General features: G+C 48.3%; 51 protein-coding genes, 3 tRNA genes, 2 pseudogenes and 1 riboswitch (1 of these 57 running past the window's edge). Of the genes and pseudogenes, 27 read left to right on the forward strand and 29 right to left on the reverse strand.

Going from position 1 to position 57,671, the window contains the following annotated elements:
* Window positions 1-110 precede the first annotated feature (110 nt).
* Together IPP74_08735 and IPP74_08740 are read right to left on the reverse strand one after the other, a co-directional pair.
* Window positions 111-473, reverse strand: a complete 363-nt coding sequence (locus tag IPP74_08735) for a hypothetical protein (GenBank protein MBL0319356.1) — start codon at window positions 471-473, stop codon at window positions 111-113.
* On the reverse strand, window positions 445-792 hold the full coding sequence (locus tag IPP74_08740; protein MBL0319357.1) for a nitric oxide dioxygenase: 348 nt from the start codon (window positions 790-792) through the stop codon (window positions 445-447). Before IPP74_08740 ends, IPP74_08735 begins: the two co-directional genes overlap by 29 nt.
* A 75-nt stretch (window positions 793-867) precedes the next feature.
* On the opposite strand from IPP74_08740, the gene IPP74_08745 reads away from it, so the two are divergent.
* Window positions 868-1,293, forward strand: a complete 426-nt coding sequence (locus IPP74_08745) for an Rrf2 family transcriptional regulator (protein ID MBL0319358.1) — start codon at window positions 868-870, stop codon at window positions 1,291-1,293.
* Window positions 1,294-1,377: 84 nt separating this feature from the next.
* On the opposite strand, the gene IPP74_08750 is transcribed toward IPP74_08745, so the two are convergent.
* The gene (locus IPP74_08750) at window positions 1,378-2,121 is read right to left on the reverse strand and encodes a sulfite exporter TauE/SafE family protein (GenBank protein ID MBL0319359.1); all 744 of its coding nucleotides are present in this window, start codon (window positions 2,119-2,121) and stop codon (window positions 1,378-1,380) included.
* A gap of 103 nt (window positions 2,122-2,224) precedes the next feature.
* On the opposite strand from IPP74_08750, the gene IPP74_08755 reads away from it, so the two are divergent.
* Window positions 2,225-2,872, forward strand: a complete 648-nt coding sequence (locus IPP74_08755) for a hypothetical protein (GenBank protein ID MBL0319360.1) — start codon at window positions 2,225-2,227, stop codon at window positions 2,870-2,872.
* 3 nt (window positions 2,873-2,875) lie between these two features.
* On the opposite strand, the gene IPP74_08760 is transcribed toward IPP74_08755, so the two are convergent.
* Genes IPP74_08760 through IPP74_08770 form a run of 3 tightly spaced genes read right to left on the reverse strand, consistent with a single transcriptional unit; the run spans window position 2,876 to window position 5,219 of the window.
* The gene (locus IPP74_08760) at window positions 2,876-4,168 is read right to left on the reverse strand and encodes a hypothetical protein (protein ID MBL0319361.1); all 1,293 of its coding nucleotides are present in this window, start codon (window positions 4,166-4,168) and stop codon (window positions 2,876-2,878) included.
* Complete coding sequence (locus IPP74_08765; GenBank protein MBL0319362.1) at window positions 4,143-4,664, reverse strand: PAS domain-containing protein; 522 nt, start codon at window positions 4,662-4,664, stop codon at window positions 4,143-4,145. The genes IPP74_08760 and IPP74_08765 overlap by 26 nt, the downstream gene beginning before the upstream one ends.
* Window positions 4,665-4,667: 3 nt before the next feature.
* Window positions 4,668-5,219: a hemerythrin domain-containing protein gene (locus IPP74_08770; GenBank protein ID MBL0319363.1), complete on the reverse strand. Its 552-nt coding sequence runs from the start codon at window positions 5,217-5,219 to the stop codon at window positions 4,668-4,670.
* Between the two features lie 200 nt (window positions 5,220-5,419).
* On the opposite strand from IPP74_08770, the gene IPP74_08775 reads away from it, so the two are divergent.
* On the forward strand, window positions 5,420-6,520 hold the full coding sequence (locus IPP74_08775) for a HesA/MoeB/ThiF family protein (protein MBL0319364.1): 1,101 nt from the start codon (window positions 5,420-5,422) through the stop codon (window positions 6,518-6,520).
* A complete protein-coding gene (locus IPP74_08780) occupies window positions 6,517-7,074 on the forward strand; it encodes a hypothetical protein (protein ID MBL0319365.1) in 558 nt (185 codons plus the stop codon). The genes IPP74_08775 and IPP74_08780 overlap by 4 nt, the downstream gene beginning before the upstream one ends.
* Here the strand turns inward: IPP74_08780 and IPP74_08785 are convergent.
* The 14 genes from IPP74_08785 to hemN form a co-directional block, all read right to left on the reverse strand.
* Entirely contained in the window at window positions 7,029-7,349 is a 321-nt protein-coding gene (locus tag IPP74_08785) for a hypothetical protein (GenBank protein MBL0319366.1), read from the reverse strand. The two genes, IPP74_08780 and IPP74_08785, sit on opposite strands and share 46 nt — an antisense overlap.
* Window positions 7,346-7,924, reverse strand: a complete 579-nt coding sequence (locus IPP74_08790) for a molybdenum cofactor guanylyltransferase (GenBank protein MBL0319367.1) — start codon at window positions 7,922-7,924, stop codon at window positions 7,346-7,348. Before IPP74_08790 ends, IPP74_08785 begins: the two co-directional genes overlap by 4 nt.
* Window positions 7,896-8,348, reverse strand: coding sequence for a molybdenum cofactor biosynthesis protein MoaE (locus IPP74_08795; GenBank protein ID MBL0319368.1), 453 nt, complete (start codon window positions 8,346-8,348; stop codon window positions 7,896-7,898). Before IPP74_08795 ends, IPP74_08790 begins: the two co-directional genes overlap by 29 nt.
* Before the next feature lie 2 nt (window positions 8,349-8,350).
* A complete protein-coding gene (locus IPP74_08800) occupies window positions 8,351-8,605 on the reverse strand; it encodes a hypothetical protein (GenBank protein ID MBL0319369.1) in 255 nt (84 codons plus the stop codon).
* Window positions 8,590-9,846 carry a molybdopterin molybdotransferase MoeA gene (locus IPP74_08805; GenBank protein ID MBL0319370.1) on the reverse strand — a complete coding sequence of 419 codons (1,257 nt, stop codon included), beginning with the start codon at window positions 9,844-9,846 and terminating at the stop codon, window positions 8,590-8,592. The genes IPP74_08800 and IPP74_08805 overlap by 16 nt, the downstream gene beginning before the upstream one ends.
* On the reverse strand, window positions 9,846-10,832 hold the full coding sequence (locus IPP74_08810) for a bifunctional molybdenum cofactor biosynthesis protein MoaC/MoaB (protein ID MBL0319371.1): 987 nt from the start codon (window positions 10,830-10,832) through the stop codon (window positions 9,846-9,848). The genes IPP74_08805 and IPP74_08810 overlap by 1 nt, the downstream gene beginning before the upstream one ends.
* Window positions 10,833-11,810 carry a GTP 3',8-cyclase MoaA gene (moaA, locus tag IPP74_08815; protein MBL0319372.1) on the reverse strand — a complete coding sequence of 326 codons (978 nt, stop codon included), beginning with the start codon at window positions 11,808-11,810 and terminating at the stop codon, window positions 10,833-10,835.
* Window positions 11,795-11,940: riboswitch (molybdenum cofactor riboswitch) on the reverse strand. Its footprint overlaps the gene before it by 16 nt.
* Before the next feature lie 47 nt (window positions 11,941-11,987).
* Window positions 11,988-13,682, reverse strand: coding sequence for a nitrate- and nitrite sensing domain-containing protein (locus IPP74_08820; GenBank protein ID MBL0319373.1), 1,695 nt, complete (start codon window positions 13,680-13,682; stop codon window positions 11,988-11,990).
* Window positions 13,664-14,569: a U32 family peptidase gene (locus tag IPP74_08825; protein ID MBL0319374.1), complete on the reverse strand. Its 906-nt coding sequence runs from the start codon at window positions 14,567-14,569 to the stop codon at window positions 13,664-13,666. The genes IPP74_08820 and IPP74_08825 overlap by 19 nt, the downstream gene beginning before the upstream one ends.
* Window positions 14,570-14,571: 2 nt before the next feature.
* The gene (locus tag IPP74_08830) at window positions 14,572-15,582 is read right to left on the reverse strand and encodes a U32 family peptidase (protein MBL0319375.1); all 1,011 of its coding nucleotides are present in this window, start codon (window positions 15,580-15,582) and stop codon (window positions 14,572-14,574) included.
* Window positions 15,566-16,069, reverse strand: a complete 504-nt coding sequence (locus tag IPP74_08835; protein MBL0319376.1) for an SCP2 sterol-binding domain-containing protein — start codon at window positions 16,067-16,069, stop codon at window positions 15,566-15,568. Before IPP74_08835 ends, IPP74_08830 begins: the two co-directional genes overlap by 17 nt.
* A gap of 15 nt (window positions 16,070-16,084) precedes the next feature.
* Window positions 16,085-16,693, reverse strand: coding sequence for a pyridoxamine 5'-phosphate oxidase (gene pdxH, locus IPP74_08840; GenBank protein MBL0319377.1), 609 nt, complete (start codon window positions 16,691-16,693; stop codon window positions 16,085-16,087).
* A 17-nt stretch (window positions 16,694-16,710) separates the two neighbouring features.
* The gene (locus tag IPP74_08845; protein MBL0319378.1) at window positions 16,711-17,130 is read right to left on the reverse strand and encodes a hemerythrin domain-containing protein; all 420 of its coding nucleotides are present in this window, start codon (window positions 17,128-17,130) and stop codon (window positions 16,711-16,713) included.
* A gap of 16 nt (window positions 17,131-17,146) precedes the next feature.
* Window positions 17,147-18,541, reverse strand: a complete 1,395-nt coding sequence (gene hemN / locus IPP74_08850; GenBank protein MBL0319379.1) for an oxygen-independent coproporphyrinogen III oxidase — start codon at window positions 18,539-18,541, stop codon at window positions 17,147-17,149.
* A 131-nt stretch (window positions 18,542-18,672) separates the two neighbouring features.
* Between hemN and IPP74_08855 the strand changes: the two genes are divergently transcribed.
* The 7 genes and pseudogenes from IPP74_08855 to IPP74_08885 all read left to right on the forward strand — a co-directional run bounded on the left by IPP74_08855 (window position 18,673) and on the right by IPP74_08885 (window position 28,611).
* The gene (locus IPP74_08855) at window positions 18,673-19,989 is read left to right on the forward strand and encodes a NarK/NasA family nitrate transporter (GenBank protein ID MBL0319380.1); all 1,317 of its coding nucleotides are present in this window, start codon (window positions 18,673-18,675) and stop codon (window positions 19,987-19,989) included.
* Between the two features lie 24 nt (window positions 19,990-20,013).
* Complete coding sequence (locus tag IPP74_08860; GenBank protein ID MBL0319381.1) at window positions 20,014-21,327, forward strand: NarK family nitrate/nitrite MFS transporter; 1,314 nt, start codon at window positions 20,014-20,016, stop codon at window positions 21,325-21,327.
* Window positions 21,328-21,420: 93 nt separating this feature from the next.
* Window positions 21,421-25,210 (forward strand): annotated as a pseudogene (locus tag IPP74_08865) (nitrate reductase subunit alpha).
* 4 nt (window positions 25,211-25,214) lie between these two features.
* Window positions 25,215-26,743: pseudogene (narH, locus tag IPP74_08870) on the forward strand (nitrate reductase subunit beta).
* On the forward strand, window positions 26,730-27,452 hold the full coding sequence (narJ, locus tag IPP74_08875; protein ID MBL0319382.1) for a nitrate reductase molybdenum cofactor assembly chaperone: 723 nt from the start codon (window positions 26,730-26,732) through the stop codon (window positions 27,450-27,452). The pseudogene narH and the gene narJ overlap by 14 nt, the downstream one beginning before the upstream one ends.
* Complete coding sequence (narI, locus tag IPP74_08880) at window positions 27,449-28,138, forward strand: respiratory nitrate reductase subunit gamma (protein MBL0319383.1); 690 nt, start codon at window positions 27,449-27,451, stop codon at window positions 28,136-28,138. Before narJ ends, narI begins: the two co-directional genes overlap by 4 nt.
* 2 nt (window positions 28,139-28,140) lie before the next feature.
* Window positions 28,141-28,611, forward strand: coding sequence for a peptidyl-prolyl cis-trans isomerase (locus IPP74_08885; protein MBL0319384.1), 471 nt, complete (start codon window positions 28,141-28,143; stop codon window positions 28,609-28,611).
* A gap of 102 nt (window positions 28,612-28,713) precedes the next feature.
* Here IPP74_08885 and IPP74_08890 read toward each other — a convergent pair whose 3' ends face one another.
* On the reverse strand, window positions 28,714-29,961 hold the full coding sequence (locus tag IPP74_08890) for a hypothetical protein (protein ID MBL0319385.1): 1,248 nt from the start codon (window positions 29,959-29,961) through the stop codon (window positions 28,714-28,716).
* A gap of 136 nt (window positions 29,962-30,097) precedes the next feature.
* On the opposite strand from IPP74_08890, the gene IPP74_08895 reads away from it, so the two are divergent.
* The 5 genes from IPP74_08895 (at window position 30,098) to IPP74_08915 (ending at window position 36,151) form a co-directional block, all read left to right on the forward strand.
* The gene (locus IPP74_08895) at window positions 30,098-31,276 is read left to right on the forward strand and encodes an NnrS family protein (protein MBL0319386.1); all 1,179 of its coding nucleotides are present in this window, start codon (window positions 30,098-30,100) and stop codon (window positions 31,274-31,276) included.
* Window positions 31,269-32,705 carry an aminotransferase class V-fold PLP-dependent enzyme gene (locus IPP74_08900; protein MBL0319387.1) on the forward strand — a complete coding sequence of 479 codons (1,437 nt, stop codon included), beginning with the start codon at window positions 31,269-31,271 and terminating at the stop codon, window positions 32,703-32,705. Before IPP74_08895 ends, IPP74_08900 begins: the two co-directional genes overlap by 8 nt.
* A 153-nt stretch (window positions 32,706-32,858) precedes the next feature.
* A complete protein-coding gene (locus IPP74_08905; protein ID MBL0319388.1) occupies window positions 32,859-35,063 on the forward strand; it encodes a ribonucleoside triphosphate reductase in 2,205 nt (734 codons plus the stop codon).
* Window positions 35,045-35,743 carry an anaerobic ribonucleoside-triphosphate reductase activating protein gene (locus IPP74_08910; GenBank protein MBL0319389.1) on the forward strand — a complete coding sequence of 233 codons (699 nt, stop codon included), beginning with the start codon at window positions 35,045-35,047 and terminating at the stop codon, window positions 35,741-35,743. Before IPP74_08905 ends, IPP74_08910 begins: the two co-directional genes overlap by 19 nt.
* Before the next feature lie 27 nt (window positions 35,744-35,770).
* Window positions 35,771-36,151, forward strand: a complete 381-nt coding sequence (locus IPP74_08915; protein MBL0319390.1) for a hypothetical protein — start codon at window positions 35,771-35,773, stop codon at window positions 36,149-36,151.
* A 294-nt stretch (window positions 36,152-36,445) separates the two neighbouring features.
* Here IPP74_08915 and IPP74_08920 read toward each other — a convergent pair.
* Window positions 36,446-36,521: transfer RNA gene (locus tag IPP74_08920), tRNA-Thr, on the reverse strand.
* Between the two features lie 302 nt (window positions 36,522-36,823).
* On the opposite strand from IPP74_08920, the gene IPP74_08925 reads away from it, so the two are divergent.
* From IPP74_08925 to IPP74_08955, 7 genes are all read left to right on the forward strand, one after another.
* A tRNA-Met gene (locus IPP74_08925) sits at window positions 36,824-36,899 on the forward strand.
* Window positions 36,900-37,064: 165 nt separating this feature from the next.
* A complete protein-coding gene (locus IPP74_08930; protein MBL0319391.1) occupies window positions 37,065-40,598 on the forward strand; it encodes a hypothetical protein in 3,534 nt (1,177 codons plus the stop codon).
* Window positions 40,599-40,653: 55 nt separating this feature from the next.
* Window positions 40,654-41,424, forward strand: a complete 771-nt coding sequence (locus IPP74_08935; GenBank protein ID MBL0319392.1) for a type III pantothenate kinase — start codon at window positions 40,654-40,656, stop codon at window positions 41,422-41,424.
* Window positions 41,421-41,756: an iron-sulfur cluster assembly accessory protein gene (locus IPP74_08940; protein ID MBL0319393.1), complete on the forward strand. Its 336-nt coding sequence runs from the start codon at window positions 41,421-41,423 to the stop codon at window positions 41,754-41,756. The genes IPP74_08935 and IPP74_08940 overlap by 4 nt, the downstream gene beginning before the upstream one ends.
* Window positions 41,757-41,983: 227 nt before the next feature.
* Window positions 41,984-43,774, forward strand: a complete 1,791-nt coding sequence (locus IPP74_08945; protein MBL0319394.1) for an ABC transporter substrate-binding protein — start codon at window positions 41,984-41,986, stop codon at window positions 43,772-43,774.
* 16 nt (window positions 43,775-43,790) lie between these two features.
* Window positions 43,791-44,570: an exodeoxyribonuclease III gene (gene xth, locus IPP74_08950; protein MBL0319395.1), complete on the forward strand. Its 780-nt coding sequence runs from the start codon at window positions 43,791-43,793 to the stop codon at window positions 44,568-44,570.
* Window positions 44,571-44,738: 168 nt separating this feature from the next.
* A complete protein-coding gene (locus IPP74_08955) occupies window positions 44,739-45,314 on the forward strand; it encodes a hypothetical protein (protein MBL0319396.1) in 576 nt (191 codons plus the stop codon).
* On the opposite strand, the gene trpD is transcribed toward IPP74_08955, so the two are convergent.
* The 5 genes from trpD to IPP74_08980 form a co-directional block, all read right to left on the reverse strand.
* Window positions 45,311-46,345 carry an anthranilate phosphoribosyltransferase gene (gene trpD, locus IPP74_08960; GenBank protein MBL0319397.1) on the reverse strand — a complete coding sequence of 345 codons (1,035 nt, stop codon included), beginning with the start codon at window positions 46,343-46,345 and terminating at the stop codon, window positions 45,311-45,313. The genes IPP74_08955 and trpD overlap by 4 nt on opposite strands.
* Complete coding sequence (locus IPP74_08965) at window positions 46,342-46,917, reverse strand: aminodeoxychorismate/anthranilate synthase component II (GenBank protein ID MBL0319398.1); 576 nt, start codon at window positions 46,915-46,917, stop codon at window positions 46,342-46,344. Before IPP74_08965 ends, trpD begins: the two co-directional genes overlap by 4 nt.
* Window positions 46,918-46,922: 5 nt before the next feature.
* Window positions 46,923-48,434, reverse strand: coding sequence for an anthranilate synthase component I (trpE, locus tag IPP74_08970; protein ID MBL0319399.1), 1,512 nt, complete (start codon window positions 48,432-48,434; stop codon window positions 46,923-46,925).
* 23 nt (window positions 48,435-48,457) lie between these two features.
* Window positions 48,458-50,329: a SurA N-terminal domain-containing protein gene (locus tag IPP74_08975; protein ID MBL0319400.1), complete on the reverse strand. Its 1,872-nt coding sequence runs from the start codon at window positions 50,327-50,329 to the stop codon at window positions 48,458-48,460.
* Between the two features lie 412 nt (window positions 50,330-50,741).
* Window positions 50,742-50,818, reverse strand: a tRNA-Arg gene (locus tag IPP74_08980).
* A gap of 188 nt (window positions 50,819-51,006) precedes the next feature.
* Between IPP74_08980 and IPP74_08985 the strand changes: the two genes are divergently transcribed.
* The 3 genes from IPP74_08985 to IPP74_08995 all read left to right on the forward strand — a co-directional run bounded on the left by IPP74_08985 (window position 51,007) and on the right by IPP74_08995 (window position 53,613).
* Window positions 51,007-51,489 (forward strand): hypothetical protein, encoded by a 483-nt coding sequence (locus IPP74_08985; GenBank protein MBL0319401.1) that lies wholly within the window; start codon window positions 51,007-51,009, stop codon window positions 51,487-51,489.
* Window positions 51,490-51,575: 86 nt separating this feature from the next.
* Window positions 51,576-52,259: a response regulator transcription factor gene (locus tag IPP74_08990; protein MBL0319402.1), complete on the forward strand. Its 684-nt coding sequence runs from the start codon at window positions 51,576-51,578 to the stop codon at window positions 52,257-52,259.
* A gap of 46 nt (window positions 52,260-52,305) precedes the next feature.
* A complete protein-coding gene (locus IPP74_08995; protein MBL0319403.1) occupies window positions 52,306-53,613 on the forward strand; it encodes a HAMP domain-containing histidine kinase in 1,308 nt (435 codons plus the stop codon).
* 189 nt (window positions 53,614-53,802) lie between these two features.
* Here IPP74_08995 and recN read toward each other — a convergent pair whose 3' ends face one another.
* Both recN and IPP74_09005 read right to left on the reverse strand, forming a co-directional pair.
* Entirely contained in the window at window positions 53,803-55,461 is a 1,659-nt protein-coding gene (gene recN, locus IPP74_09000) for a DNA repair protein RecN (protein ID MBL0319404.1), read from the reverse strand.
* 70 nt (window positions 55,462-55,531) lie between these two features.
* Window positions 55,532-56,998, reverse strand: coding sequence for an MFS transporter (locus IPP74_09005; GenBank protein MBL0319405.1), 1,467 nt, complete (start codon window positions 56,996-56,998; stop codon window positions 55,532-55,534).
* Between the two features lie 94 nt (window positions 56,999-57,092).
* Here IPP74_09005 and ggt point away from each other — a divergent pair, with 94 nt between their 5' ends.
* Window positions 57,093-57,671 carry the start of a gamma-glutamyltransferase gene (ggt, locus tag IPP74_09010; GenBank protein ID MBL0319406.1) on the forward strand. 1,194 nt of this gene lie beyond the right edge of the window, so 579 of the gene's 1,773 nt are visible here — the first part of the coding sequence; it begins with the start codon at window positions 57,093-57,095; its stop codon lies off the right edge, out of view.

Genomic DNA, 57,671 nt, shown 5'->3' on the forward strand with positions numbered 1-57,671 from the left:
CGGTTACATCGAGGAAGAATTCCCCGCACGGCGGCGCGATTTCAATCGTATCGCCCGACTCCACTTTGTCGTGCAGCATATTGGAAACATAACCCGCTGGCGTATTCGCTTCAGGCGGTAATTCGCGTTTCACACTGATGCGGAATGCGGCTGGCCGGTTTGTCGGACAGGCTGTAATTGCGCATGGTGGTTTGCCCGTCCGGGTTTTTGACCCGCACGGTGATATATTGCCCCGGCTTGAATGCAGGGAGCGGTGCGCCATCGGCGGCAACCAGATAGACCGAGGTGATGTTGCTGCTTTCTTTTTCCTTACGACTGACGCGGAATGATTTGAATCCTTCCCAGCCACCGGGTTTTTTAGCGTTCTCATCATAAATTTGCTTTTCGCGGCCAATTAAAATATCGGCAAGAAAGCCATAGGCAGCAGCCCATGCGTTGATAATGTCATCCGTTGCGGCCTCCCAATACTTCACGAATGGATGTAAGCAGGTTTTCACCCACAATCGGATAATGCTCTGGCTTAATCATGAGCGATGCGTGCTTTTGGGCAATCAGTTCCACCGCGCCACCCAAAACTTCCAAATTATCGATGTTGGCAGCATATGCCGTAATTGCGCCAGCCAAAGCGCGTTGCTGTTTGCCTGCGGTCTGATGCGCCGGGTTAAAGAACGGAGCTACTTCCGGATTATGTGAGAACATCCGTTTATAAAAATGCTTGGTTAGCGTTTCGCCATGCTCTGCCAGCACGGGGGCGGTGGATTTAACAATCGCAATGGTTTTTTCGTCTAACATGGCATCTCCTTTATAATATGTAGATAAAATACATATTATGGTTATGATCACTTCTCGGATATTTACAAGGCGATTATGCAACTCACCCAATTTACTGATTACGGCTTGCGAAGCCTGATGTATCTGGCCGCACAGCCGGATAGATTGTACAGCGTGCGTGAAATAGCCGAGCATTACGGCATCTCCAGAAACCATCTGGTGAAGGTGGTGCATCGCCTTGCCCAACTTGGTTATGTCACCAGCAGCAAAGGTAAAGGCGGCGGCATTCGACTGGCGTGTAAACCTCAAGAACTGCACTTGGGTGATCTTGTTCTGGCACTGGAGCCGAATTTGTATCTGGTGGAATGCTTCAACCTTAAAACTAACACCTGTAGGGTCGTCAGCGCCTGCAAGCTGAAGCATTTTCTGGGAGATGCAAGCAAGGCTTTTATTAACACACTTGACCAGCATACGCTGGATGACGTGGTGATAAGCAAACAAGCGGTTGTGGGCTGTCGGTAAAAAACTTGGAGGACTCATCCGACGAAGATCAGCGGAAAGTGTTTTTTGTATTAATTTTTAAACCCCGCTTTCTTGCTGGGCTTTTTATGTCAGAAGCATCTTCCCACCCGCAATTACCAATACCAGCGCCAGCATAATGCGAATGCCTGGGATGGTAAGGGTACGTGTGCCCAGTTGCGTGCCGATAAGCCCTCCCAGCAGCACTGCGCCTGCCCACACGGGAAGTGCCGAGGGTAAAGCCTGAAGCGAAGACATATTCCCAAGCAATCCTGAAATGGAATTGACGAGAATAAAACTGGCAGCAATGCCCGACACATTGCGCGTGGGTGCCCAGCCCATGAATAACAGTAGTGGGCTGAGGAAAATGCCGCCGCCTGTGCCGCTTAAACCTGCAAGCAACCCAAGACCTGCGCCTGTAGCCAGTGACGCTGCAAGCGGAGGGCGCTGCACCTTCCGATCTTTTTGTTTTGATGTATTAGCAGTACGTAAAAGTTGAAATGCCGAGAGTAGTAATATGATTCCAATCAGAGGTTTATAAAAAGCAGCGGGTACATGAATCATGCCTCCGATAAATGCGGCGGGGATGGAGGCGACAACAAACGGTATCAGCAGCTTAATGTCATTCTGACCTGCGCGTGTGTAGCGATAGGTTGCAAGTGAGGCGACTAGCACATTCAGCGCAAGTGCTGTGGGGCGCATGGTTTCCGGGGCAAGCCCGAACAAGGCCATCGCCGCCAGATAGCCCGATGCTCCTGCATGACCCACGCTGGAATAAAGCGTAGCAGCAATAAAAATCAGGGCGGTAAGAATAAGTTCTTCTGGTGTCATGGTGTTTCTTTCTCGTTTTCGATGAGACTATATTGCGTGACTGCACAGAATAAAAACTGATGCAGGTCAAACGCAAGCCCGCAGAATCGACTAATTTACCGCCATGACACACTATATCATAAGCCTTACGCTGCTTTTTTTATCACATGCGCTACTCTCATGGCCTTGGGTCAGGAAGAAGCTGGTCGGTTTCTTACCCAAACCGCTTTTTTACACGCTGTACTCTGCCATTTCCTTGGCCGCATTGTTTGCGGTGATTCACAGCTATCAAAAATTTGATGATTATATCCCGCTCTATGAGCCTTTTTTTGTCTTAAGGTCTTGGGTCGTTACCTTTATGCCGATTGCCTTTTTCTTTATGGTCTGCCGTGTAAGTTCGCCATATCCCAAAACATCAGTGCCGTATGGTATTTATCGCGTGAGCCGCTTTCCAGGGAGCATCGGGATAGTGCTTTGGGCTTTAATGCATCTGCTGAGCGTTGGGGATAGTAAGCGCGTTCTATTGTTTGTATGTATGATTGTCATCGCCATTTTTGCGATGGTTAAGAATACGCTGCAGATGCAACAATCCTCCCCTGCATTGTTAAAAAATACTTCCATTATTCCATTTATGAAAATGCCAGAAGACACCATATACAGGGCTTTCAGAGAGATTGGCTTCGTGCGAATCGTCGCCAGTGTGACTCTATATGGATGCGCGCTACTGCTTCACAAGCACCTTCTGGGCATTAATCCACTTGATGGCCTCTAGACGCTAAGCAGCATTCTGGATTTCAGCAATGAAGCTATCGATCTCACGGTGCAAGACGCCAGATTGTGCTGTCAAATCCGAAGAAGATTGTTTCATATCTTTTGCAGCGGTTCCCGTTTGCTGTGCAGCTAGAGACATATCGCTTACTGCACTTGATACTAACGCGGTATTTTGTGCGGTTTTCTGAATCGAATGTGATATTTCGCGCGTAGCTGCCGTTTGTTCTTCCATGGCAGCGGCAATGGCGGTGGCAATCTCATCTACCTTTTGCACAACAGCGGCAATTTCTCTGACTGATGCAGTGGTCTGGTGAATGGCTTCCCGCGTTGCATTAATATATTCGGTGATTTCTACCGTTGCTTTCGTCGTCTGATTTGCAAGAGTTTTGACTTCAGAAGCTACTACCGCAAAGCCTTTGCCCGCATCTCCTGCACGGGCAGACTCAATTGTTGCGTTGAGCGCCAGCAGATTAATCTGCCCAGCGATCCCATTAATCATGTCAATAATACCACCAATCTTCTCTGCGCCAGATGTCAGCTTGGCAAGCACAGTATTCGTCTGCGATGCTTTATCCGTTGCCTGACGCGCAATCGTGCTGGATTGATTTATTTGCTGATTAATTTCTCCAATTGAGGCGGAAAGCTCTTCTACCGCTGCTGCGACAGTACTCACGTTTCTGGAAGCATCATCGCTGGCATTAGTAAGGCCTGTTGCCTGTGTTGAGCTTTTCTCAGCAACGGTCGATAACATATCCGACATCGCCTGAAGTTGTCTGGTGGAGGCAGCGAGATCATTTGCTGTTTTCTTCACCGTTTCTTCAAGTCTACTGGCAGCTTTCTGAACAGAACGAATCATATTGCGGCGAATGGCATCCATGCCGCCATTCATAATTTCAGCGCCATTTTTATAGCAGCCATCCATGCCTACCAGCACAATCTTGCGGTAGTATTTTTCTTCTGCTGCATGTTCCAGTGTCGCTAGCGACTCACGCACATAGGCATCGGCCATATCAATGCTGTCATTAATCCGGTTAATCATCGCAGCCAGATCGCCGCGCTCTTTGGGCAGCAGAATTCGTGACTCCATATCGCCCGCCGCGCACCGGCCTGTAATCTCAGCGATTAGACGCGCCATCACCTTCATTCTATGAATGTAGTAGGCTTGTGCCCCCAGAAAAATGACGGCTACGCTTAACAGAAAAGAGGCATAGCTTGGCTTAAACAGCGCGACAATGATGGCGACGGTTGATAAAATGCCTAACCACCCCGTTTTAGAGAGAGAGGATAAATTCATCATAGCTGACTCCTTTCTCAGCAAGGACGGAATTGAGCAGCGCAAGTGAAGCCGCCATACCATCTTTTGCCATGGGGTGTTTTTCTTCTTCCTGTTTCAAGAGCTGATAAATCGGGGTGATTGTTTTAATCGCCTGCGGTTCTGGACAGCGACGGTTTGAGTGGGCACCTACGATATTTTTAGCTGTATCAAACGATGGAGTGATGTGCGCGAACACCCAATAGTGATCGCCATTCCTTGAACGATTCACGACATAGGCGAAAATTTCCTTACCGCTTTTGATGCGCTCCCAGAGTAATTTATACACCAGTTTCGGCATATCAGGATGCCGAATAACATTGTGCGGCTTTCCAAGAATTTCCTGAAGACTATAGTCTGCCAGTTTCAGAAAGACCTCGTTGGCGTAGGTGATAATACCTTTGGTATCCGTCTTGCTGACAATCACTTCATTCTTAGCGAATGTACGCTCAACTCCTGTTAAGCTCTGGCTTCTGGTCATAGATCACCTGCCGCCGCATCCGCCGCAGCACATATGCTCGGCACTATTGGTACTATCTTTGAATAGAAACTCATTTTCTAATCGGATATGTTCCATCAGGTCATCGCGTAATTCACCAACCCCCTCATAAAGCGTGCGCCAGCTGTTACATGCAGCCTCTGGCATTTGAAGCTGATGGGCAAGCATTAGCATTTTCTGAAGTGCCTCCATGTGCTGAATATGCTCGGATTCCATCACGGAAATGGGACCAACAGCCATGGCTTTCTGACCGCGTAGAATCATGGGGAATAGGATGCGCTCTTCCTTCTGCATATGGCTTTCGAGTTCCTGCAGCATATTGGTGAGGTGTGCCGCTAAGCCAGTGGGCACATCCGGATGCTCAGCATGCACGCGCTCGACCTTTTTGGCCAATGCAATCAACTCCGGCAGCTGCTCACGGTGTCGCACATGATAGCGCTCCAGCACATGGGCGATGAGTTCTTTGTCGGTAGCTTGTGTCCAGTCTCTCTGATCTTTCTGAGACTTTGATTGTTGTGATGTTTGTGCGTGCAGCATAACCCTATCTCCATAATGTTACCTCAAGCCTATGGAGTTTGTGGTATTAGGGGATTGATACAGATCAACTACTCTCAGCGAGTATGCGGCCTATGGTTAACAAGGGCTTAACGGGGTGGTTATTAATTTAATTGCAAGATCATTACTTCTTGTTGACCCAGATCAATCTCTGGAATCCGATGACATTCTAGCGTGGTTGTATGAATCGCTATGCTCGCCAAACCATTCTTCCCGAAATGGGACAAGAAGGACAGGAATGCCTTAAATCTGCCTCGGTGCTATGCATTGGTGCGGGTGGGCTTGGCTCGCCTGCTTTGCTTTATCTGGCGGCGGCGGGCATTGGCAGGATCGGGCTGGTGGATGATGACGCGGTGGATATCAGTAACCTGCAACGGCAGGTGTTGTTTAAGGAAACCGATCAGGGCGCGCCTAAGGTAGAGGCTGCGAAGGCTGCACTGGCTGAATTGAATTCTGAGTGCCAGATTGAGGCGTATCACGAGCGATTCAATACAGAAAACGCCGAACATCTGGTGAATAACTATGATGTCATCATCGACGGCACGGATAATTTCAGCAGCAAGTTTCTGATTAACGATGCTTGCGTCAAGTTCGGCAAGCCACTGGTTTATGGTTCAATACTTGGGTTTGTGGCGCAAGTGTCAGTGTTCTGGGCGGGGCATGGACCATGTTACCGTTGTCTGTACCCAAAGCCACCTAGCGGCCATATCCCAAACTGCGCTGAGGCGGGTGTCATCGGCGCTATGGCAGGTATTGCTGGAACCGTGCAGGCGCTTGAAGCCATTAAAATGGCGCTGGGGCTTAAGTGGTGCAAGGAAAAGAATCTGGAGCCGCTGCTGGGCACACTCTGGATACTCGATGCGCGCAGTATGCAAACCAAAACGCTCAAACTGCATAAACACCACCAATGCGCTATTTGTTCGCGTGATCCCAATGATATTGTGCTGGAGCAGGCAGAGGCATCATGCACGGCAAGGTCGGACGTAAAAAATATCAGTGCGGAAGACGCAGCAAAACGGATAGGTGAAGCCGTGTTTATTGATGTGCGTGAGGCGCATGAGCTGACTTCAGGGCGAATTCCAAAGGCACTACATATTCCGCTTGGCACATTGCTTTCCAACGAAGACTCGGTGGGCGATATTGCCTCGGATACACAAGTAATTGTCTATTGCCAGCATGGCATACGCAGCTTCTCAGCAGCTTCTCACCTTGTCACGCTGGGCTTCAGAAACGTTGCCCACATCACCGGCGGAATTGTGCGCTGGAAGGATGAACTCGCATGAGCGAAGTCATTGGCTTTCTGGTTACGCTCTCTGCATTCTGGCATGTACTGGGCTTTGCGTTTGGGCTGATTTACATCCATTTCTCGCTTAAAAGCCTGCTGGGCATTATTCCCTACGATAAGACATGGACGCGGATTATTCGCTACGCCGATGTGCATTTATGGCTTTCCGGCTTTACGCTTATTGGCCTTGGCGTCTGGCAAAAGGGTTTTGATGCATATCTCGCTAACCCCAAGCTCTGGTGTAAGGTCACTGTTGTAGTTATTTGGTTTCTTTCCACACAAGCTATGCGCCGCTACGCGGTGCCGAAGCTCAAATTAGGGAATCCTCGGCCCATGCTGCGGCTTGCAAGCGTCAACATTGCCTGTTGGATTTACGGTGCCATTCTGGGATGCGCCAAACCACTCGCTTATGGCGTATGGTCTTATCCAGAATTCCTGGCATGCTTTGCTGTAGTAGTGATGTTGTGCTTTGTTGCTTTGGAAAAGATGGAGCAGCGCGCGCAGCGTCAGCGTTTACGCCGGACATCCACCTCCAGCACCAGTTCAATCTGAGCACCATTCATCGTGACCGTTTGCTCAATCCCTTCACGTGAGGGCAGTGATGCCAGAAACTGACTAAAATCTTTGCGATCCACCAGCAGCTTCCACGCAGTTTTCTGTACGTCCAATGCCAAGGTTTGTTCTATCTCTGCAAGTGCCACAGAATATTCCACCGTCTGCGCGCCGAGATTGAGCGAAAAAGCAAGCACGCCATCCCGCGTTAATAGTTCTGTTTCGCCTTGCGTGATGCGAAAGCGAAGCTGATTTTCACTAATCCGCAGATTCATGAGATAACCTCCTGCCATTCTTCGGGTGTGTTGGTGTTGGTGAGCGCTTTTTCTATCTGTTCTGGTAGCGGCACGAATGCCGCATTCAGGCTCGCAAGAAATTCTTTTACAGATAACTTCCTTTTCTTTACCAACTCTTGAATGCATTTATCGGCATGCCCTATGACCGTTTCATCGGTCGGAACAATACAGGGAAGCGGATGTCCTTCAATGTGGTGTGGCTTATGCGCAGGACAATCAACGAGCAGCCGAATCAGGTCTGCTGTCAGGTAAGGCATATCTACCGGAACGAAAAGCAGCCGCTTATAATTCATAGACAACCTTAAAATGCAGGAACAGATACCGCTTACTGGCCCACATCCTGAAAGCAGATCAGGAAAACTTGGATAATCTGCAATTTTACCGCTCACATAAATGCGCGAAACGCCAGCGGCTCGAATCGTATCCGCCACCACATCTACCAGCCGTTTTCCTTTGTAGGGTAGTAATGCTTTATCCTGCCCCATGCGCGAGGATTTTCCGCCGACCAGAATGACTGCGGCGATGTCATCCATGATGATGCCCACAAAGCGCATGGCCTTTTACCCACTCACTATCGCCATCCACATAATGCTCCTGCTTCCATACGGGTGCACGGATTTTGAGCTGCTCGATGAGGTAACGACAGGCCTTAAAGGATTCATCGCGGTGGGGTGAGCCGACAGCGATGATGACGCTAATGCCACCAATTTCCAGCTTGCCTTTATAATGCTCGATATAAAACCGCAAGCGTTCGCTGAACTCAGCTTTAGCTTCCGCGCAGATTTCCTGAAACACATTGCAGGCCAGCGGTGCGAATACATCGTAACTCACGGCGTTCACGGCCTTACCCATATTGTGATTACGCACCTTGCCGACAAACATATTTAATGCGCCGTTTTCTGCTGTATCCACAAAATCGGCGGCTTTCTGAATCGAAAGTGTTTCTTCGCTGATGCCAGTATAGATAGATTGCGTCATCTTTAGCCTCCGCACACAGGAGGAAGAATGGCGAGCTGAGTGTCGCGCTCGAATACGGCATCTTCAGGAAGAATCTGCGTTTCATCGGCCAGTGCAGAATCATCAATCAGCGGATGATCATTCAGTGCCGCTTTGAGTGCGCTGCGAGCCTGCACAAGCGTAGCGCCATGTGGCAGGCTCAGCGTGAGCGGTTTGCCATTTTCATGCCCACGAAACGCACCGAAGAGATTGACGGTAAGGGTTATGCTGCCTGACATAATGTTTTATCCTCGCTTCGGCTTGTTATTTTTAATGCGGCGTAAAGCATAACAGGTACGTGCTCTCCCGCTTTGACTTGCGTGGCTCCTTCCTCCAGAACCACCCATGCATTATTCGCGGCCATCGGGCTTATTTTGAATGACTCCTGACCATCGCTGATCTGTACGCGCAAGCTACCCGTTTCATCCAGCCAGACTGAGGCTTTTAAGAATTGGCGGAAGTCACCTTTCTTGGTGAAACTATTTTCCAGTGTGGCCATAAGCGGTGCCGTATTAGGCTGGCCTTGCAATGTACGCACCAACGGCATCACGAAGAAAGTGAAACCAATTGCCGCTGAAATCGGATTTCCTGGCAAGCCAAAATAGAAGCTACCATTTGGTAGTGCTGCAAACAGCACAGGCTTTCCAGGGCGTATATTGACACGGTGGAAATGAATCGTTGCGCCCATATTCTTCAAACTCTCAGGGATAAAATCCCAGACTCCTTTAGAAACCGCGCCGGTGCTGATGATAATTGCAGGCTCTTTGATGGCGACAATTTTGCTTTCGAACAGAGCCGGATCATCGCGCACGATGCCTTCATAGCATACTTCCAACCCTTGCTGCTGCACGGTAGCCATCAGATACGGCGCGTTGGAATTATATATCTGCGCGCCTTGTACCGGCTTGTTATAATCATCCGTGATTTCATTGCCCGTACTTAGGATATGCAGGCGTTGCACATTCGCAATCACCACTTCCGTGATGCCCAAACTAGAAAGAAGCATGATGATTTCGGGCGTAATGGTTTCGCCACGGTGCAATACGAACTGACCCTTCGTCACATCCTCACCCGGATGCCGGACATGATCACCTACGCGGGCAGGCTTGATGAACGTCACCCTATCGCCGCTTATATTCACTAGCTCCACTGGCACAATAGCGTCATAAGGCTCTGGCACAAAAGCGCCTGTCATGATCTGCGCGGCGGTTTCCGCTTGCCCGACAGAGGCAATATCTCCTGCGGCAATCGCCGCCTGAATCTTCAGGCTTACAGGGCTTTGTTCACTGGCGCTTGCAAGCTGGGCCGCGCACACGGCGAATCCATCCATCGCGCTATTGCGAAAGCTCGGCACCTGAATTGGGCTTATCATATCCTCAGCCGCAATTCTCCCAAGCGCCTGCATAAGTGGCACTTGCTGTGCTTTGGCGGCACCCGCTTGGCTAGTGATAATCTTTAATGCCTCTTCGTAGGAAATCATTATTTCTCTCCATTTGTAATGTGGATAAGATGCGGGATTAGTTTCGGCAACAAGGCACTTAATCCCTCAGCGACGGCAGCAGGGTTTCCAGGAAGCGTGATGACCAGCGTAGAGCCTATGATACCGCCAACGGCACGGCTGCTCCATGAAAGTGGCGTGTACTGTGCGCCGTCATGTCTGAGCAGTTCACCAACGCCTGGGATTTCTTTATCGAACAAGGGCAGCAATGCTTCGGGTGTGTAATCACGCGGTGAAACGCCAGTGCCGCCAGTGGTTATGATAAGATGTGGCCTATGGTGACTCACCATTTTCTGCACGGTGGTGGCGATGCCGTCTTTATCATCAGGGATGACCTGATAATCGCAAATACTGCACCCGACATCTTCCAATGCGGCTTTGAGTGTTTCTCCCGAAACATCTTCATATTCACCTTTGGCGGCGCGGTCGCTCAAAGTTAGTACCGCTGCCGTGCGGCCTGCTAGAAGTTTTGTGGCGGGTGGATTCACCAGATCCATCACCCATTCTGGCACACCGGCGGGGTTTAACCAGAGGCCGGATTTCCCACCTTTTTTCGCAAGCAGCTTAATCTCGCGCATGGCTAGATTTGCCTCGATCATCTTGCTTAAATCCCAAATCGTCAGCAGTGCAGCATTCACGCCCGCAAGCACTTCCATCTCGATACCGGTCTTGGCATGCACTGAGGCCACGCAAAACACGCGCACGGCATTTTCTTCGGGCAGGAGTTCGGTTAAAATGCGCACCATATCCAGCCCCATAGGGTGACAGAGCGGAATCATCTCATAGGCTTTTTTCGCCCCCTGAATACCAGCTATTTCCGCCAGCATCAGCACATCACCCTTGGGTAATTTACGGTCACGAATCAGCGCGAAGGTTTCCGCCCCGACGACAATCTCACCACTGGCAACAGCGATGCGGTGCTTAATGGGTTTATTCCCCACGTCTATCATTTGAAAACTTGGCTTCATCTATCCTCCGAGTGTGGCAAGGTGTGGCGTGGAGCCGGTGATCCCTTGTTGTAAATAATGGCTTTCATGTTTGAAATGCAGCGCCGAGGCGATGGCGGCGATGAGTTCTTCGCGCTGGTCGTCGTGCTGTAAGTATGGTCGCAAATCGTATCCGCCTTCACCGAACAAGCAAAGCATCAGCTTACCACGCGAGGTAACGCGCAGGCGGTTACAGCTTTTGCAGAAATCCTTGGAATAAGGCGCGATGATACCGATTTTTCCTGCATAATCAGGGTGGGTAAATTCCTGCGCGGGGCCGCTATCGGGTTTACGGATTTCTGGCACGAACCCATGTTCCAGCAACTGCTGAATAATCACATTCGCGCTGATATGGTGTTGCTTGAAGAAGGCAAGATTCTCACCTGTTTGCATCAGCTCAATAAAGCGCACAGACAATGCCTCACGCTTAATCCACGTTAGGAACTCCGGCAGTGTGTGATCGGTGACTTCCTTGAGCAGTACCGAGTTAATCTTGATGTTGTTGAATCCTGTCGCTTTTGCCGCTTCGATACCTTCCAGCACATGTGTCAGTTTATCCTGCCCGGTGATGGCGTAAAAGCGCTCACTATTCAGACTATCGACGCTCACATTCAGCGCATTGATCCCTGCATCGCGGAAGGCTTTGACATTTTCCTTCAGGTTATAGCCGTTCGTGGTGAGCGCCACCGTGCGAATACCCGAAATATTGCTGACGGCGCGCGCAATCTGGGTCAAATCCCGCCGTACCGTTGGTTCACCACCCGTTAAGCGAATTTTGTGCGTGCCAAGTTCGGCAAAAGCCGTTGCAAGTCGCGTAATCTCAGGGAGCGTGAGGAAATCACGGTCAGTTTTCTGATAGCCATTAGGCAGACAATAGGTGCAGCGGAAGTTACACACTTCCGTCACGGACAGCCTTAAATACGGGAATTTTCTCCCAAATGAATCCTTCAGCACCTTCATATCCTTTCCAAACGCGGGAGGCAGAGGCGTTTCCGTCGCTACCCGGTGAGCTTATGCCCACGGCCTAAAATCCTTAGACTGGCGACATGCCAGCCGTTAGGCGTTTCAGGCTTCGGATAAAGGGATGCTAAAAGGAAAAGGTTTTTCTGCAATTGATGTGGATCAACTACTGAAAGTCTAGTTAACGCACTGGGGGTTTGGGCACGCCGGTGTGTTGTGGCGGCTGCATTGAGCGGCAAGATCACTATCACAGAAATCGCACAGTGCGAAAACATCTGGCAGACTGATTGCACTTCGTTCTATGTCAATACCTTGCTCTTTGAGCGTTTGCAGCGTGCGTGAGAACGTCTCAGGTTTCATGCCGAGGTAGCCCGCAATCAAGGATTTATCATAGGGTAGCTTGAGGTTTTTTGTGCGATCACCACTTTCCAAAAACAGCTTCAGTAAGAACCAACCCACACGCTGCGTCACGGTTTTAAGCGTCAGTTGCTCAAACTGGCTGATCAGCGCCTGAGACCTGCCGGAAACGGTAGAGAGCATATTCACTGCCAACGCATGGTTATTCTTAAGTTTCTCCCGAATCATCGAGGCTGGAATAGAGAGCAGCTTCACATTGTCGACTGCTTGCGCATTCACCGGCAGCGGCGTATCATTAAAAATGACGGTTTCCAGCATATTGTCGCCCGTGCTAAGCACCTGAAGAATAGACTCCTGACCATCGACATTACCCTTAAACAGCTTCACCCAGCCCTCTAAAATAATATAAAAGCGCGAAGCCTGTTCACCCTGCATAAAAATCAGCGCGCCTTTATTGTGATTAGCGATGCGGGCATATTTCAGAATATCATTCAGGCTGACCGCATCAAGTCCCGCAAAGAGCGGAAGCGCTGTGATCGTCTCCATATAAGCGCGCACGCCTGACTCAATCCCGCTTGTATCCGTAGTGCTCTGGCTGGGTACTGGTGGGGCTGCTGCGGGTGCCTTGCCATTTGCTTTTGCTGGCTTTTGTAAAGGTTCATCCGCTTTAGCAAGCTGCTTGATCATCATACGGCTGACTTCGTGCAGCACATCCATTTTTGCAGTAAACAAATTGAACCACTCGGTCGCATTCAGAGTTTCAAGTTGCGGTGAAGTACCGTTTTTGAGTGCTGAGTGAATCTCTTCTACGCGCTTGAAACTTTCATTTTCCTTCTTCAGTTTCTCGATAGCTTCGCGGCCTTTGCTATCAGCGAGCATCATGAACATGCGTTCATAGGCTTGCTGTTCGGAAATGATATACTGCAACCGCTCCCTGAGTTCGGGAGACTCTTTCCAATCCATTGTCAGCAGTTGTGTTCCCAGTGCTCGTTCAAGCCCAACGCGCTCCTTCCACTGCAAAAAATGCATGAGTGCTGCGACTTTGGCAGGTTGATTATCAGCATCAAATACGGCCAGTTCCTGCGTAATATCAATGGCTGGGGCAATAATCTCGCGGCTATAAAAAGAGATCGCCTCAGGTGCTTCAATCATCCGCGCAATGATGTATTTTCTTTTGGCCGCCAGATAATGGGCGGCATGTAGAAATTGCTCTAACTTTGCATTTTGCTGCTTCGGCAAAGAGTTTAGGGGCTTCAGGCGCGTATCAACGATCACAAATTGCGATTCAAGCTCCTCGGAAAACTGCTGTCCATGGCTTCGCAGATACAGAGATACAGAGCCGCGTTCCTTCTGGGCTTCATGGATAAAATCACAAAAATCATATAACACACTGGTCATCAGGCATAGTTCCGCTATTCTTTCAGCGACTATAGCTGTAACGGCAAAAATCTCAATAGAATAAACAGGATAAACGTCTACAATAACGAGAGAGTTTTTTAGGCGGCTGAGTACCACAAATAACCAGGCTTGTGGTGGAAGAATCCATTAGAAAACTTTAAGGAAGTATCCACTTCCCGAACCATTCGAATAGCTTCTAGCGGCTCAAACCGTCCTTGCACTACTCCTTGGAAGGCCTCAATCACCTTTCCCATGTCCAGTGTGTGCGGTGAGAGCCTGATATAATCAAGCCCCCAGCGCATCATTTCGGGAATTTCCTGAGCCAGATTCAAATAGGTGTGTGACATGGTTTGCACACCATTAATGGCAAGGAAGGGCTTCCCATCAGCGGTTTTTAGCTCCATTCCATCAGGATCATTTTCGCATACGAACTGGCAGGTATCCTTGATTTTATTATGTGCTCTGGCGTGATAACAGCGTGCCGATAGTGCCAGTGGCGCACGCCCGAAAACCATAATTTCGCTGCCAACCTCCAGCTTTTTGGCTTCCGTGACCAGCGCTTTCAGTGCTGCGGCATACAATTCGCTGGGAAAAGTGAAGTGCTGTGCGCCGTTTTTTACCAGATGCGCCATAGTGTCTTCGTTATAGGTGTTGACATACTGGCCGATGTAATGGGGCTTTCCTCGCAAATGAAATAAAGCAGCGGCATCGTTTGCTTCCACCGGATAGTCATCCAATGTGCAAACGGATTCCGTCATTTTGCGTTCACGCGGAATCATGATTTCTGAGAGGGTTGAAAACACTACTTTCTTACCGGCTGCACTCAACCGTGAAGCCACTTCGTCGTAATACGGCTCAAAGAACGGGCTACGTTTAGAGCAGATTACTTCTCCCACATACACCGTATCCACATCCCATTCATCGGCTGCCCGAAAATAAAAATCCCGCCAATATTCTGCTTTCCAATTAAACAGTACGGGGCCAAGGGCTAATTTTGTTGACATCGCTACCTCCATTGCTTGCTGCGAAACGCGCCGGTGGTTTCTTTCTGTCCTTCGGTCAGCGCGACCAGATCGGCTTTGGGAACGGGTTTACCCTGCATCACGCTATCCAGGGCGAGGCGCCAGGCACTGACCACTTGCCGGATATAAGCACGCGAACGCTGTCGTCCTTCAATTTTGAAAGCCTCAATGCCTGCGCCCACCATTTGTGGCAGCAGATCAAACAAATTCAGGCTGATAGGTTCTTCAAAGGCATAATAGGGTTCATTGCGATGTGGGGCGACGTATTTGCCTTTGCAGATGGTAGGATAACCAGCTCCTTGCGAACAGGAGAAGCAGTCAATCGTAAATTCGCCGAGCTGGGAATAGAGCATGTTGTTTTTATCTTCATGAAACGTCACATCGCTCGGCGGTGAACACACGCCGTCGAAATTGGTGGATACGCCGCTGACGAAATTCGTCAGGCTGCATCTTCCCTCTGCCATGAGTCCCTGATTACCGAAGATAAAGGTTTCGATCTCGCAGGGTATTTCGTTTTTAAGCTGCTTGATCTCTGGAATGCTTAATATTCTTGGCAACACCACACGCTTGACACCAAACTCCTCGCAATAATAGCGAATCGCTTCCACTGAAGGTGCTCCAGCCTGCACCGATAAATGAAGACGCTGGTCGGGATATGTGGTGGCAATATGATGCGCCACCCCGATATCAGCGACAATCATTGCATCCACACCAAGCCGTACGCCATCGGCAACCGCTTGTTTCCATAGCAATGTCTGACCAGCAGGCGGGAAGGTATTTAGTGCAAGCAGCACTTTTTTTCCACGCGTATGCGCATAGTCCACGCTCTCTTCCATTTCCTCAGGGGTAAAATTCAACCCCGGAAAATTGCGGGCGTTAGTGGCATTCTGGAAGCCGCAATACACCGCATCCGCGCCAGCATCAACGGCGGTTCTGAGAGCGGCAGGCGTGCCAGCCGGACAGACCAGCTCTGGCGGGTTATTTGGCAAATTCATGGTGCAGTTCCTCTAGTTTTCGGGCGAATTTTAATCCTATGGCACCCGGCCTGCCGAAGGCTTTGGCCGCTTCGTCAATCACAGTGCTATCCATGTCATCCAGTGCGTTTCTTAAGGCTACCACCGCTTCGGTATCTCCTTCGATGACCAATTCTCTTGAGAAAAAGAGCGCATCTCCATCCATGCGGGCCTCGACCAGCTTCAGTAAATTCATGAAGCTGCCAGATATCTTTGCATCCCAAGGTTCAGAGGCGGTTCTTCTAACCAGAAGCTCAGGCTTCTGCGGATTGGCTCGCAAGAATAGCACAAAAGGCATATCCATTGGCGCAATAAGGAAGCATTTTTGAGAGTGTGTGCCTAGTCGGAAAAAAATACGGGGATTATTCTTGGCAACTGTATGAATACACTTACTTAAAATAAGCTGAAGAGCAAAAACAGGAATTGGCCTGACAAGCAATTTTCGTAGTTTGATTATTTTTCTAATCATAAATCAGATCCATTATTAGGGTTGAAGCATGGCCTCGTACCAATCATCATCACGAAGGTAATAGATGTGGCGCTCGTGAATGCGGTATGCGCCGTTGCCCCAGAACTCAAAATAATCTGGAACAATCCGAAAGCCTTTCCAGTAAGGCGGCCTTTCCACATTTCCCGTTGCCCATTTTGCTGTGTAATAGGCAATGCGCTTCATAAGCTCGGAGCGGTCTTTGAGTGGCGTGGACTGCTGTGATGCCCATGCACCGATACGTGATTTGAGTGGGCGTGTATCAAAATACGCATCCGCCTCCGCATCACTCAGATGGGTTACAAAGCCCTCCACACGAATCTGCCGCCCGCACTCTGGCCAATAAAAACACATGGCAGCCTGCGGATTGTCATCGATATCGCAGCCCTTGCGACTATGTGAATTGGTATAGAAAGTTAAGCCCGCCTCACTGAAATCTTTCAGTAGCACCATACGGCAGGAAGGAGCGCCGCATCGTGTCGATGTTGCCAGGCATACCGCTGAAACATCCTGTTTCTCTTTGGCAGTTGCTTCCTTATACCATGCGTAGAATTGCTCGAATGGGCTCGCCTGTGCGTGAGTTCCATAAGGCGGATCGAAGGGCATCCGTATATCGCTGCGGTTCATGCCATGACCTCAGAAAAAGGATACACCCCACGCTCTTCATGATCAATGCGGCGCTCAAGATCGGCAATCAGCGCCTCAGTCTGTTCACAGAACTGTTTTGGTTTGCGCTTTAGAATCTGCGTGTCGGGCCAGTGATGCAGATAGTTTTTTAAGCCATCGGCAAAACAACCCATGCTTTGCACATGATTTCTGGCGAGCATTCTTGTGGGCTCATGTTCACTGAGCAAAAGCTCCTGATAGACACTTCGGTCTTCATGCAGCAAATGCGCCAGCGTTTTTCGCGTCAATTGAGCAAGGAGCGCATGTAGCATGCCAGCATTTTTTGATACATGATTGGGTTGCAGCAGATGGCGAATCTCATAGGCTACTCCTAATATCTCGGCATGCTCATGACGAAATCTTTCCAAGTTTTTCATGTGGGTTTCTCCATAGCTAGGATACTCTCGAATAACGTGCCGAGTCTGGCAGTTGATACTGATCAAATACCGCCGCTACTGCGCGCGATGCCATGCGATACGGTGTGGCGATCTGCACAAGGTTTCCCTTTGTATGTGCAATATCGCTGTAGGCACATTCCTGCAGCAATGTTAGCTCGCGCGCGCAGATGTTGGCATCGAGACCATGACGCGCAGCAATCTGGCCTATATCGGCCTCCATGTAGCACATCAGTGTATCAATAATTTCTTTGCGGAAACTATCCTCTGCGCCCGCCTTCCAGCCCCGACATGTCGCAAGCTCTTCTGCTTCAATACGCTTGCTGTATTCGTGGGTGGCGCTGTAGTTCTGGGTGTAGCCTGCTGGAAACTGACTGATGGCAGAAGTGCCAAAGCCCAACAGAATATCAGTCGTATCCGTGACGTAGCCCTGAAAATTACGCCGCATGCGATGAGTGTTCGCGGCAACTGCCAGAGCGTCATCTTCTCGCGCAAAATGGTCGATACCAATCGCTGTGTAGCCGTTTGCTAGTAAAAACTCTGTCGCCATCCGATAAAGCGTGAGCTTCGTGCGATCATCAGGTAACGCATGTTCATCAATTAAGCGCTGATGCTTTTTCATATGCGGTACATGGGCGTAGGAGAAGAGCGCAATGCGTGATGGTGCAAGCGACAGCGTTTGCTTCAATGTACGCTCGAAACTGGTCACGGTTTGGTAAGGCAGTCCATAAATCAAGTCTGTATTGATCTGATGAATACCTGCGTTATGCAGGTGCTGCATTAATCCTGCCACCATCTCAAATGATTGGATACGATTCACCGCTTTCTGCACCTTTGGGTCAAAGTCCTGAATCCCCATGCTGACGCGCGTGAATCCAAGACTGCCGTAGAACGCTATTTTTTCTTCGCTGGTGGTGCGCGGATCAAGCTCAATAGCTAGTTCGCCAGGCGGCGAAAACTCAAATGCTGATGCCAGCGCATATAAAATCGACATTAACTGTGATTGGTTCAGCAGGCTTGGGCTTCCGCCGCCAAAATGAATCTGCTTCAATTTGCCTTTTCCGGCGGTGTGACCACCAATCAGTGCAATCTCATCCAGCAATATGCGCACGTATTTTTCTATCGGTTCATCGCGGTAGGTCATCTTCGTGTGGCATCCACAGAACCAGCATAGTTCTCGGCAAAATGGAATATGCACATAGGCAGAGATTGTCTGATTCTTATCTATGGATGAGAGCCATGCGGCATGCTGATCTGTATTCACGCCTCTATGAAAATGCTGCGCCGATGGATAACTGGTATAGCGCGGCGCTTGCAACCCCAGCCATGTTGGCGCTTTCTCAGGCGCTTCAAAGGACTCAGTCGCCGCTTCTATTCCATTTTGGCTTGACACAGATCAACCTCATTTTCGTGACACAACCCGATTAAAAAGCATCCCTCGTTAAAAATACTTGATACGGATCAATTAGGTTTTTTTAGGGTTAGAGCAGTCTCAGGCCATCACAAATAGGTCGTGAGGTCTCTATGGTTAATCTTAAAACAATCCCTTCCAACCAGCAGAAGCGGGCTCTTTACAGCACGACACTAGAGTTCACGCTGAACTTTGCAGTATGGACTATATTTGCCATTATTGGCGTTCAGATTAAGCAGGAGCTAAATCTGAACGACACTCAGTTCAGCTTATTGATTGGCACACCGATTCTTACCGGATCATTGGTGCGATTGTTTTTAGGTATCTGGGCAGATCAGTTTGGCGGTCGGAGAGTGATGCTGCTTGTTTCTCTTTGTGCAGCGGCCTCCACATGGATGCTCACCTATGCAGAAACCTACGAAATGATGCTGGTGACGGCGCTCGGCATGGGGCTTTCAGGCGGCACATTCGTGGTAGGCATTGCCTATCTCTCCAAATGGTACAGCAAAGATAGACAAGGCATTGCGCTTGGCATTTTCGGTATGGGAAATATCGGTGCTGCCGTCACCAAATTTGCTGCACCCTTTATCATGGTCGCCTATGGCTGGCATAGTGTGGCGCAGATCTGGGCCATAGCGCTCGCAGTGACAACTATCCTGTGGTTTCTGATGACCAAAGATGAGCCTGAGCTGGTAGAGCGCCGCAAAACGGGTGCACCAGCAAAAACCACTAAAATGGCACTTGCGCCACTTAAAAAACTGCAAGTATGGCGGTTCTCCCTTTATTATTTCTTCGTATTCGGGGCTTTCGTCGCACTCGCTTTGTGGATGCCGCGCTATTATGTCGGCGCATACGGGCTGGACATCAAGGTCGCAGGTATGTTGGCTGCCAGCTTTTCTATTGCTGCCTCTGCCTTCCGTGCCATTGGTGGCTGGATGTCGGATAAATACGGGGCACGCAAAGTGATGTACTGGACATTCTCCGTCTGCATCATCTGTTGTTTCATCCTCAGCTATCCATCCACCGATTATGTCATTCACGGCATCAACGGCGAAAACATCGAGTTCAGCACAGGGCTTAGCGTTGTTCCCTTCACAGTGATCATATTCGTGTTGGGTCTATTCATGTCGTTTGGCAAGGCTGCCGTCTATAAACATATTCCTGTCTACTATCCGGATAATGTTGGCTCTGTTGCTGGTATTGTCGGACTGATCGGCGGGCTTGGTGGCTTTTTTCTACCCCTGGCATTCGGTATTCTCAACGATCTCACCAATATCTGGACAAGCTGCTTCATGCTGCTGTTTGTGCTGGTATCGATAGCACTTATCTGGATGCATTTCGCAATCATGCTGATGGAAAAACAACAACACCCTGAGCTGCGTGGGCCGAAATTCCTGCCTGAGCTGGATGTAGCACCCAAGCACTCGTAACCCTCCAACCCAAAAAGGCTTTTTATGTCAAAACCACTGGAACAATGGAACCCTGAAGACAGCACTTTCTGGGAAAAGCATGGCAAGAAAATTGCGCGCCGCAATTTATGGATTTCGATCCCCTGTCTTTTTCTAGGGTTCGCCACATGGATGATCTGGTCGGCGGTGGCTGTCAATCTCAACAGTGTCGGGTTCAATTTCACGAAAGAGCAGCTTTTTACGTTGGCGGCGGTTCCGGGTTTAACTGGTGCCACACTGCGCATCATCTATTCGTTTGTGGTGCCGATTTTCGGAGGGCGTAACTGGACAGTCCTGAGCACCATCACATTGCTGATTCCTGCCATTGGTATTGGGATTGCCGTTCAAGACCAGAATACGCCATATGAAACCATGCTGCTACTCGCGCTTGCTTGTGGCTTTGGCGGCGGAAACTTTTCTTCTTCCATGTCAAACATCAGCTTTTTCTTTCCGAAAAAGGCGCAAGGTACCGCCCTTGGCCTTAATGCTGGCCTTGGCAATCTCGGCGTGAGTGCACTGCAATTTCTGGTGCCCGTGGTAATCGGCGCCAGTGTATTTGGCGATCTTAGTGGTGCTTCGCAAACCATGACCGCTGCAGATGGCGCAACCAAAACCGTATGGCTACAGAATGCAGGATTCATCTGGGTGATTCCAATCATCTTGTGCACACTTGCCGCCGCGTTTGGCATGGATAATTTGAAATCAGCAAAAACGCCGCTGGCTGAGCAGCTTATCATTTTCAAACGCAAGCATATGTATCTCACCACATGGCTTTATGTCATGTCGTTTGGCTCTTTTATTGGCTATGCCGCCGCGTTTCCATTGCTCATTAAAACGCAGTTTACGGAAGTAAATCCGCTTGATTATGCGTTCATCGGGCCATTGCTTGGTGCGCTTATCCGCCCCATTGGTGGCTGGATGTCGGATAAAACCAGCGGCGCATCGGTCACGTTCTGGAACCTGATTGTCATGATTGCGGCGGTCGTTGGAGTGATTCATTTCATCCAGCCGGAATCCAAACAATTCGCAGGATTCTTTGCCTGTTTTATGGTGCTGTTTACCACCACAGGTATCGCCAACGGATCAGTCTTCCGCATGATTGGGGTAATTTTCCCGCCGAAGGAAAAAGCACCAGTGCTTGGCTTCAGCGCCGCCATTGCTGCTTACGGCGCATTTGTGCTGCCCAAATGCTTCGGCTGGTCGATTGAAGCAACAGGGGCTGCAGATACCGCGCTGTGGAGCTTTATCGGTTATTACATCACCTGCCTGTTTGTGACGTACATCTGGTATTTCCGCAAAGGAGCCGAGGTAAAATGCTAAATTTCATGAAAAAGCGAAGTTGATCCACATCAATCGCACCAAGGTAGTTCGCCACCTAACATCCAGCAGCATAACATCCGAGGAAGGCACAATATGAGCTATTTAATCGACAAGCTGACCTTTTTCAAACAGAAAGAGAGCCATTCGCGGGCCACCGGTATCACCACCGATGGAGTCGCAGGTGGGCCACCTACGTGATCGTTGGCAGCATGATAAAATTGTTCGCTCCACCCATGGCGTGAATTGCACGGGCTCGTGCAGCTGGAAGATTTATGTAAAAAATGGTCTGGTTACCTGGGAAACGCAGCAAACGGACTATCCGCGCACCCGTCCTGATATGCCTAATCATGAGCCGCGTGGCTGTTCGCGTGGTGCCAGCTATTCCTGGTATCTCTACAGCGCCAACCGCTTGAAATACCCGCTCATTCGTAGTCGCTTGCTGAAAGCCTACCGCGATGCCAAGAAAATAGCGAAAGACCCAGTGAATGCATGGGCAGCCGTTGTCGGGAATGAGCAAACCCGCAAATCCTATCAGAAAGTGCGCGGACTTGGTGGATTTGTACGCACCGATTGGGATGAGGTGAATGAGATCATCGCTGCTGCTAACGTGTACACCGCAAAAAAACATGGGCCCGACCGTATCATTGGCTTCTCGCCTATTCCTGCCATGTCCATGGTTTCATATGCCGCTGGCTCACGCTACTTGTCGCTGATTGGCGGCGTGTGCATGAGCTTTTATGACTGGTATTGCGATCTGCCTCCTGCAAGCCCGCAAACATGGGGCGAGCAAACCGATGTGCCGGAATCCGCCGATTGGTATAATTCCAACTTTATTATTGCCTGGGGTTCCAACGTGCCGCAAACGCGCACGCCCGATGCCCACTTTTTCACGGAGGTACGCTACAAAGGCGCAAAAACCGTGGCCGTAACGCCCGATTATTCCGAAGTTGCCAAACTTTGTGATCTCTGGCTGCACCCCAAGCAGGGAACCGATGCGGCGATGGCGATGGCGATGGGGCATGTGATTGCCAGTGAGTGGCATGTGAAAGGCAAAAGCGATTATTTCGACGATTATTGCCGCATGTACACGGACATGCCGTTTTTAGTGCGACTTGTAAAAAACAAAGAGGGTTATCTGGTTCCAGAACGCATGATTCGCGCCTCTGATTTTGAAGGCAATATGGGCACAGATAATAATCCTGAATGGAAACCAGTGGTTGTGTGTGGTCATGGGGAAAAAGTGCGTATCCCCAACGGCACCATCGGCTCGCGCTGGGGTCAAAAAGGAAAATGGAACCTGGAATCAAAAGACGAAGTGACGGGCGAGGAATTGTGGCCACTGCTATCGCTCATGGAGCATAGCAAGCGCGAGGTGGCGAGTGCTGCTTTTCCATATTTCGGAAATCTGGAGCATGAGCATTTTAATTCGACCGATCACGCCAGTATCTTAGAGCGCAATATTCCCGTCGTCAGAATGCAACTAAAAGACGGCGAAGCCCTGATCACCACTTGTTACGATCTGTTTATTGCCAATTACGGTGTGGATCGCGGGCTGGGTGGTGGAAATGTGGCAACATCATTCGATGATGACTTGCCGTACACACCTGCATGGCAAGAACATATTACCGGTGTTAAACGGGAGCATGTCATCAATGTCGCGCGTCAATTCGCTGAGAATGCGCATAAAACCCATGGCAAATCGATGGTGATTATCGGTGCGGCGATGAACCATTGGTATCACATGGATATGAATTATCGTTCCATCATCAATATGCTAGTGATGTGCGGGTGCATTGGCAAGTCGGGTGGTGGCTGGAGTCACTATGTCGGCCAAGAAAAGCTCCGCCCGCAAACGGGCTGGGCACCGCTGGCATTTGCGACCGATTGGAACCGTCCTCCGCGCCAACAGAATTCAACGTCGTTTTTCTATGCCCATACGGATCAGTGGCGCTATGAGAAAATTAAAATGGAAGAAATTCTTTCGCCGCTGGAAGATAATCCAGAGTGGAAGAATGCTTCTTTCATTGACTGCAATGCCAAGTCCGAGCGTATGGGCTGGTTGCCTTCTGCCCCGCAGTTGGAGCGTAACCCGCTTGAGCTTGGCGCATCCATTCAACAATCAGGCGTGCCTGTAGCGGATGCGATAGTGGAAGGATTGAAATCAGGCGAGCTGAAACTTTCCTGCCACGACCCGGATGCACCACAAAACTGGCCGCGCAACATGTTTGTCTGGCGCTCCAATATTCTCGGCTCCAGCGGTAAGGGGCATGAGTATTTTCTCAAGCATCTGCTTGGCACTCAACATGGCGTGCAGGGCAAGGATTTAGGCGAAGAAGGAAGAAGCCTGAGCAAGGAAGTGGTCTGGCATGATAAAGCCCCTGAAGGCAAACTCGACCTGTTGGTCACACTTGATTTCCGCATGTCTACCACGTGCATGTATTCGGATATCGTGCTGCCGACCGCCACATGGTATGAAAAGCATGACCTGAATACATCGGATATGCATCCCTTCATTCACCCGCTTTCTGCGGCAGTTGATCCGGCCTGGGAGTCACGTACGGATTGGGATATTTATAAAGGGATTGCAAAGAAATTCTCTGAAGTCTGCGTGGGGCATCTGGGAGTCGAGCACGATGTAGTTCTCAACCCCATCAAGCACGATACACAAAACGAAATCGCACAAGGTCTGGATGTAAAAGACTGGATGCGTGGTGAGTGTGAACCCATTCCAGGCAAAACCATGCCAAGCATACATCTGGTAGAGAGGGATTATCCAAATACTTATAAGAAATTCACCTCGCTAGGGCCAATGCTCGCCAAACTCGGCAATGGCGGCAAAGGGGTGTCGTGGAATACGGAGCATGAGCTTAAGCAGCTTGCAGAGCTGAATTATACGGTCACGGAAGATGGAATCAGCAAAGGATTGCCGCGTATTGAAACGGCCATTGATGCTGCCGAAACTATCATGATGCTTGCACCTGAAACCAACGGCGAAGTTGCAGTGAAAGCATGGAAATCGCTTGGCGAAGCAACTGGTCGGAATCATGTCCATCTTGCTGAAACACGACAAGATGAAAAAATCCGCTACCGCGATATTCAGGCGCAGCCGCGTAAAATCATCTCATCACCGACATGGAGTGGCATTGAATCTGAACATGTGAGCTACACGGCGGGATATACTAACGTGCACGAGTTGATTCCATGGCGCACACTGACAGGTCGTCAGCAGCTTTATCAAGATCATGCATGGATGCGTGCATTTGGCGAGCAGCTGTGCACCTACAAACCACCTGTGGATTTGAAAACTACTGATGAGGTCAGCCAGAAGTTCGGCAAAGGCCGCAAACAGATTGTACTCAACTTCATTACGCCACACCAAAAATGGGGTATTCACTCGACCTATACTGACAATTTGCTGATGTTAACGCTATCGCGTGGTGGACCAATTGTATGGGTTTCGGAAATCGATGCAAAAAAAATCGGCGTCATCGATAACGATTGGGTGGAAGCCTATAATGCTAACGGCGCATTGACCGCTCGAGCAGTGGTCAGTCAGCGTGTGCCTGAAGGTATGATGATGATGTATCACGCGCAGGAGAAAATCGTAAACGTACCTGGTAGTGAAATCACCGGGGCACGGGGTGGTATTCATAACTCTGTAACGCGTACAGTGCTGAAACCCACCCATATGATCGGCGGGTATGCTCAACTTTCGTATGACTTTAACTATTACGGAACAGTAGGAAGTAACCGCGACGAGTTCATTGTGCTACGCAAAATGGATAAGGTGGAATGGATGAACGAAGACAGCTATGGCGACAAGCTCTTCCACGGCGAGATACCGCGCTTAGAGCAAACCGCACTTGGCAAACAGGGAGCATAAGGCAATGAGAGTAAGAGCACAAATCGGTAAAGTCCTCAATCTGGACAAATGCATCGGTTGCCACACCTGTTCGGTCACCTGCAAAAACGTATGGACCTCGCGGCGTGGTGTTGAATATGCGTGGTTCAACAACGTTGAAACCAAGCCTGGTATTGGTTATCCGAAAGACTGGGAAAACCAGAAGCGCTGGAATGGTGGCTGGACGCGTAAGAAAAATGGTAAGCTACAACCCAAGCAGGGCGGCAGATGGCGCAGCTTGGCAAATATCTTCGCCAATCCGAATATGCCATCTATCGATGATTACTATGAGCCATTCACCTTCGATTACGAGCATTTACAAAAATCACCGGAATCGAAAACCATGCCTTCTGCCCAACCCGTATCGGTGATTACTGGCAAGAAAATGGATAAGATTGTGGGTGGTCCAAACTGGGAAGAAATTTTGGGTGGCGAATTCGAGCATCGCAGCAAGGATTACAATTTCGAGAACGTGCAGAAGGAAATGTACGGTCAGTTCGAGAATACCTTCATGATGTATTTGCCTCGTTTGTGCGAACATTGCCTAAATCCTACCTGCGTTGCTGCGTGCCCATCAGGTTCGATCTATAAGCGCGAGGAAGATGGCATTGTGCTTATCGATCAGGATAAGTGTCGTGGTTGGCGCATGTGCGTTTCGGCATGCCCGTATAAAAAAATCTACTTCAACTGGGAGTCTGGCAAGTCAGAAAAATGTACCTTCTGTTATCCGCGTATTGAAGCGGGTGAGCCAACCGTATGCTCGGAACCTGCGTCGGACGTATCCGTTATCTGGGCGTACTACTCTATGATGCGGATAAGATTGAGGCAGCTGCAAGCACCGAAGATGAGAAAGATTTGTATCAGGCGCAGCTAAATATGTTCCTTGATCCAAATGATCCCGAAGTGATTGCTGCCGCGAAAGCCGAGGGGATTCCTGATAGCTGGATGGAGGCGGCCAGACGTTCCCCCGTCTATAAAATGGTAATGGAATGGAAGATTGCATTCCCATTGCATCCGGAATACCGCACCCTACCGATGGTATGGTATATCCCGCCGCTTTCGCCCATTCAGAATGCTGCAGAAAGTGGTGACATGGGCATGAATGGCATGATTCCTGATGTGAAATCGCTACGTATTCCAGTGACGTATCTCGCGAACTTGCTGACAGCAGGTAAAGAAAAACCTGTCGAAGATGCACTTGAACGGATGCTGGCAATGCGTGCGTACATGCGCTCGCGTCACGTCGATGGGGTCGCCAACACTGAAGTGCTCAAGCAAACCAATACGAGCGAAGCCATGGTTGAGGAAATGTACCGTTACATGGCGATTGCCAATTACGAAGATCGCTACGTCATCCCCACTTCGCACAAGGAATATGCGATGTCGGCATTTGATGTGCGCTCTGGTTGCGGCTTCTCGTTCGGCGATGGCTGTAACAGTGGCGGCAATGATTACAACATGTTTAGTAAACCAAAACGTAAAAACCTATTCGGAGGCACCCATGCCAGCAGCTAATTCGCTTACCTTCAAAGCGCTAGGAATTATGCTTTGTTATCCAACTCAGGAGTGGCAGGACGGTATTGTCGATCTTGCTGATTTTATAGATAGAGAGGCAATCTTAAGGCCTAAAGATCGCGCCGCCATTTACGCTTTTGCACAGCAAGCAGCAGCAAGCGATCTATTTGATCTGCAGGAAGCATATGTCGATGCCTTTGATCGCGTACGTTCCCTGTCTTTGCATTTGTTTGAGCATGTACACGGCGAATCGCGTGACCGTGGGCAGGCGATGGTTGATCTGGCTGAGCTGTATAAAGAGCATGGCTTTGAACTGGGGGCGAGCGAGCTTCCCGATTATCTGCCAGCATTTTTGGAGTTTATCTCAACGCTTCCGAATCACGAGGCAATCGACATGCTTGGTGATCCGCTGCATGTTATTGAAGCTTTATCGAAACGACTGGCAGAGCGAGGAAGCTACCATCATGTAATTTTGGACAGCCTGATACGCCTGATGGGCAAAGAGCCTGCAAAAGTTACTCTGCGGCCACGCCCTGAGACTATTGATTTTGCAGCGCTTGATAAAGAATGGGAAGAAAAACCAATAGAGTTTATGGGTGCTGCCCCACCACAATCGGGGGCCGATAAAGCGGGAGGTTGTGGTGGCGGTAGCTGTAGCAGTGGTGGATGTGGTGGCGGGAAGCCGCAAGTAATGGAGCAACGGATATGATTACTTTCTTTCATGAGTTTTTCTTTGGCATGTTGCCCTACATCGTGCTGGTGGTGATGGTGCTTGGCACAGTCATCCGTTATGACCGCGAGCCATATTCATGGCGCGCATCCTCTAGCCAAATCATGGGGGATAAAGGCCTGCGTGTCGGCAATATCCTGTTTCATATCGGCGTGATTTTCCTGTTTTTTGGGCATCTCGTCGGCCTGCTGACACCGCACAGCTTATATCATCACGTCATCAGCGCAGAGAATAAGCAGATGGTGGCGATTGTGATGGGTGGGATTTTCGGGACGATCTGTTTTATCGGCCTCACTATTCTGTGTTTCCGGAGATTATTTGTAGCGCGTGTACGCGTGACCAGCGCACCGGCAGACGTGGCAATTCTTGTTATCCTTTGGGTGCAGCTTTCGCTTGGGTTGGCGACAATTCCATACTCACTCGGCCATTCAGATGGCAGCGTGATGATGGCACTCTCGCAGTGGTGCCAGAGTATCATCACCTTCCAGGGCGCACATCCGGAGTTGATTGAGCCGCTGGCTTGGCCTTACAAAGCGCATTTGATTTTGGGGATGTTCATTTTCTTCCTCTTTCCATTCACCCGCTTAGTACATATTTTAAGCGCACCCGTGCGTTATGTCTGGCGCCCTTATCAGGTGGTGCGTAGCCGCGCAGCGAGGAGATAATCATGCCCGTATTTGTGAATAAAATAGAAATCACCGACGATGAGGTGTTTGCTGAAATGCAATACCACCCCTCTGAAACCGTCGAAGAGGCACAATATCAGGCGGCGCTCGCACTCACCATTCGTGAGCTTTTCTGTCAGGAGGCGATGCGGCTTGGCATCACGCCTCCTGTCGAGCAGGACGATGCTGAGCTTACACGCGAATATCTGGTAAACAGATTGCTTGAGCAGGAAATAACCGTGCCCACACCGACTGACGAAGAATGCGAGCGTTACTATCAGCGCAATCCTTCGGTATTCAGAGATCAGGCTGGCAATGTGGTGCCGTTTGCTGCCGTGCGGGAATCGATTGCAGAATATCTACAGGAATGTAGCGAGCAACAGGCAATGAAACACTACGTGAAGATACTAGCTGGACAAGCAAGCATTGCTGGTATTACGCTTGAGCGTGCCACCAGTCCTCTGGTGAATTAATTTACAAAGCACGTTGCAGGACTTGGTATTGCCGAGCATCTGATCGCGCAAGTAATCGCGATTGCGGGCAGCACACGCAATGAAGTGCTGAATCGCTAACGCCTAAAACTTCACCTGAACATACGGCATGATTTTGGTGGTATCGGTTGAGAAGTTATCGGCCTCGTAATGGCCAGCCTGCATGCCGATGGTGTAGTGCGATTCAATCGTTTGCTCAAAGAATAAGTTCCACTCATTGCCGTAGTGCGCATCGCCTTTTTCTGCCCTGAAATCATGATAACGCACCATCGCACGCGTTCCATTCAGCCATTTCTGCTCGGAAGCAACGGTGTAATTGACTGCGATGTTCATATCGATGAGGCCATTCGCAGGTGTCGTCAGGAACTTATCCACCCAGCCATCAAACGCATGGTTGGTGCCGATGGCAAACTGCATCGCATTGCTGCCATCTCCTTCGATTCGCTCATACTGACCTAAGATCTTCCATTGGCCAAAGGCAATACCTGGCTCGATCATATAGTAGTTAAAACTCGTGTTGTTCGGGTTATTTGCGTAGTCGACCTGATGAGCGTATTCGAGCGATAATAATCCCGTGAATGCTTTGTCTATGGCCTGTTTGCCTTCAAACCGCGCACCATAGGTGGCACTCGATAAGGCGGCAGAATCAGGAATATCCAGCAGGTAACTATACCCCACCAGCCTACCATAAGGCAGCCCTGTGTAGGAGGCATTGATCAGGTGAATATGGCTATCATCCCATACGCCGACAGGAGAATTTGTACCCTGCACACGATTGACCTGATTAGCATAGGCGTAATACAGCGTCGTATCGGGTAGTGAGGTGTTGGATACTGAGAGCGCATCGAAGGTCTGGTCGTTCTGCCGCCATGCAATGCCGCCAACAAATCGCTGATTATCAAGAACAATCGTTTGCCGCCCCAGAATAGCCTTGGTATCTGGAAGGCCTGCATAGGTCAGCATCAGCCGGTTGAGATTGGTATCTTCCGGATCAACAACGACAGGGTAGCGCGTTTTGCCGTTAATGCTGTCGTTGAAGCGTTCCGTCCCCAAACTCTCCAGATGCTCAAATTCAATGAGTGCCGAGAAATCTTTATAGGCACCGGTTTCATAGCCAAGCCGTGTGACCAATGTGTGCGCGTGCGCGTCTTCCGGCAGTCCGTCCTGATCGACATACTCATAGCGGTAGCGCGACAGGAACAGAGGCTTTCCCTCCATCAACGCTTTTTCAAACTCGCTTTTTACAGCTGTTGGCTCTGCCGCATAAGCAGGAAAGCTGGCGGCGATGCATAGGGTAAGTGCGCTTGTTAAAAGTAGTCGGCGGTTCGTCATATTGTCCTCATTGAAGGTGTAATCATGCGCAAAAACTTAATGTGTGGAAGCGCGTGGCAAATTGATCCGGCTCAAGTGTTTTTAAGAAATTTCGCCTTAGCATCACTGCGGATTCCAATAATAGAAGGTACTGCACATGACCCTAATCAATATCTCTGAACCTGAGCAACCACTGCTGCGAGGGTTTGCCTTGTTCCGGCTTGGCTTTCGGCCATTCTTTCTGCTTGGCAGCATTTGCGGGCTGTTGGTGCTCGGCTATTTCATAATGCTGATTAGCGGTATGGCAACTCATCTGCCCAGTAGGTGGGATATGGTGGAGTGGCATCGACATGAGATGCTGTTTGGTTTTGTGGGTGCGATTGTTGCGGGATTTTTGCTGACAGCAGTGCCAAACTGGACAGGACTTCCCACCGTGAAAGGGAAAAGTTTAGCTGCTCTCACGGGGATATGGTGCGCCGGTCGCGTATGTGTTTTTATATCCACATCCTTGCCTGAAACTCTGGTGATGGTGGTAGATGCCAGCTTTTTCGTGGGCTGTGCGCTTGCGATTGCGCCTGCGCTGATACGTTCAAACAACAAGCGTAACTACGGATTTATTGTGTTGCTATTGCTCTTTGCGCTGGCATCTGCACTCACGCATAGCGACTATGCCGATGCAGGTATTCGCTTAGGGTTAGGCGTTGTGACCATCATGATGACGCTGATTGGCGGGCGGGTGATTCCATTCTTCACTGAGCGACGATTAAATATCAGCATCACGCGCACGGCGCGTATTGAGAAGCTAACAATAGTATGCACTCTATTGGCTGTTTTGTGCAACGTCATCATACCCGATGCGCCATGGCTTTATGTGCTTTTTATCGCAGCGGGCGTGGTGAATCTCTGGCGTTTTAGTACATGGCAGACAGTTAAAACCTTGGGCATTCCGCTGTTATGGGTGCTTCATGTGGGCTATATCTGGCTGATCTTCAGCTTCTTTGCCAAAGCAGCGGTGCTGATGAGGCTTTCTGTTCCTTCGGCCTTTGCCACGCATAGCTTGACCGCCGGTGCAATGGGCATACTGATTCTCGGTATGATCGCGCGGGTATCGCTGGGGCATAGCGGCAGGCCTTTGGAGATCGGTAAAGCCATGCACGTTGCATTTGTGGCGATTAATCTGGCGGCATTCCTTCGGGTGTTTAGCTGGTGCCTGCCCATGGATACGATGACGGGCTTTCAGCTCGCGGCTCTATGCTGGGTAATGGCCTACGGTATTTTTGTGATGATTTACACGCCCATTCTACTCCGCCCAAGACTGGATGGGAAGGATGGATAATCAAATACCACTCCTGACACTACCCGAAAACGAAATGCGCCTTATGGCCGAAAAGGTATTTGGCCTGATTGTCGATCATTTCACTGGTCTTAAAGATTTACCCGTTACCACACCATCCACGCTGAAGTATATCACTGAAGGCTTGCACGAGCCGATGCCTACGCAAGCGGTACCTGTCGATAAGCTACTCACGCAGCTTAAAACCCATGTGTTTGACCAGATGACGCATCTGGATCATCCGCGTTATTTCGCATTCGTGCCTGGGCCGAGCAATTTTGTAAGCGCGATGGCGGATGCGATTGCGTCCTCGTTTAACGTCTTTAGCGGTGCATTTATCGGCCCGTCCGGCGTAGCACAAATCGAGGTCACCACCATTGAATGGCTGCGCGAATTATTCCGCTTTCCGCAAGATGCAGGCGGGTTATTCGTCAGCGGCGGCTCGATGGCGAACATGACGGGCCTGGCGGTAGCGCGGCATGTGATGTTGGCGGGCAATACCACCAACGCCACGGTGTATTTCTCCGATCAAACCCATTCATCCGTAGCTAAAGGCCTCAAGATTCTCGGTTTCCAACAGTTTCAACTTCGTAAGATTGCCTCTGACGCAACCTTCCGCCTTTCGCTAGATAGTTTGCGCCAGCAGATCGCGGCGGATCGTCTGCAAGGGCTGGTGCCGTTCTGCGTGGTAGCCAATGCTGGAACGACCAACGCTGGTGCTGCCGATCCTATCAAGGAACTCTCCGCATTTTGCAAAGCCGAAGGCCTATGGCTGCATGTGGATGGTGCCTATGGCGGCAGCGCGGCTATCACCGAGCGTGGCTACAAGGCGCTGGAGGGTATCGAACTTGCTGATTCGTTGGGCATTGACCCACATAAATGGATGTTCCAGCCCTATGAAATCGGCTGTGTGCTGGTGCGGAACCGCGAGCATCTAAAAAACACCTTCCGCTTCTCAGCGGAATATCTGAAGCTCAACGAGCAATGCGCCGAGCAGATTAATTTCTGTGATTATGGTGTGCAGCTTACACGCGGATTCCGCGCGCTCAAGCTGTGGTTATCGCTCAAAGCCTTCGGGGTAGAGGCGTTCCGCGCGGCCATCACCAAAGGCATAGAAAACGCCGAATATGTCGAGTCACTACTGCGAAAAGAGCACTGCTGGGAAATCATCACGCCCGCGCAGCTGGGTATCATCACCTTCCGTTATCGTCTGGATGGGCTGGATGAATCGGCACTGAACGAACTGAATAATCGCATCGCGCAGGAGATTATCTATTCCGGCTATGCGATGCTCAGCCCAACCATCCTCGGTGGCAAACATGTGCTGCGCATGTGCACGATCAACCCCCGCACCAGCCATGACGACTTAACCGGCACGGTCGGGATGCTGAAATCCTTCGGCGATCATATCAAAGTCAAACCAATATCTTAGAGGAAATGTCACACTGTTTATCCCTTTTTTAGAGAACTTGATCTGGGTCAAATGCACCCATTAAACACTAGATGTAGTATCGCTTTTGCCTAAAGCACCAATATATAGTCAGAACAGGAGGATTCTATGCAACTAACCGAAACTGCAACACTTATGCCTAATACCACCCAATTGCCGCGTACTCTACAGCCCGCTACGCAGAAGCCGAATGTATTTTCACTCTCGGTGCATGCGAGCCTGAAGGAGGCATTTGCGGCATCGGGCGAAGGCAGTTTCGATGCGTTCATGTCGTTACTTTCTACCTCGAAAGAAGCGCTGGCTGACAGCGCGATGGAAAGCGTGATCGAGGACGAGTTGGCAGCAGCAGGTTACGTTAAAACCCTTAAGTCATTCATCCTGAACCGCAACCGTGCCACCGCACAGGACACGCTGGTGAGCTGCAAACAGGCGGTTGAGGAATATATTTTGCAGCAGGATTGGCGGGTCAATGCCAATGCGAACACCGCTTACAGCAATGCGGGGCTAATCAATAACTCGGCAGGCAAGATTATCGCCAATTACTGGCTCGATAATGTCTATTCGCCCGAAGAAGGTCAGGCACATCGCCGCGCGGATTACCATATCCATGATCTTGACTGCCTTACGGGATACTGTGCGGGCTGGAGCCTGCGTGCGCTGCTCGATGAGGGCTTCAACGGCGTAGCAGGCAAAGTTTCCAGCCGTGCACCCAAACATTTCCGTGAAGCACTGGGGCAGATGGCGAATTTCCTCGGTATTCTCCAATCCGAATGGGCGGGTGCACAGGCCTTCAGCTCGTTCGATACCTACCTTGCGCCCTATGTGTTCAAAGACAAACTTCCCTTCGTCGAAATCAAAAAGGCCATTCGCCAGTTCGTCTATAACCTGAATGTTCCGGCGCGTTGGGGGCAAAGCCCATTTACCAACATCACGCTCGACATTACCGTGCCACCAGATTTGCGCGATAATTTCCCGACCGCTAATTGCATTCACCTGTTCCGTGATATCGATGATCTCGAAATTCTGGCGGAAGCAGCTAAACGTGGCGTCACCAACCTCGAAGACATGACGTACAAACATTTTCAGCCGGAGATGGAACAGATCGTTATCGCCTATTATGAGGTCATGACCGAGGGCGATTCGCACGGGCAGCCGTTTACATTCCCGATTCCAACCGTCAACGTGATGGAAGATTTCAACTGGGACAGCCCCGTTGCCAAAGCGCTGTTTGAGAACACGGCCAAAATCGGTAGCTCCTATTTCCAGAACTTCATCGGCAGCCAGTATATGCTGAATGAGGTAGGTGAAAAGGTACAAAACCCCGATGCCTATGCGCCGCACGCGGTGCGCAGCATGTGCTGCCGTTTGCAGCTTGATCTGCGTGAGTTGATGAAACGCGGCAACGGCCTGTTCGGCTCGGCGGAGATGACGGGTTCCATCGGTGTGGTGACGTTAAACATGGCTCGGCTTGGATATCGTTTCAAAGGCGACCTGCCAGGTTTGATCGCCGAAACCGAGCGTCTGATGGAGCTTGCAAAATCGACGCTGGAGAAAAAGCGCGTATTCATTCAGGAAATGTATGATCGTGGCCTGTTCCCCTACACGCGTCGCTACCTGCCACATCTGCGCAACCATTTCAGCACGATTGGCGTGAATGGTATGAACGAGATGGTGCGCAACTTCACCGGCGATGCCTATGACATTACCGACGAGCGCGGCGCGAAGATGTGTTTGGATATTCTCGACACGATGCGGGTGGAGCTGAAAAAGTTTCAGGAAGAAACAGGCCATCTGTATAATCTCGAAGCTACGCCAGCGGAAGGCACGACCTACCGTTTTGCTAAGGAAGACCGCAAGGCCTATGGCGACGCTATTACCCAAGCGGGCTGCGAGGAGAACATCTACTACACCAACTCCACGCAGATCCCAGTGGGCTATACCGAAGACCCGTTCGAGGCCCTAAACCTGCAGGACAAACTGCAGTGTAAATACACAGGCGGCACAGTGCTGCATCTTTACATGAGCGAAAAGATTTCCTCAGGCGAAGCGTGTAAACGGCTGGTGCGGAAGGTGATAGAAAATTACCGTTTGCCTTACATCACCATCACACCGGTGTTCTCCGTCTGCGAAACCCATGGCTACCTCACCGGCGAACAGGCCCATTGCCCCGATTGCGGCAAGGAGACGCTGGTGTGGACGCGGGTGATGGGTTACCACCGCCCGGTGGCGAGCTTCAACCTCGGCAAAAAAGGCGAGCATAAGGAGCGCAAGCATTTCAAAGAAAATGCACCGCACCTTCCACTCTTCACCACGGAGAACGCGTGTTGCAGCGGGCATTAAACAAGCTCCCTATCACGAGCATTACTCCCTTCACTTTTCAGGATTACCCTGAGCATACTGCCTGTATTTTGTGGTTCTCTGGGTGCAACATGGCATGCAGCTATTGCCATAATCCTGAGTTGGTGAAGGGAGAGCTGGCCAAATTGCCTGCACAGCAGGTGGTCGAGTTTTTGGAATCACGCAAAGGCCTGCTCGAAGGCGTAGTGCTATCGGGCGGCGAGTGCATGATGAGTACCCAGCTTCCAGAATTCGCAGGCTATCTTAAGTCGCTCGGCTATAAAATTAAGGTGGATACCAACGGCACTAATCCCGACATGTTGGCTCAGATGTTGGGTGCAGGTCTGATTGATTATGTAGCACTCGACTTTAAGGCACCAGCCGATTTGTTCTCTAGCATCACGGGGTATGACGGCTACGCATCCTTCGACCGCTCGCTTGCGCTGCTCGTTGCCTCCGGAGTGGGGTTGGAAGTGCGCACCACCGTCCATGCCGATCTGCTCGACGAGGAGGATATTAACGCCATCATTCGCCGCCTGGAAGATGTGGGCTTCAAGGGCGCCTATTACCTGCAGAATTTTCGCCCTGGTAAAACGTTGGGAAACATCGGAAGCCCGTTCGCTAGCTTTGATTTATCACGCCTTTCTAAGTCTTCTTTTATACTCAGCACCCGTAATTTCTAAACGGGGCAGTTAGCCAATAAATTGTATATGCCGTCGTCATATCAATTATGGGTTGTCTTCTGGCGGTTAGATTTTATCTCCCACAAGGGGATTTTATCAACCATTTCAGAGGAGTATCCTATGGAAAGCCCATACTTAAAATTTGCCGACCTATTTTACAGCCTTAGCCCATATGACTTACAGCATATGAGTGAATGCATCTTATGCAAGATCGAAGAGTCCTTCGAAGGCAAATTATGTAGCAAGTGGTGTCAGGCAGAGCTGACAGAGAAGGACATCAAGTTTGCACTTACCGAAGCCATGAAACATATCGTGATCGATTTACGGAAACGCGAATTGGAAATTGGGAAGATTAAACTCAAGCAAGCCAGAGTTCTCGTCTACTCAGATCGGGGCAGTATTGTCTGATTGCTTTGACATTGATTGCTCAACATTTTATCGTATCCCCCGAGGGGGCTGTAATCCCCTAAATACTGCGATTAAGTTTTTAAAGTAGGCTCGTATCACAAAGCCCTGCTTCCGCACGCTCATGCGTCGGGAGTAGGCTCAATACAATACCCGCAAGGGGAATAGGCCTGCGCTCGTATTTAGGCGATTACAACTCCCGGCACCATGCCGAGGTGTGGTAACTTAAAGATGACATCTGAATCCGCGTAGCAGCAATGCTCGCGGATTTTTATTTTGGCAATTTTCTGAGGGAAATGGTGCCGCTTAGGTGACTCGAACACCTGACCCCATCATTACGAATGATGTGCTCTACCAACTGAGCTAAAGCGGCCCATGAGGAGATTTACAAATACTCACAAGCACTTGCAAACCTTTTGCTGACATGGCGCTGATACGAGTGATGCATCAGCGATATGATTACTTCCTAACTCTTTGTCCTTCCAAACTTACTTCCCGCTCGCGCCGCTGTCGCTCCTTGCATTACGAATCCGTTGCTCTACCAACTGAGCTACCTCGGCACATCGTGGGTAAGAAATATGTTTAGCAATATTTTTTTGTTTTGTCATCAGCTAAAGCAACACTTGACAAAAAACAAAAATATCGGATGATACCAGACCTACCTCTTTAACGTGTGGCGGAGTAGCTCAGTAGGTAGAGCAGAGGAATCATAATCCTTGTGTCGGGGGTTCGACTCCCTCCTCCGCTACCACCCTACGCTCTTGTGAGCTTAGGGTGGCGCAGCCACCCTAGAAAAATGATAACGCTGTGGCTTTGCGCTAATGGATGTCCTTGTTTCTTTTATCATGGACAAAACAGCTAAAATCGCGTACAATTCCAGACATTATATATTAAAAATAAAGCATAGAGGTAGTCCATGGCTAAAGCCGCTGATAACAAATTACAACGTAATTTAGAGCGTAATATTGCTGCTTTACTCACGGGAGATGCGGATGAAAGAAGCATCATCGAACAAAATCTTCATCAGATAGCCCAAGAGCGTATCCTAAAAAGTGAGGGTACGGAATTTGGCTTCGCGGTTATGGAGGCGGCTCGCTTACGTCAAGCGTTTGAAGAGGATCTTATTAATCCTTTTAAGGTATGTTATTCGGCTTTTTTACTGGAAAACGAAAGGGAAACAAGTGGCGTTGATGCTGGGAAAAAAAAACCGGTCTCTTACCAGACCTATAAAGATAGGGTTAAGGTTTTATTGAATAGCTTAAGGGAAGGATGGTGGGAAATTAATGATGCAGGAAACGAAAACAGGAGAACCTACTTAGAAGGCAAATTAGCTGGTGCTGGACTTAGTGATCTAGAACAAACCGAGTTAAATGAATTGCAAGATATATATGGTGTAAAGCCAGTGACTTATGTTCGTGATTTGCTAGGATATTTAATTGAATATTCTGGAATTCCTCATGAAGAAGTACAGCAAATTGAGAATGCAAACGACACTACTTACATATCGAGACTTGGAACAAAAATTAGAAAAGCAGACGACCCAAGAGACGCCGGGGATTTTGTATTAAGTCATGACATAAAGAAAGTTAATGCGCTCCGTACTATATTAGGAAGAGATACTCTACTTCGGGATCCGCGAGGTCGGCGAGTTATTAATTTTCGGTCGTTTTTTAGCATTAGAAATCGTGAAGATTTAAAAAATGCCCTTTCTGCCTATGCTGTGGCGGAAAGAATCCAAAAGGGTGTTGACGTATCTCCTGATAATAAATATCGGATATTAGAGAATGCCTATCTTCAATATTGGGATTCGAACGTAGATGCAGGAACCCACAACCGTGTTGAAATGATTCGCTACCTTACATCTAGATCTGTAATCGAAATCATGCGTGGAAAGGGAGAAGCTAAAGGTGAATTTTATGAAGGGTGTCGTGAAAGCGTTGATCGTTTACGCAGAATAGGGGGCATCGTACGCACAGCCAATGATATGATTAGACGCGATGCTCAATGGAGTCCTTTGGGCGACGATGTCATTGATGCGCTCACCGTGGATGAAAATCCAGCTATCGCCATGGCAGCAAGTTTGCGTATGCAAGCTGATGATCCTACTAATCTTCGGCCAGATGAGATCAAACAGATCCTTTTATTTGTTTCTAAAACAGATTACAGAAGTAATGAGTACCTCAGAGGTGCGGCTTTACATCTTGGAGTGCCTGCAGCGAATATACCGGCTTCTATAGCGCAGGTTAGGGCACTGCTTCCGGAAAAAGCCTATAATCCTCATCGGCAGAATCAACTGATGACTTATGCTACCGGGAATACTGATCCAGGCAGACCAATAGTCCAGGCGCTTGGAAGAAATGAATTGTTATACAACCTGAATCTCACCCCTGAGCAACGGGTAGTGGTTGAAAAAGATTGGATTGATAACGGGGGTGTTGTCGGTGGAGAAGTGGATCCACGTTTACGGGCAGCAGCGGAAGCGGCCGATCCTAGTAGGCGTTTAGGTTATGTCAAGGAATTAGAATTACTGGCAGCCCATCATGTTCATCGCCAAGCCCATCCAGCTGATAATTTCCAAACCTTTATCGATAATGAAACCAAACATGGCATTAACGGTATTGATGGATTATCGCCTGAACATGAAATGGAAGCCATTGCGGCGGCTCATATTATTCTTCGCTACTTTAATAAAGCAGCGGATCAGCAGGATTTACCGTTGCTGGTGAAAAGTTCATGGGAGGAAATTGCTGAATTAGCATCCAATGGCGAAGGGGCAACCGGCATTGCCTGTGCGTTAATTATTCAAGCGAAATTGAATCGTGGGGCTAAGCCAAGTGAGATCGATTATAAAGCCATCATGAATGACGTGGATGAGCGGGCTCCAGAGGGCCATGCTTATGCATTGTACCGAAAATTAGGTATTGCTGCAGGTTCGGATCATATTAAAAAATTAGCACACGCACTGGATGAATTTCCAGGCGGGCTTGAGTCTGCGGTCAAATATTATCAAGATCATTTGGATAAAATTCGTTCTGCAGATGCTGCGGCTGTTATTAAAAACGTTCACAATCATGTCGGTCGACAACGCACGACGGCCTATACTAGTTTGGCAAACGCTGTGTTGGCGAATGTCCCACCGGAGGATGCTCACCAGGTAGGGCAGTTGCTTGCAAGGCACAGGGAACAGATCGTGGCCTTGTCTGACAAAAAACGTGCGGAGTTACAAGCTGTTTTGAAACGGACGGCTGCGCAAATAGCACAGGGAGATGCCGCTAAAATTAAGGATTATAGCCTTTTAGGAAATATCATAAATGGTTTTTCTGAAAACCAGGTGGTGGAAAATATTAAAAGCGAGCATGCAAGACGAAAAGGCTATCATGGTTCAGCGACGCGCCAGCGACTTAAACCAACATTAGTGTGGGGAAGTGTAGGGGTTTTGCTGGCTGGAGTGGCGGTTATTTTGGCGCTGGCCATTGTGGTAAGCTGGATACTGATTATCCCCGCTTTTATCTTTTTAGTGGGCGGAAGTGCTACGATCTGGTTCTTAAAAAATCGGTCTAAGTTTTTCGAATATGTCGCTAAAGCATTAGGAAGCACGACGCAAAAATACTTAAATGAAGTTGCGCGTGAATATCTTCGCGATTTTATGGTGGGCCATATGTCTGCGTTATACAGCCAGTTTAAGAAGGGTAAAATTACAGAGGCTGTTTATCTTGATACAATAAACGGTGATTATGGAAAAATTGCCGAGTTCTGTAAAAAACAAAAGATCGACGTACCTAATTTAATGGGGCTTGAGAGCTATTATGGCCTGAAGTTTAATCCCACCGTTGATGCAAGCAAAGGAAGTTTTAGCCTATCTGGCGTAGAAGCCGATCCAAAACTTCAGAAAAAATTGGCTAAATTGAGTGACATCCAACGAGTTACCGAAGAGTTTTATGACAAAGGCATGACCGCGTATGTTAATCCACGTGGTCAAACAATACTTGCTTTTGATCATAACCAATATTCTGCTGGTAACCTTGAGTGGGCAAGGCGTTGTGCCGAATTTCAGTGTGGCGTGGAAATTGGCAGTTTTGCATCGGGCAGTAATTCTAATAAAATTGCCGTGAAAAATATACGTGATCCAAACGTGAAACATGCTATTGAGGTTATGCAGCAAATGGCCAAAGAGTTTGAACATGGTTATATTACTGAAATTGTGAATATCCCTAACCCTAAAGATGAAAAAGATCAATTCTTTGCCAAATGCAGCGATAATACCGTACGCAATCTTAAAGGGGAAGTGGTTCTAGATGACCACCACAATGTGAATCTTTCTGCTGCGAGCGTTACTAATTATGCGCAATATAAGAACATGGGAGACCCTGTGCCTCTGCCTTTGCCAAAACAGCTTGCCGACCATAAAGCTGAAATTCGTCAACGTAATATGGCAGCGGCAGCAGGATAGAACAACATAGTATCTAAAAGGCAATGAAAACATTGCAAGGAGTGCAGCTACTAACATGTTGATCGTACTTGATATTGGTAATACGCACCTGGTCGCAGCCGTGTTTGACGGTGAAATGCTCGTGGGGCATGGGCGGCTCAGCACGCATCCGGAGCGTACGGCAGACGAATGGATGGTGTCGTTGACGCAATTATTTCAACTCCATCAATGGGATATTGCCGCGATCACAGGTGCGGCACTTGCTTCGGTCGTACCGTCGGTTGGTGCGGTGATGAAAGAGATGTGCCGTCCACTTTTTCAGTGTGAGCCGGTAATTGTTGGGGCACAGGGAGTGGCCCTTGGAATCGAGGTTGTGGTGGATAATCCCAAAGAGGTAGGCGCTGATAGGGTGGTCAATGCCCTGGCGGCGTTTACGCTATACGGTCCTAATTTAATTATTGTCGATTTTGGAACCGCGACTACGTTTGACGTGGTGGATGAAGGCGGTCGCTATGTTGGTGGAGTGATTGCTCCCGGTATCAATTTATCAATGAAGGCCCTGCATATGGCAACGGCACAATTGCCAGCGATTGATGTAAAAAAAACGGACAAGGTCGTGGGGACTAATACCGTGGATGCCATGCGTTCGGGGGTGTATCATGGCTATCGCCATGCCATTGAAGGGATTTGTGCGCAAATCAAAACTGAAATGGGGCATCCTTCGATGAAAGTGATTGCTACCGGTGGTCTTGCCTTTTTATTTGCGGATGCAACCCCTGTAATTGACAGGGTCGAGCCGTATTTGACGCTTTATGGCCTTAAACAAATATATGAGTTAAACCAATGACCCCAGTGCAGTTATCAGACAGCGCCGCCAAACGCATTAAAGAACTTGCCATTAAAGAAGGCCGGTTGCAGGCAAAATTGCGCTTGCGTGTTGATGGTGGTGGGTGTTCGGGATTTCAATATCATTATGAGTTAGTCGAAAGTGAACCCGAAGCGTCTGACCTGGTGGTTGAAAATCAAGGCGCTTTTTTATTAGTTGATGAAACATCGCAAGGTTTCTTGGAAGGGGCGATTGTTGATTATGTGGTTCAATTAATCGGCGCCCATTTTGAAATCCGTAATCCTAACGCAAAAGCCAGCTGTGGCTGTGGCAATTCATTTTCACCGTTTTAACTAAATTGAGAGTAGCTGCGTCCTTCGCCCCTTCTCTTAAGGAGGGGCAGATGCATGTGTCTTCGCATGAATCTGGGGTGGTGTGAGGGGGCTCAACAGGTAAGGAGTCCTGTGTTTCTTCTCGTACTGAAACTAGGTGATAAAAATAGGTTGTGTATCCACCATCTACTGCTATCTTAATTAAAAATGAGAGTGGGTTTTTCATGCACGGAATGTTCGTAAAATGGATGGCAATGGGAATGATGTTCTGTGTTCCAGCACCCGTGATGGCTGCTACTGGTACACATGGTTTAAGCATGTTTGGCGAGCTTAAATACCCCGCTAATTTCAGCCACTTTGATTATGTCAATCCCCATGCTCCCCAAGGTGGAGGGATTGTACTGGATGCGCTGGGTAGTTTTGATAATCTGAACCCCTTTATTTTAAAAGGTTCCTCCGGTGCTGGTGCAGATTCGGTGTTTGAAACATTAATGGAACCATCGCAAGATGAAGTCTACAGCCAATATGGACTGATTGCACAAAGCGTTACGGTGGCAAACGATCACCGCTCAATCCATTTTGTACTGCGTAAAGAAGCCACATGGTGGGACCATAGTCCGATTACGGCGGCTGATGTTTGTTTTTCGTATCTGACTCTCACCACCAAAGGCCATCCGATTTTCCGAAATTTATATCGCGAAGTGACGGCCTGCAACGTCGATAATCCGCATGAGGTTACTTTTACTCTAAGCAACCCCACAAACCGTGAATTGCCCTTGCTGGTAGGGCAAATGCCTATTCTATCGAAACATTATTATCAAACGCATGATTTTACCAAAACCACCCTCGAACCACCGATGGCCAGTGGTCCTTACCAGATTACCAAAGTAGAGCCGGGCCGCTCGATTACCTATAAACGGGTTAAGGATTATTGGGGTAGGCATCTACCTATTAAACGTGGACGGGCTAATGTTGACTGGTTGCGTTATGAATATTACCGCGATACAACGGTGGCGGTAGAGGCATTTAAAGCCGGAGAGTATGATTTGCGCTTGGAAAATGTTGCCAAGAACTGGGCAACTGCTTATGATTTTCCGGCATTGCATCAGGGAAAAGTGATTAAAATTGAAATTCCCCATCAGATTCCCAGCGGCATGCAATCGTTTGTGTTTAACACCCGCCGCAGCCCTTTTAATAACCGTGAGTTCCGTAAAGCGCTGCAATACGCCTTTGATTTTGAATGGGAAAATAAAGCATTGTTTCATGGTGCTTATACACGTACCAATAGTTATTTTGCCAATACTGTTTTTGCGCATGAAGGCTTGCCTTCCGCGGCTGAGGTGGCATTGTTAAAACCATTTGCCGCAACATTGCCTAAAGAGATATTTGAGAGCGAACCCATGCAACCCAAGACCGACGGGTCTGGCCATATTCGTGATAATCTATTAATGGCCAGGCGCATTCTTGATAAGGCGGGTTATAAAGTAAAGGATTTTAAACTGGTAGATATGCACACGTCAACGCCGGTGAAATTTGAAATATTACTGAATTCACCTAATTTTGAACGGGTGGCGGCTCCCTTTGTTGCTAACCTCAAGCGCTTGGGAATCGATGCAACGATTCGTACGGTGGATCCGGTTCAATATCAAAAACGGGCAGAAAATTTTGACTTTGATATGATTGTGGATACGTTTAGGTTTGGCAATATACCGGGAAATGAACAAATGAATTTCTGGCATTCCAGCCGAGCTAATGTGATAGGATCCCGTAATCTGGCGGGCATTCAAAATAAGGCGGTCGATGCGTTAGTGGAAGCCATCATCAAAGCCGATTCGATGGAAAGCCTGATGGCAGCAACACGCGCATTAGACCGTGTATTGCTCTTTCATTATTATGTCATTCCTAATTGGTATAACCGTTCTTTCCGCTTGTTATACTGGAATAAATTTGACCGTCCTGCCATAGCGCCAAAAAATGATTTTGGGCTTGATACCTGGTGGGTAAGGCCCGATGCTGTCAACAGATCTTCTCAACCTTAAGCTTACGAGGTCCCTCATGGTACAGATTGTTACCTGGAATGTGAATTCAATTAAAGTGCGTTTACCGCATGTGCTGCGTTTTTTAGAAGAGCATAAACCTGATGTGGTGATGTTGCAGGAAATTAAATGTGTTACCGATGCATTTCCCAAACAGGAATTTGAATATGCGGGGTATATTTGCGCCGTACATGGTCAGAAAACCTATAATGGTGTTGCTATTTTGTCACGCTATCCATTAGAAGATATCGTAACAACCTTACCAGGAGGCGATCAAGACGAACAGGCGCGTTACCTGGAAGCCGTGGTTACCGTGGGTAAGGAAGTAATCCGGCTGGTCAATGTCTATGTACCCAATGGTGGCGAGCCAAAGGGTGAAAAATGGGCCTATAAGTTAGGTTTTTATGATCGGTTATTACAGCATATGCAACGCTTATTGGCCTATGAAGAAAAGTTGGTGTTAGGTGGTGATTTCAATGTTGCTCCTGATCCGATTGATGTCTATGATCCTAAATCCCTGAAAGGTACGACCTGTTTTCATCCCGATGAATGGCAGCATTACCGGCCTATCTTGAATGTCGGGCTGATAGATTCCTATCGTGCGTTATATCCCCATACTCCACAATATAGCTGGTGGGACTACCGTTCAGGTGCCTGGAACCAAAATAAAGGGATGCGCATTGATCATTTACTCTTGTCGCCAGAAGCAACCGATAGCCTTAAACAAGCCGGTGTTTACCAGGAAGAACGCGGCCGCGAACAAGCAAGCGACCATGCACCGGTGTGGTGTGAGTTTTAGAGGTGGCTCCGGATCGGTGTGAAGGCCAAGCGCTCCCTACCTTGTCTGGAGTCCCCTCCCACCACCCCAGATTTATGCCGAAGAGGGCATAAATCTGATCCTCCTCACCAGAGGTGGGGTGAGCCTGTGTTAACGCTTTTTTGACATGATGCTTATACACTCATACCCATGCAACATACGTCATGGAAAGAATGGTTCCCTGGCCTGGATAATGGTCATTTAACCCTTAAACAGGTGAGGGATACGCTGCCGGCTAATCAACCAGAAGACATTCACTGGCTAGTGAGGTTGTTTGAAAATCCGGCATCGAAAATTTCATTTCGCGGGGCGGTATCGCTGCGTCGCCATGATTTTATCCATATTCTCCTAGGGCGCGGATTATTGTCGGAAGACGAAGCCTTTGTGATTGGCTATACCATGGGCACGGTTCCTGGCGTGACCAACCTTGAGCGGATACTCTATAAATGGGTAGCACGTTATATCTACCCAAAACCCTATAAAATGTCCAAAGATGATCTTGTCGCCTATGACCTTGGCTTTACAGAAGGAAAAGCCTCACCGGTGAAAGCCATTTATAAGGTGCATTTTGCTCCGCTTGAGCCATTAACATTAGCGCAGGTGCGCCAACAACTAGGGATCGACACAAACCGATTGCGCCAAGCGTTTGCTAAAGAAAAAATAGCATTGCCTAACACAAAAGCAAGCGGCCGCCTACCAGCGCAATTCCATATTCCTCCTACTTAGCTATGCGCCTCGTGCGTACAAGAAATCAGGGATTGAAGGGTATATAACGCCTTACCTGTGATAATGGCGTCCTGGGCCAAGACAACCCCTTCCGTTAAATCACCGACCTTACCGGCAACCAATAGTGCCGCCGCACTATTGAAAAGGACGATATCGCGGTAAGGTGAGCTGGCGCCTTTAAGCAGCGCAAGCATGGCTTTGGCATTATCATGGGCAGAGCCACCTAAAATCGAATCCAGAGGAGATGAGGGGAGTCCTGCATCTTCAGGGCTAATGTCAAACGTACGGAATTGGCCATTATCTACTTCGCATACGCGGCTTTTGCCAGTAATCGTAAGTTCATCAAGCCCGTATTCTAAGCCACCATATCCATGCACAACCCATGCACGTTTACACCCTAAGCGGTCCAGCACATGAGCGATGGGGTCTACCAGGTTGATATCATAAACCCCAAGCACATGATAACTGGTGTTAGCAGGGCTACATAAAGGGCCCAGTAAATTAAAGATGGTACGAAAGCCAAGTTCCAAACGGATCGGGCCGATATGTCGCAACGCCTGATGAAATTGCGGCGCGTAGAGGAAACATAAATGATGGGTATTCAGGCAATCCTGCATGATGGCAGGAGAGGCTTCGATGTTGATTCCTAATTCTTTAAGGACATCGGCCGAGCCAGAACGTGAGGATACCGCTTTGTTACCATGTTTGGCCACCGGTACCCCACAGGCGGCAACCACGATCGCAACTGCAGTGGAAATATTCAATGTGCCAGCCTGATCGCCGCCAGTACCGCAGGTGTCGATAGTACCAGTAGGCGCCATAATCGTTGCCGAACGGGCACGCAGGCTTCTGGCGGCACCAGTGATTTCGTCAATGGTTTCACCTTTCATGGTAAGGGCGGTGATAAAGGAAGCAATTTGCGCGGGTGTAGCGCCGCCGCTCATTATAATTTGAAAAGCACGTGCGGCTTCGCCTTCGCTGAGATGGTGTTTCGTAACGATTTTCTTGATGTAGGTTTGAATTTCATTCATGCTGCTTTCACCAGGTTCAAAAAATTACGCAGCAATTCATGTCCATATTCGGAAGCGATGCTTTCGGGATGAAATTGCACGCCATAGACAGGCAGCGTTTTATGCGCCAGTGCCATGATGATACCATCGTCATCTTCTGCGGTAATGCTCAAGCAATCAGGAAGTGATGCACGGTCGACAATCAGCGAATGGTACCGGGTGACATTAAAAGTTGCCGGAAGCCCTTCAAACAGATCGGTGCCCTTATTGGAAATGGTGGTTACCTTGCCGTGCATAGGTTGCGGTGCGCGGATAACATGGCCGCCAAAGGCCTGACCAATCGATTGATGCCCCAGGCACACGCCAAGAATGGGGAGTTTACCAACGGCTGCTTTGATAAGGTCAAGACACACCCCTGCTTCATTGGGGGTGCATGGCCCGGGCGATAAAACGATGGCCTCGTAATGGCGTGATAATAATTCATGGGTAGAAAGCACATCATTACGGACAACATCAACGTCAGCACCTAATTCACCTAAATAATGAAGGAGGTTATAAGTAAAGCTGTCATAATTATCGATCAACAATAACATAGGGGTTACGACTTTTCTTGAGTAACAAAACGTGGGGTAAGGCAGGCGGCGCGCATCAATGCTTTGGCTTTATTGCAGCTTTCCTGATATTCACCTTCAGGGGTGCTGTCGGCCACAATACCACCACCGGATTGAATGGTCAAAACGCCATCCTTCACCAGTGCAGTGCGCAGGGCAATACAGGTATCCATATCGCCGGTTACCGAAAAATATCCAACACAGCCAGCATAAAAACTGCGGCGTTGTGATTCGAGCTCATCAATAATTTCCATCGCACGTATTTTGGGAGCTCCCGAAACCGTTCCGACTGGAAATCCGGCCATTAACGCATCAATGGCATCTTTATCAGGACGTAGGGTCCCATGAACATTGGAAACAATATGCATCACGTGGGAATAACGTTCGACCACCATTTGTTCGGTGACCTCCACGCTGCCAACGGTAGCAACGCGACCCACATCATTACGGCCTAGATCAACCAGCATCAAATGTTCGGCCAATTCTTTGGGATCGGATAACAGGTCTTGTTCGTTGGCTTTGTCTTCTGCGTCGGTCAGCCCACGTTTACGTGTACCCGCAATAGGGCGTACCGTAACCGTATCGCCTTGAAGCTTAACCAGGATTTCCGGGCTTGAACCCACCAGGCTAAATCCGTCCATGTGCATATAAAACAGATAAGGGCTAGGGTTGAGATGACGTAGCGACCGATACAAAGCAATGGCAGGAAGGGAAAAAGGAGACTGGAACCGCTGCGACAAAACCACCTGGAAGATATCGCCGGCTATAATATAGTCTTTCCCTTTCTCAACCATTTGATAATAGGTGTCTTTATCGATGTTGGTTTGAAAATGGAGATCAAGTTCTGGCGCTTCCAGCAAGGAACCGGCAATGGGCCGTGCATAACTGAGGCAATCAAGAATCTGTTGAATGCGTTGTTGTGCTTGTTGGTACAGCTGTGCCGTATGGCACGATGCATTTGGCCAGCTGGCGGTGATAATAAACAGTGCGTCACTTACGGCATCAAATACCAACACCGTTTCAGGGCGGATAAAAATGGATTCTGGAATATCGATCGTATCTGGGTTTTTATTGGGGATATCCTCGATATAACGAATCATATCATACGTCATAAACCCAAATAAACCCATAGCCATGGGCGGAAGCCCCTGCAAGGATTCCTCAGCGACATCCATCGCCTTGACCAAGGCTCTAAGAGCGTCAAAAGGATCTTGGTTTTTTTCAAGCAGCGAGGCATAAGCTGAGGCGTTATCGCCAATCAACAGAGGAGTCCCATGACGTACTTCAAACCGTAATTCGGCACCGAGGGTAATAATCGAATAGCGGCCTCGTTTTTCACCACCTTGAACCGACTCAAACAGGGCGTGGTAAGGGCTTAGATGTTTTGTTTTTAACATTACGCCAATGGGTGTTTCCGTATCTGCGGGGATTTTAAGCGAAACGCAAACGGGTTTTCCAGCCTCAGTCAGGGTTTTAAAAACTTCAAAATTAGGAAACATTGGCAGGGTCATATAAGCGGTGGTTACGAATCATCGTGATTAAGGTTGAGATACACTTTCACAGGAAATTCCTGACGTAAGCTGTTGATATATTGTTCGTATAATTCATTGCCCAGAAACTTGGACATCGAATGGCGATATTCTTCAAAGCGCGTATCTTGATTAGGATTGGTCATGCGGTCAATACGGATAAGGCGAACAATATCATACCCTTCATTCTGGTTAGGTAAAACCGAAGACGTGGTGCGTTCAGCAAGGCGGAACACCGACTTATCAATATCACTTTCATCGGCACTTGAACGAACGATGGTCTTGGTGTTTATGGTCAATTGGTTGGCTCCTGGCAATAAAGCAAGGTCGGTTCCATGAGCCAATGCTTTTTGAATGTCATCCGCTGCTGTTTTCAACAACGAGGCTTTGGTTTGGTTTTTCCACACTTCAATCACTTTGGCTTTGACTTCGTCGAGGGAACGTTTGCGTTTAGCGGTGATGTCATCAACACGTAAAATGAAACGCTGACTGTTATCTTCACTTTCTAACACAGCAGAATCAACGCCCTTATCCGATTCAAAAGCGGTTTTCATAAAAATAGGGCTTTTGGGTAAGCCATCGACCGGATTACCGCTTAGATTTTGCATGCGCTGATCAAGCGGTCCTGCTTTTGAAACCGCTAAATTAAACTGTTTGGCAACGGCTTCCAATGAGGCACCACTGGCGAGAGCATCCTGTACGTTATTGGTAAAATCATAAATACCTTCAGACGCTTTGTTCGATTTTATTTCTTTGCGGATCGCCTCCTTTACTTCCTCAAACGGGGCATAGCCTTCTGGATAAAGTTTAACCGCGCGGACAATATGCCATCCTAAATCCGATTGGACTGGTTGGCTATAGCTGCCTTCCTTTAGGGCAAAAGCCTGTTCGGCTATGGCTTTTGGAAGATCACCTTTAGAGACATGATTCAGCCTAAATGCAGAAATATCTTGATGGGATTCTTCTTTTGCTACTACCGTAAAAGCCTCGCCTTGTTGCAAGCGTGCATAGGCTTTCTGGGCAGCATCCTGATTAGGGAAGAACATATTATCAATATCGCGCCGCGCATCAATGCGATACTGGGTTTTGTTGTTTTCATAAGCCGTTTTAATGTCGGCATCGCTTACTTCATAGCGCTCGGCGATGGTTTTATTATCAATGACAATCCAGCTGATGGTGCGATATTCAGGTGCATCAAACTGAGCTTCATGGGCATTATAGAAAGAAACCAGATCGGTTTCCTTGGGATCGGGTACAGACGTGATATAAGAAGGTGAGAGGGAAACCAGTTGGTAGGTCCGGCTTTCGTGAGAGCGGGTGAAAAGTGTTTTAGAAATATCAGCCGGATAAGGTAATTGTCCAAATAGGGAATCGCGCAGTAATTCGATAGATAATTCCTGACGGATATGGTTGAGATAGTCTTTCTCACTGATGCCTTGATTGGCGAGGAACATCTGGAAGTTGTCTTTTGCAAAATGGCCTTGGTCATCTTGAAAATGGGGGAAAGATTTAAGTGCTGAAACCGCAGAACCCATGCCGACTTCAACACCCAGTTTAGTAAGGTGCTCTTTTAACAGCGATTGCACGATCATACGTTCAAGCACGATATTTTCCAGACCAAACGCATTCATTTGCTGTTCGGTAATCTGATTACCAAAACGACGACGGAAATAATCCTGTTCGCGGCGTAATTCTTCCTGGAACGTGCGCATATTGACCGTATTACCGGCTACTTCAAAGGCGTAATTGACTTTATTGCCACGGAAAACATCATTAATGCCCCAAAGAATGAAACTGCCAGCGAGCACCACCATCAGTACTTTAATAACAAAATGGTTCGAAAATTGACGTAATGTATGTAGCATAACCCGTGCCCTATTTTGTGATCATATGAGTGTTGCCACGGAGGCTATCATATTCTGGTTGATAATGGTAGCCAAAACCGTTCATGAAACGACGTACGCGAAATGGCCAATCGGAAAAAGAGCCGTATAAATATCACTGTGTCGGACGTGCAATCCCCGGGTAGCCATGCCAACCGAAGCCCCAATGTCATAAGTTAAAAACTGGATACGGGTGACTATGACGTAGTTTGTGGGGCATTATTGACCCCAAAAGAGCTCCGTTATTCTTGCCGTTTTTAAGCAGTGTGAGCCGCAAGTGAATGCTGCTTAAAAAGGGCGGGAATCCAGCACAACACTCGTTGCGCGACTAGCGCAATTCCTAATCCAATTCTTAACTGAAAGGTATTGACCCGAAGCTCGTAAGGACGAAGGATGGCGTGCCCGAAGGGATTCGAACCCCTGACCCACAGCTTAGAAGGCTGTTGCTCTATCCAACTGAGCTACGGGCACGCAAAGAACTTGAACCTCTATTTATAACGAATTAGAATCACGAATGCAAGAACCTCGATTGAAATCCACCTTGCAAATAATTAATGTTGTTGTGAAGGTCACGCAGGATGGCGGGGGATATAAATAGTTCCTGTAACCTGGTTTGGTTAACTTGGTTATAAGTAAACTTATCCTTTAGGAGATCTAACATGTTCAAAAACCGTATCATTTCATCAGTACTTGCTGCTGCTTTATTGTCTTCAACCGCTGGTGTTGCTTTCGCTGCTGATGAAGCTGCTCAAGCTCCTGCTGCTACCACAGAAGCTGCTGCTCCTGCTGCTACTACAGAAGCTGCTCCTGCTAAAGCTATGAAAGCTCATCGTTCTTCTAGCTCTAAAAAGCGTGACAGAATTGCTGCTAAATGCGCTAAAAAATTCGGCACTGATCAAGAAAAAGTAAAAAAATGTGTTGAAGCTAAAGGCGATTTCTCTGCAGTAGAAGGTTCTAACGCTGCTGAAGCTAAAGATGCTGCTAAAGATGCAGCTAAAGAAGCTAAAGTTGAAGCTAATGATGCTGCTAAAGAAGCTAAAGTTGAAGCTAAAGATGCTGCTAAAGAAGCTGCTAAAGAAGTTAAAGATGCAGCTGCTGCTACCAAAGCTGATGCTAAAGCGTCTGCTGAAAAGAAAAACTAATTTATTAGTATTCCTTTTTACCTTTAAAAACGTACCGTGCCGGGTTATGCTCGCGCACGGTACTACTTTTTTGGGAGGTATGTGTCTTGCGAATTTTAGTGATAGAAGATGATGAGAGCCATGCTCAATTTATCACCGAAGGTTTAAAACAGGCCGGCCACGTAGTGGATAGAGCTAAAGATGGTATGGATGGGTTGTTTTTGGCAACCGAAGAAAAATATGATGTGCTGGTCGTGGACCGCATGATTCCAAAATTAGATGGCTTAGCTGTCATCCAAACACTCAGAAGTGCTGGCAATAAAACCCCTGTTTTGGTATTGAGCTCCTTAAGTAAAGTAGAAGAACGTATTAAAGGTTTACGCGCCGGTGGAGACGACTACCTAGTAAAGCCATTTGAATTTGGTGAGTTAATCGCCCGCGTAGAAGCGCTTGCCAGACGAGCAACGCCTGAACAAGCCGAACAAGCGCTACTCAGGATTGGCGAATTAGAAATGAATCTGATCACCCGTGAAATCAGGCGCAGTGGTCATAAAATAGATTTACAGAATAAAGAATTCAGGCTGCTTGAATTTTTAATGCGCCGGCCCGATCAGGTTGTCACCAGAACCATGATGCTAGAAGGGGTTTGGGATTTTCATTTCAGTCCTAACACCAATTTAATTGATGCACAAATGAGCAAACTTCGCCTAAAAGTAGATAAGCCTTTTGCTAAACCGTTAATTCGAACGGTCAAGGGCGCTGGCTATAAAATCAGTGCGAAAGATGATTAAAGATTTTTTGAAGACATTTTCGTTTTGGGTTGGGGTGATACTTTTTGTGAGTATCAGCACAACCTTGCTTGTTTTAAAAATCTTAGCTTATTATCAATCCGTTGATGCCGCCTATGAGGAAGTAAAACATGTAGCCGAAGCTCATGTGGCTGAAATTAATCAAGGTATGGAAACCTATGGGCCTGCGTATGTTAAAGAATTGGTTGATGCGATTGTTCGCGAAAATAAAGATAAAAATCTCTATATGGGGTTTCAAGGCGATGAGGGACGCTCCGGAAATTTTAGTCCCTGGCCAAAATTAAATAAAAAAAACGCCTCAAAATGGCACGAAATTTATTTTCGTCAGAACAAGGGAGAGCAGCTTCTGCATCTGTATGTTCGCCAATATCATTACCAAGATGGTGAACAATTGCTGATGGGTTATGATTTAAAGGATGTTGATTATATCCGCGCTGCGTTTGTTCGAATCCTGGTCGAAAATATTATTTTGTCCTTTATCCTTTCGTTTTTATTGAGCTTATTATTAGTGTGGTTGCTCAATCGTTATCTACAGAGGGTGAATGTGTCGTTTGATCATATCATGTTAGGTGATTTGGGATACCGTATGAAAGTGATCAGCCCGATTGACCAGTTTGGAGTATTAGCCACTAATTTTAACCGCATGCTGGAATGGATCAATGCCCTGGTGAATACCGCAAAAGATTCTGGAAATGCCCTTGCGCATGATTTGCGTACGCCACTGAGTCGCCATCGTTTGGAGCTGGTTGCCTTATCGCAAAATTCCCAAATGCCGTCTGAGTTGCGCCAACAGGTGGTTGATGCGATTGAGCGTGTCGATATGTTGGTAGAAATGTTCGATAATATTCTTACCATTGCCAAAGCAGAATCGCGTTCGGCAACCGAGTTGTTTGAGCGCGTCAATTTAGCGGATATTGTTCGAGATATTGTCGATTTTTATGAACCGATGTTTGAAGACAAAAAAGTAACCATTGTTAAAACACTGCCTGATGAAGATATTTCTATCCTCGGTGATGAACAGTTGTTGCGGCAGGCGGTTATGAATGTGATTGATAATGCGGCCAAATATGTACCCTATAAGGGAACGATTGACATCGTGTTAAGCAAAAATAATCATCAGGTCACGCTTGTTATTGTGGATAATGGTCCGGGAATTCCTCCGCATATGATTGATAAAGCCAAAGATCGCTTTTTTAGAGCCGATGAAAGTAGAAACACGAAGGGCGTTGGGTTAGGATTAAGTTTGGTGAATGCGGTAGCTATGCTGCATCGTGGCGTATTGGAGCTTTCCAATAATGACCCTGGCCTTAAGGTGTGTCTGACACTGAATTGTTAAAAGGGTAAGTATGTTTGAACATCTGAGACATAACAATAGCCTTCCCACAAACGCCGTCATATACGGACACTAGTGCAGCCCAAGGGGGAGCTGAGGATAATGGAATTTTAATGGAAATGCCCAAAATGGAGTCAGCCTTATTCATTACAAGGGTGACATGCGTGCTATGGGTAGCAGGGCACAAGAAAGCTAGGCTTCTAGTAATTTAACAGCCGCAGCTTTGGCTTCGCTTGTGATATGTTCACCTGACAACATACGCGATATCTCTTCAACGCGTTCGTGAGAAGAAAGCGATTTGACCGTGGTTGTTGTGGATTGATCGTGGATATGTTTTTCAACCTTATAATGGCTTTTGGCGTAGCTGCAAACTTGTGGCTGGTGGGTGACGACTAAAATTTGTGCATAGGAACTGAGTTGTTTAAGACGTTTGCCAACGCTATCGGCCACGGCACCACCGATACCCGTATCAATTTCATCGAAGATAAGGGTTGGGGTAGAGGTAGTCTGTGTGAGCGATACTTTCATAGCCAGCATGAGGCGCGACAATTCACCGCCAGAGGCTACTTTAGCCAGGGTAGCAGGAGGTTGTCCCGGGTTGGTGGCTACTAAAAATTGGACATGGTTGATACCATGAGGGGCAAATGTGGCTTCGCTGCTGTGGGTAATGACATCAATACTAAAACGGCAATGCCCTAATTTAAGGGCGGGAAGTTCTTCATTCATTGCTTTTTCGAGTGTGGTGGCCGCATGTTTGCGACGATCGGATAGTGTTTGTGCCAAACGTAAATATGTTGCGGTGCATTCGGCTAATGCTTTTTGCAGCTTATCCAGATGAACATGTTGGTGACGGATGATATCAAGCTGTGCGCCAATTTCGTCTTTAAGCTGGCCGAGTTCATCGCATGGGCGCTGAAACTTACGACTGGCCGCTCGTAAGGCAAAGAGGCGTTTTTCAGAAGCATCCAGCTTTTCAGGATCATAGGCTTGCTGGTCCAAAACATCTTCAATTTGTGTGTAAGCGGATAAGGTGTGTTCGTACGCCTGTTCTAGCGCGGTATCAATGGAGGCTTTTTGCTCAAAGTCAGGCAGGCGTGAGAGCAGATGCTGAAGCGAGCCAATCCGTTTGGTGAGTGGTTCATGGGCATCAAATGATTGATGCAAAGCAGCCAGTTGCTCACTTGCTTTAAACCATTGCTGTTGCTGCTGGCGGTCGTGAGCGAGTTGTTCTTCTTCACCTGGGAGGGGATTCAGTGTGCTTAATTCTTCATAGGCAAAGGTGAGATAGTCCGCCTCCTTTTCTGCTTTTGCCTTAGCAAGAGCTAACGCTTCAAGTGCTTGTTTTGTTTGCTGAAGCTGTTCATACGCATGACTTACTTGCAGCAGTAACGGTCCATGCTGGCCATACTGGTCTAGTAATTGTCGATGGGTGGTGGCTGAAAATAATCCCTGCTGGTCATGTTGCCCATGAATCTCTACCAGATATTCGCCTACCGTATGCAGCAATTGAACCGATACGGCTGTATCATTAATGAAGGCACGGCTTTTGCCATCGGCACTGATTTGGCGGCGGATGATCAGCCCATCACTTATATCAATGCCTTGTTCTTCGATAATGGCAATTGCGGGACTTGTGGCAGGTAGATCAAAAAAAGCTGTGACACTTGCAGATGTCTGCCCATGGCGAATCGATTGGGCTGAAGCACGTTTGCCCAAAATGAGGCCAAGGGCATCAAGGATGATCGATTTACCTGCACCTGTTTCTCCTGTTAATGCACAAAAGCCAGAAGTAAAGTCGATGGTTAACCGGTCGATTAAAACAAAATGATGGATGATTAGTTGACTTAGCATAGGCACATGCTAATCGATTTTGCGGGGGATTCAAGAAGTTCCTTAGCGGCTGCCTCAAGAATGCCAATAGCTAGGTAGCGCGTAATTTATTTTTGAGGAAGAATAAGAGCAAAAGTCCGGGAATGGCTCCCGCCGCGGTGATGGCAAAAAACCAGCTCCAGCCAATAACATCAATGAATGAGCTGTCGGGGAAGAAAAATGAATCGATCAAAAAGATTCCCGTTACCAAAATGGTGCGGCTAAACGAAGCGATAGAACTTAATAATGCATATTGTGTTGCCGAATAACGTTTGAGGCACAAGGCGCTCACATAACTAACGAAAGCTGCTGTTGCCATACTGCCGGTAAAATTTTCAACGCCGATGGTGACGAACAATAATGCCAGACTATGACCAGCATATGCTTGCAGGCAAAAGAGCAAATTAGACAACATCTGTAATATGCCCGATACCCATAATGCCCTCATGGTTCCCCAGGTTTCAGTAAGAATTCCACCCAAAACGGCTCCGGCGATGGTGGCGGCAAATCCAAAGGTTTTAACAACCATTGCCACTTCTGCTTTGGAAAAACCCATTTTAACCAGAAACGGGCTGGTCATAATACCAGCAAATGCGTCGCCAAATTTAAAGAACAGGATAAAAATAAGGGCTAACCACCAATAAGGTTGTTTAGCAAAAGAGACAAACGGAGCAACGGTTGATTCACGCATTGATTTGCCGGTGAGTACTGTAATCATCAGGCTGATAATCAGGAAAAAAGAAATACCGGTAAAGATGGCACGTGCCAGGCGCAAGCTATAATGGGGATTGATGATGGCGCCCATGTCATAGAGTTCATGGATTGCCAATACCAGTACCATCGACACAACGCCTAAACCAAGCCTTACGGGCATAGTTATTTTGTTCACTGTTGAAATACGTTCAGGAACGGAAGGTTCTTTTGAAAAGAGAATGGCAACCATACCCACTACCATTAGCAAGGCAGCCATCAGGTAAGCCGTTGACCAGTGATAATATTGTGCTACCAGTAAACCGCCGGCGCTAGCTACTAGCATAGCTACTCGATAACCAAATACGGCAATGGCTGCAGCGTGTCCTTGCAGTTCTTTGGGCAGGCTTTCGATACGGAAGGCATCGATAGCAATATCTTGCGTAGCTGAAGCGGTGGCAACCAGAAATGCCAGCACCGCAACCATGCCTAAATTTTCTTTAGGGGAGGTAAGCGCTAGCCCGGCAATGGCTCCCATCAGTAAAATCTGTGCGAAGAGGATCCAGCCTCTGCGCTTGCCAAGTAACGTGGTAAAAGGAGGGATCGGTAAATGGTCAACCGCATGCGACCATAAAAATTTTAAGGTATAAGGAACACCGACAATGGCAAATAACCCAACTTGCGACATTGAGATTTTTTCTTCGGTTAGCCAGAAGGTAAGATTAGATAAGGTCAATGGTAAGGGAAGGCCACTGGCAAACCCCAAGAAAAACAGGCGTAGAAGCCCTGGATGATTATAATCTTTTAATGCTTGCAAAAATCGAGTCATGAAGGATATTCTAAAAGGCTGTTGTGGGTGTGTAAAGCATTCTTTTAGGGTGCGGCCTTATTGTTTAATAATCTGTGTTAGTCGAGGTGATAGGATGCGTAAATGGTTGAAGATGCCGATAACCTGTTTGGTATCGTGTGGAATATCTGCGACATCAATGTTATTTCCTGTGGCGGAATCATATGCTGTTGACGAAATCGTGCCAGAGGGAGCCAGTGCCATTACAGAGAGGCATATCGTTAAAGCCAGTAAAATGATGGTGGTGAGTGGTAACCAGCAAGCGTCAGAAGCGGGAATGGAGATTTTGAAAAAAGGTGGCTCCGCAGTTGATGCCGCTATTGCGGTGCAAATGGTTTTAAATATTGTTGAACCCCAGGCTTCAGGAATTGGAGGCGGTGGTTTTTTAGTGTTTTATAATGCACGCACACAAAAAATTGAAACCTATGATGGCCGTGAAACGGCGCCACTTCGTGCATCGCCGACGATGTTCTTAAATGACGACCAAAAGCCAAAAGACTTTGAAGATGTATTGGTAGGAGGCATGTCGGTTGCGGTTCCTGGTGTGTTGCGGATGCTCGAATTGGCACATAAAGAACATGGTAAAGTGAAATGGGCAACGCTATTTGAGTCGGCCATCAAACTGGCAAGAGACGGATTTAATGTGAGTGACCGG

The sequence above is a fragment of the Alphaproteobacteria bacterium genome (assembly GCA_016722515.1).
Taxonomy (GTDB): Bacteria; Pseudomonadota; Alphaproteobacteria; order Rickettsiales; family JADKJE01; genus JADKJE01.

Excerpts from the sequence above, each read along its gene's own strand:
- IPP74_08740 (MBL0319357.1), bottom strand. The coding sequence starts at position 792 with ATGTTAGACGAAAAAACCATTGCGATTGTTAAATCCACCGCCCCCGTG.
- IPP74_08745 (MBL0319358.1), top strand. The coding sequence starts at position 868 with ATGCAACTCACCCAATTTACTGATTACGGCTTGCGAAGCCTGATGTAT.
- IPP74_08750 (MBL0319359.1), bottom strand. The coding sequence starts at position 2,121 with ATGACACCAGAAGAACTTATTCTTACCGCCCTGATTTTTATTGCTGCT.
- IPP74_08755 (MBL0319360.1), top strand. The coding sequence starts at position 2,225 with ATGACACACTATATCATAAGCCTTACGCTGCTTTTTTTATCACATGCG.
- IPP74_08760 (MBL0319361.1), bottom strand. The coding sequence starts at position 4,168 with ATGATGAATTTATCCTCTCTCTCTAAAACGGGGTGGTTAGGCATTTTA.
- IPP74_08765 (MBL0319362.1), bottom strand. The coding sequence starts at position 4,664 with ATGACCAGAAGCCAGAGCTTAACAGGAGTTGAGCGTACATTCGCTAAG.
- IPP74_08770 (MBL0319363.1), bottom strand. The coding sequence starts at position 5,219 with ATGCTGCACGCACAAACATCACAACAATCAAAGTCTCAGAAAGATCAG.
- IPP74_08775 (MBL0319364.1), top strand. The coding sequence starts at position 5,420 with ATGAATCGCTATGCTCGCCAAACCATTCTTCCCGAAATGGGACAAGAA.
- IPP74_08780 (MBL0319365.1), top strand. The coding sequence starts at position 6,517 with ATGAGCGAAGTCATTGGCTTTCTGGTTACGCTCTCTGCATTCTGGCAT.
- IPP74_08785 (MBL0319366.1), bottom strand. The coding sequence starts at position 7,349 with ATGAATCTGCGGATTAGTGAAAATCAGCTTCGCTTTCGCATCACGCAA.
- IPP74_08790 (MBL0319367.1), bottom strand. The coding sequence starts at position 7,924 with ATGCGCTTTGTGGGCATCATCATGGATGACATCGCCGCAGTCATTCTG.
- IPP74_08795 (MBL0319368.1), bottom strand. The coding sequence starts at position 8,348 with ATGACGCAATCTATCTATACTGGCATCAGCGAAGAAACACTTTCGATT.
- IPP74_08800 (MBL0319369.1), bottom strand. The coding sequence starts at position 8,605 with ATGTCAGGCAGCATAACCCTTACCGTCAATCTCTTCGGTGCGTTTCGT.
- IPP74_08805 (MBL0319370.1), bottom strand. The coding sequence starts at position 9,846 with ATGATTTCCTACGAAGAGGCATTAAAGATTATCACTAGCCAAGCGGGT.
- IPP74_08810 (MBL0319371.1), bottom strand. The coding sequence starts at position 10,832 with ATGAAGCCAAGTTTTCAAATGATAGACGTGGGGAATAAACCCATTAAG.
- moaA (MBL0319372.1), bottom strand. The coding sequence starts at position 11,810 with ATGAAGGTGCTGAAGGATTCATTTGGGAGAAAATTCCCGTATTTAAGG.
- IPP74_08825 (MBL0319374.1), bottom strand. The coding sequence starts at position 14,569 with ATGTCAACAAAATTAGCCCTTGGCCCCGTACTGTTTAATTGGAAAGCA.
- IPP74_08830 (MBL0319375.1), bottom strand. The coding sequence starts at position 15,582 with ATGAATTTGCCAAATAACCCGCCAGAGCTGGTCTGTCCGGCTGGCACG.
- IPP74_08835 (MBL0319376.1), bottom strand. The coding sequence starts at position 16,069 with ATGATTAGAAAAATAATCAAACTACGAAAATTGCTTGTCAGGCCAATT.
- pdxH (MBL0319377.1), bottom strand. The coding sequence starts at position 16,693 with ATGCCCTTCGATCCGCCTTATGGAACTCACGCACAGGCGAGCCCATTC.
- IPP74_08845 (MBL0319378.1), bottom strand. The coding sequence starts at position 17,130 with ATGAAAAACTTGGAAAGATTTCGTCATGAGCATGCCGAGATATTAGGA.
- IPP74_08855 (MBL0319380.1), top strand. The coding sequence starts at position 18,673 with ATGGTTAATCTTAAAACAATCCCTTCCAACCAGCAGAAGCGGGCTCTT.
- IPP74_08860 (MBL0319381.1), top strand. The coding sequence starts at position 20,014 with ATGTCAAAACCACTGGAACAATGGAACCCTGAAGACAGCACTTTCTGG.
- narJ (MBL0319382.1), top strand. The coding sequence starts at position 26,730 with ATGCCAGCAGCTAATTCGCTTACCTTCAAAGCGCTAGGAATTATGCTT.
- narI (MBL0319383.1), top strand. The coding sequence starts at position 27,449 with ATGATTACTTTCTTTCATGAGTTTTTCTTTGGCATGTTGCCCTACATC.
- IPP74_08885 (MBL0319384.1), top strand. The coding sequence starts at position 28,141 with ATGCCCGTATTTGTGAATAAAATAGAAATCACCGACGATGAGGTGTTT.
- IPP74_08890 (MBL0319385.1), bottom strand. The coding sequence starts at position 29,961 with ATGACGAACCGCCGACTACTTTTAACAAGCGCACTTACCCTATGCATC.
- IPP74_08895 (MBL0319386.1), top strand. The coding sequence starts at position 30,098 with ATGACCCTAATCAATATCTCTGAACCTGAGCAACCACTGCTGCGAGGG.
- IPP74_08900 (MBL0319387.1), top strand. The coding sequence starts at position 31,269 with ATGGATAATCAAATACCACTCCTGACACTACCCGAAAACGAAATGCGC.
- IPP74_08905 (MBL0319388.1), top strand. The coding sequence starts at position 32,859 with ATGCCTAATACCACCCAATTGCCGCGTACTCTACAGCCCGCTACGCAG.
- IPP74_08915 (MBL0319390.1), top strand. The coding sequence starts at position 35,771 with ATGCCGTCGTCATATCAATTATGGGTTGTCTTCTGGCGGTTAGATTTT.
- IPP74_08930 (MBL0319391.1), top strand. The coding sequence starts at position 37,065 with ATGGCTAAAGCCGCTGATAACAAATTACAACGTAATTTAGAGCGTAAT.
- IPP74_08935 (MBL0319392.1), top strand. The coding sequence starts at position 40,654 with ATGTTGATCGTACTTGATATTGGTAATACGCACCTGGTCGCAGCCGTG.
- IPP74_08940 (MBL0319393.1), top strand. The coding sequence starts at position 41,421 with ATGACCCCAGTGCAGTTATCAGACAGCGCCGCCAAACGCATTAAAGAA.
- IPP74_08945 (MBL0319394.1), top strand. The coding sequence starts at position 41,984 with ATGGCAATGGGAATGATGTTCTGTGTTCCAGCACCCGTGATGGCTGCT.
- xth (MBL0319395.1), top strand. The coding sequence starts at position 43,791 with ATGGTACAGATTGTTACCTGGAATGTGAATTCAATTAAAGTGCGTTTA.
- IPP74_08955 (MBL0319396.1), top strand. The coding sequence starts at position 44,739 with ATGCAACATACGTCATGGAAAGAATGGTTCCCTGGCCTGGATAATGGT.
- trpD (MBL0319397.1), bottom strand. The coding sequence starts at position 46,345 with ATGAATGAAATTCAAACCTACATCAAGAAAATCGTTACGAAACACCAT.
- IPP74_08965 (MBL0319398.1), bottom strand. The coding sequence starts at position 46,917 with ATGTTATTGTTGATCGATAATTATGACAGCTTTACTTATAACCTCCTT.
- trpE (MBL0319399.1), bottom strand. The coding sequence starts at position 48,434 with ATGTTTCCTAATTTTGAAGTTTTTAAAACCCTGACTGAGGCTGGAAAA.
- IPP74_08975 (MBL0319400.1), bottom strand. The coding sequence starts at position 50,329 with ATGCTACATACATTACGTCAATTTTCGAACCATTTTGTTATTAAAGTA.
- IPP74_08985 (MBL0319401.1), top strand. The coding sequence starts at position 51,007 with ATGTTCAAAAACCGTATCATTTCATCAGTACTTGCTGCTGCTTTATTG.
- recN (MBL0319404.1), bottom strand. The coding sequence starts at position 55,461 with ATGCTAAGTCAACTAATCATCCATCATTTTGTTTTAATCGACCGGTTA.
- IPP74_09005 (MBL0319405.1), bottom strand. The coding sequence starts at position 56,998 with ATGACTCGATTTTTGCAAGCATTAAAAGATTATAATCATCCAGGGCTT.